49 protein-coding genes (2 of these 49 running past the window's edge) are annotated in these 57671 nt (G+C 57.2%); 21 read left to right on the plus strand and 28 right to left on the minus strand.

Translation table 11 applies throughout. The annotated features are described in order from the left end of the window. Together uvrA and ABJT94_RS00485 are read right to left on the minus strand one after the other, a co-directional pair. A protein-coding gene (gene uvrA, locus ABJT94_RS00480) for an excinuclease ABC subunit UvrA (RefSeq protein ID WP_348476822.1) crosses the window boundary here: on the minus strand, nt 1–2869 show its 5' portion. Its footprint begins 2705 nt before the window's first position; 2869 of the gene's 5574 nt are visible here — the first part of the coding sequence; its start codon is at nt 2867–2869; its stop codon lies beyond the left edge, outside the window. A gap of 172 nt (nt 2870–3041) precedes the next feature. Further along, nucleotides 3042–3527 (minus strand): Hsp20 family protein, encoded by a 486-nt coding sequence (locus ABJT94_RS00485; protein ID WP_348476824.1) that lies wholly within the window; start codon nt 3525–3527, stop codon nt 3042–3044. Between the two features lie 342 nt (nt 3528–3869). On the opposite strand from ABJT94_RS00485, the gene ABJT94_RS00490 reads away from it, so the two are divergent. Both ABJT94_RS00490 and ABJT94_RS00495 read left to right on the plus strand, forming a co-directional pair. Next, on the plus strand, nt 3870–4448 hold the full coding sequence (locus ABJT94_RS00490; protein WP_348476826.1) for a sigma-70 family RNA polymerase sigma factor: 579 nt from the start codon (nt 3870–3872) through the stop codon (nt 4446–4448). Continuing rightward, nucleotides 4433–5203 carry a hypothetical protein gene (locus ABJT94_RS00495; RefSeq protein WP_348476827.1) on the plus strand — a complete coding sequence of 257 codons (771 nt, stop codon included), beginning with the start codon at nt 4433–4435 and terminating at the stop codon, nt 5201–5203. Before ABJT94_RS00490 ends, ABJT94_RS00495 begins: the two co-directional genes overlap by 16 nt. A 57-nt stretch (nt 5204–5260) precedes the next feature. On the opposite strand, the gene ABJT94_RS00500 is transcribed toward ABJT94_RS00495, so the two are convergent. Genes ABJT94_RS00500 through ABJT94_RS00520 form a run of 5 tightly spaced genes read right to left on the minus strand, consistent with a single transcriptional unit; the run spans nt 5261 to nt 9678 of the window. Further along, nucleotides 5261–5932 carry an SAM-dependent methyltransferase gene (locus ABJT94_RS00500; RefSeq protein ID WP_348476828.1) on the minus strand — a complete coding sequence of 224 codons (672 nt, stop codon included), beginning with the start codon at nt 5930–5932 and terminating at the stop codon, nt 5261–5263. Between the two features lie 15 nt (nt 5933–5947). Beyond that, entirely contained in the window at nt 5948–6781 is an 834-nt protein-coding gene (locus ABJT94_RS00505; RefSeq protein ID WP_348476829.1) for a heme ABC transporter ATP-binding protein, read from the minus strand. Next, complete coding sequence (locus tag ABJT94_RS00510; protein ID WP_348476831.1) at nt 6774–7820, minus strand: iron ABC transporter permease; 1047 nt, start codon at nt 7818–7820, stop codon at nt 6774–6776. Before ABJT94_RS00510 ends, ABJT94_RS00505 begins: the two co-directional genes overlap by 8 nt. After that, a complete protein-coding gene (locus ABJT94_RS00515) occupies nt 7817–8659 on the minus strand; it encodes an ABC transporter substrate-binding protein (protein ID WP_348476833.1) in 843 nt (280 codons plus the stop codon). Before ABJT94_RS00515 ends, ABJT94_RS00510 begins: the two co-directional genes overlap by 4 nt. Then, nucleotides 8656–9678, minus strand: coding sequence for a ChuX/HutX family heme-like substrate-binding protein (locus ABJT94_RS00520; RefSeq protein WP_348476835.1), 1023 nt, complete (start codon nt 9676–9678; stop codon nt 8656–8658). Before ABJT94_RS00520 ends, ABJT94_RS00515 begins: the two co-directional genes overlap by 4 nt. A 209-nt stretch (nt 9679–9887) precedes the next feature. Between ABJT94_RS00520 and ABJT94_RS00525 the strand changes: the two genes are divergently transcribed. Both ABJT94_RS00525 and ABJT94_RS00530 read left to right on the plus strand, forming a co-directional pair. Beyond that, the gene (locus ABJT94_RS00525) at nt 9888–11855 is read left to right on the plus strand and encodes a TonB-dependent receptor (RefSeq protein WP_348476836.1); all 1968 of its coding nucleotides are present in this window, start codon (nt 9888–9890) and stop codon (nt 11853–11855) included. 136 nt (nt 11856–11991) lie between these two features. Then, the gene (locus ABJT94_RS00530) at nt 11992–13077 is read left to right on the plus strand and encodes an HmuY family protein (RefSeq protein ID WP_348476837.1); all 1086 of its coding nucleotides are present in this window, start codon (nt 11992–11994) and stop codon (nt 13075–13077) included. 138 nt (nt 13078–13215) lie between these two features. Here the strand turns inward: ABJT94_RS00530 and ABJT94_RS00535 are convergent, their stop codons facing one another. Then, a complete protein-coding gene (locus ABJT94_RS00535) occupies nt 13216–14124 on the minus strand; it encodes a TonB family protein (RefSeq protein WP_348476838.1) in 909 nt (302 codons plus the stop codon). Between the two features lie 113 nt (nt 14125–14237). Between ABJT94_RS00535 and ABJT94_RS00540 the strand changes: the two genes are divergently transcribed. The 6 genes from ABJT94_RS00540 to ABJT94_RS00565 are packed head-to-tail and all read left to right on the plus strand — an operon-like array spanning nt 14238 to nt 21002. Further along, nucleotides 14238–15095, plus strand: a complete 858-nt coding sequence (locus ABJT94_RS00540) for an ABC transporter ATP-binding protein (RefSeq protein WP_348476839.1) — start codon at nt 14238–14240, stop codon at nt 15093–15095. After that, nucleotides 15092–16141 carry an iron ABC transporter permease gene (locus tag ABJT94_RS00545; RefSeq protein WP_348476840.1) on the plus strand — a complete coding sequence of 350 codons (1050 nt, stop codon included), beginning with the start codon at nt 15092–15094 and terminating at the stop codon, nt 16139–16141. Before ABJT94_RS00540 ends, ABJT94_RS00545 begins: the two co-directional genes overlap by 4 nt. A 1-nt stretch (nt 16142) precedes the next feature. After that, entirely contained in the window at nt 16143–17207 is a 1065-nt protein-coding gene (locus ABJT94_RS00550) for an iron ABC transporter permease (protein WP_348476841.1), read from the plus strand. Nucleotides 17208–17217: 10 nt separating this feature from the next. Then, a complete protein-coding gene (locus ABJT94_RS00555; protein ID WP_348476842.1) occupies nt 17218–18159 on the plus strand; it encodes a sucrase ferredoxin in 942 nt (313 codons plus the stop codon). A 29-nt stretch (nt 18160–18188) separates the two neighbouring features. Next, the gene (locus tag ABJT94_RS00560; RefSeq protein ID WP_348476844.1) at nt 18189–19124 is read left to right on the plus strand and encodes an ABC transporter substrate-binding protein; all 936 of its coding nucleotides are present in this window, start codon (nt 18189–18191) and stop codon (nt 19122–19124) included. Nucleotides 19125–19175: 51 nt separating this feature from the next. After that, complete coding sequence (locus ABJT94_RS00565; RefSeq protein WP_348476846.1) at nt 19176–21002, plus strand: ABC transporter ATP-binding protein; 1827 nt, start codon at nt 19176–19178, stop codon at nt 21000–21002. 272 nt (nt 21003–21274) lie between these two features. Here ABJT94_RS00565 and ABJT94_RS00570 read toward each other — a convergent pair whose 3' ends face one another. The 5 genes from ABJT94_RS00570 to ABJT94_RS00590 form a co-directional block, all read right to left on the minus strand. Next, a complete protein-coding gene (locus tag ABJT94_RS00570) occupies nt 21275–22324 on the minus strand; it encodes an iron ABC transporter permease (RefSeq protein WP_348476847.1) in 1050 nt (349 codons plus the stop codon). After that, a complete protein-coding gene (locus tag ABJT94_RS00575; protein ID WP_348476849.1) occupies nt 22321–23325 on the minus strand; it encodes an iron ABC transporter permease in 1005 nt (334 codons plus the stop codon). The genes ABJT94_RS00570 and ABJT94_RS00575 overlap by 4 nt, the downstream gene beginning before the upstream one ends. 15 nt (nt 23326–23340) lie before the next feature. Next, nucleotides 23341–24258 carry an iron-siderophore ABC transporter substrate-binding protein gene (locus ABJT94_RS00580; protein WP_348476850.1) on the minus strand — a complete coding sequence of 306 codons (918 nt, stop codon included), beginning with the start codon at nt 24256–24258 and terminating at the stop codon, nt 23341–23343. 715 nt (nt 24259–24973) lie between these two features. Next, on the minus strand, nt 24974–25669 hold the full coding sequence (locus ABJT94_RS00585) for a VWA domain-containing protein (protein WP_348476851.1): 696 nt from the start codon (nt 25667–25669) through the stop codon (nt 24974–24976). Continuing rightward, nucleotides 25666–27195: a hypothetical protein gene (locus ABJT94_RS00590; RefSeq protein ID WP_348476852.1), complete on the minus strand. Its 1530-nt coding sequence runs from the start codon at nt 27193–27195 to the stop codon at nt 25666–25668. The genes ABJT94_RS00585 and ABJT94_RS00590 overlap by 4 nt, the downstream gene beginning before the upstream one ends. 259 nt (nt 27196–27454) lie before the next feature. Between ABJT94_RS00590 and ABJT94_RS00595 the strand changes: the two genes are divergently transcribed. The 3 genes from ABJT94_RS00595 (at nt 27455) to ABJT94_RS00605 (ending at nt 29373) form a co-directional block, all read left to right on the plus strand. Continuing rightward, a complete protein-coding gene (locus ABJT94_RS00595; RefSeq protein WP_348476853.1) occupies nt 27455–27643 on the plus strand; it encodes a WYL domain-containing protein in 189 nt (62 codons plus the stop codon). Between the two features lie 103 nt (nt 27644–27746). After that, nucleotides 27747–28376, plus strand: coding sequence for a SatD family protein (locus ABJT94_RS00600; protein WP_348476854.1), 630 nt, complete (start codon nt 27747–27749; stop codon nt 28374–28376). A gap of 208 nt (nt 28377–28584) precedes the next feature. Further along, a complete protein-coding gene (locus tag ABJT94_RS00605) occupies nt 28585–29373 on the plus strand; it encodes a hypothetical protein (RefSeq protein WP_348476855.1) in 789 nt (262 codons plus the stop codon). A gap of 1 nt (nt 29374) precedes the next feature. Here ABJT94_RS00605 and ABJT94_RS00610 read toward each other — a convergent pair whose 3' ends face one another. Then, nucleotides 29375–29812 (minus strand): nucleoside deaminase, encoded by a 438-nt coding sequence (locus ABJT94_RS00610; protein ID WP_348476856.1) that lies wholly within the window; start codon nt 29810–29812, stop codon nt 29375–29377. 335 nt (nt 29813–30147) lie between these two features. On the opposite strand from ABJT94_RS00610, the gene ABJT94_RS00615 reads away from it, so the two are divergent. The 4 genes from ABJT94_RS00615 to ABJT94_RS00630 all read left to right on the plus strand — a co-directional run bounded on the left by ABJT94_RS00615 (nt 30148) and on the right by ABJT94_RS00630 (nt 35960). Further along, nucleotides 30148–30960: a response regulator gene (locus tag ABJT94_RS00615; protein ID WP_348476857.1), complete on the plus strand. Its 813-nt coding sequence runs from the start codon at nt 30148–30150 to the stop codon at nt 30958–30960. Next, nucleotides 30944–32581 (plus strand): ATP-binding protein, encoded by a 1638-nt coding sequence (locus ABJT94_RS00620; protein WP_348476858.1) that lies wholly within the window; start codon nt 30944–30946, stop codon nt 32579–32581. Before ABJT94_RS00615 ends, ABJT94_RS00620 begins: the two co-directional genes overlap by 17 nt. 126 nt (nt 32582–32707) lie before the next feature. Further along, nucleotides 32708–34486, plus strand: coding sequence for a hypothetical protein (locus tag ABJT94_RS00625; RefSeq protein ID WP_348476860.1), 1779 nt, complete (start codon nt 32708–32710; stop codon nt 34484–34486). Nucleotides 34487–34655: 169 nt separating this feature from the next. Further along, nucleotides 34656–35960, plus strand: a complete 1305-nt coding sequence (locus tag ABJT94_RS00630; RefSeq protein WP_348476861.1) for an MHYT domain-containing protein — start codon at nt 34656–34658, stop codon at nt 35958–35960. A gap of 49 nt (nt 35961–36009) precedes the next feature. Here ABJT94_RS00630 and yfaE read toward each other — a convergent pair whose 3' ends face one another. The 11 genes from yfaE to hisB form a co-directional block, all read right to left on the minus strand. Further along, entirely contained in the window at nt 36010–36282 is a 273-nt protein-coding gene (gene yfaE, locus ABJT94_RS00635; RefSeq protein ID WP_348476863.1) for a class I ribonucleotide reductase maintenance protein YfaE, read from the minus strand. Continuing rightward, entirely contained in the window at nt 36279–37403 is a 1125-nt protein-coding gene (nrdB, locus tag ABJT94_RS00640; protein ID WP_348476865.1) for a class Ia ribonucleoside-diphosphate reductase subunit beta, read from the minus strand. The genes yfaE and nrdB overlap by 4 nt, the downstream gene beginning before the upstream one ends. A gap of 9 nt (nt 37404–37412) precedes the next feature. Next, a complete protein-coding gene (nrdA, locus tag ABJT94_RS00645; RefSeq protein WP_348476866.1) occupies nt 37413–39680 on the minus strand; it encodes a class 1a ribonucleoside-diphosphate reductase subunit alpha in 2268 nt (755 codons plus the stop codon). Nucleotides 39681–40105: 425 nt separating this feature from the next. Further along, nucleotides 40106–40663 (minus strand): TMEM165/GDT1 family protein, encoded by a 558-nt coding sequence (locus ABJT94_RS00650; RefSeq protein WP_348476868.1) that lies wholly within the window; start codon nt 40661–40663, stop codon nt 40106–40108. A gap of 205 nt (nt 40664–40868) precedes the next feature. Then, nucleotides 40869–42830 carry a TRAP transporter fused permease subunit gene (locus ABJT94_RS00655; RefSeq protein WP_348476898.1) on the minus strand — a complete coding sequence of 654 codons (1962 nt, stop codon included), beginning with the start codon at nt 42828–42830 and terminating at the stop codon, nt 40869–40871. Between the two features lie 53 nt (nt 42831–42883). Then, nucleotides 42884–43420, minus strand: coding sequence for a DUF1850 domain-containing protein (locus ABJT94_RS00660; RefSeq protein ID WP_348476869.1), 537 nt, complete (start codon nt 43418–43420; stop codon nt 42884–42886). 6 nt (nt 43421–43426) lie between these two features. After that, nucleotides 43427–44383: a TAXI family TRAP transporter solute-binding subunit gene (locus ABJT94_RS00665; protein ID WP_348476870.1), complete on the minus strand. Its 957-nt coding sequence runs from the start codon at nt 44381–44383 to the stop codon at nt 43427–43429. A 392-nt stretch (nt 44384–44775) separates the two neighbouring features. Further along, nucleotides 44776–45534: an imidazole glycerol phosphate synthase subunit HisF gene (gene hisF, locus ABJT94_RS00670; protein WP_348476871.1), complete on the minus strand. Its 759-nt coding sequence runs from the start codon at nt 45532–45534 to the stop codon at nt 44776–44778. A gap of 446 nt (nt 45535–45980) precedes the next feature. Then, nucleotides 45981–46715: a 1-(5-phosphoribosyl)-5-[(5-phosphoribosylamino)methylideneamino]imidazole-4-carboxamide isomerase gene (gene hisA, locus ABJT94_RS00675; protein ID WP_348476872.1), complete on the minus strand. Its 735-nt coding sequence runs from the start codon at nt 46713–46715 to the stop codon at nt 45981–45983. A 33-nt stretch (nt 46716–46748) separates the two neighbouring features. Continuing rightward, entirely contained in the window at nt 46749–47399 is a 651-nt protein-coding gene (gene hisH, locus ABJT94_RS00680; RefSeq protein ID WP_348476873.1) for an imidazole glycerol phosphate synthase subunit HisH, read from the minus strand. Between the two features lie 76 nt (nt 47400–47475). Beyond that, nucleotides 47476–48066, minus strand: a complete 591-nt coding sequence (gene hisB / locus ABJT94_RS00685; protein WP_348476874.1) for an imidazoleglycerol-phosphate dehydratase HisB — start codon at nt 48064–48066, stop codon at nt 47476–47478. A gap of 144 nt (nt 48067–48210) precedes the next feature. Between hisB and ABJT94_RS00690 the strand changes: the two genes are divergently transcribed. Then, nucleotides 48211–48591, plus strand: coding sequence for an acetyl-CoA sensor PanZ family protein (locus ABJT94_RS00690; protein ID WP_348476875.1), 381 nt, complete (start codon nt 48211–48213; stop codon nt 48589–48591). Here ABJT94_RS00690 and ABJT94_RS00695 read toward each other — a convergent pair. After that, nucleotides 48554–51697 carry a tetratricopeptide repeat-containing diguanylate cyclase gene (locus ABJT94_RS00695; RefSeq protein WP_348476876.1) on the minus strand — a complete coding sequence of 1048 codons (3144 nt, stop codon included), beginning with the start codon at nt 51695–51697 and terminating at the stop codon, nt 48554–48556. The two genes, ABJT94_RS00690 and ABJT94_RS00695, sit on opposite strands and share 38 nt — an antisense overlap. Nucleotides 51698–52040: 343 nt before the next feature. Between ABJT94_RS00695 and glnL the strand changes: the two genes are divergently transcribed. The 3 genes from glnL (at nt 52041) to ABJT94_RS00710 (ending at nt 56049) form a co-directional block, all read left to right on the plus strand. Further along, complete coding sequence (glnL, locus tag ABJT94_RS00700) at nt 52041–53120, plus strand: nitrogen regulation protein NR(II) (protein WP_348476878.1); 1080 nt, start codon at nt 52041–52043, stop codon at nt 53118–53120. Further along, a complete protein-coding gene (gene glnG / locus ABJT94_RS00705) occupies nt 53107–54534 on the plus strand; it encodes a nitrogen regulation protein NR(I) (RefSeq protein ID WP_127556514.1) in 1428 nt (475 codons plus the stop codon). Before glnL ends, glnG begins: the two co-directional genes overlap by 14 nt. 291 nt (nt 54535–54825) lie before the next feature. Next, a complete protein-coding gene (locus tag ABJT94_RS00710) occupies nt 54826–56049 on the plus strand; it encodes an argininosuccinate synthase (protein ID WP_348476879.1) in 1224 nt (407 codons plus the stop codon). A gap of 62 nt (nt 56050–56111) precedes the next feature. Here ABJT94_RS00710 and ABJT94_RS00715 read toward each other — a convergent pair whose 3' ends face one another. Beyond that, nucleotides 56112–57272, minus strand: coding sequence for a mechanosensitive ion channel protein MscS (locus ABJT94_RS00715; RefSeq protein WP_348476880.1), 1161 nt, complete (start codon nt 57270–57272; stop codon nt 56112–56114). 340 nt (nt 57273–57612) lie between these two features. After that, nucleotides 57613–57671, minus strand: partial view of an ATP-binding protein gene (locus ABJT94_RS00720; RefSeq protein WP_348476881.1) — the final stretch only. Its footprint extends 2587 nt past the window's final position; the window shows 59 of its 2646 coding nt (coding positions 2588–2646); its start codon lies beyond the right edge, outside the window; its stop codon occupies nt 57613–57615.

Below are 57671 nucleotides of genomic sequence, written 5' to 3' on the forward strand. Positions count from 1 at the left end.
GCAACGCCCGGGCGGTGTAGCCGGTGTTGCTGGTCATCACTTGGGCCGGCGTGCCGGCGACTAGCAATTCGCCACCGGCATCGCCGCCTTCGAGGCCGATGTCGATAAGCCAGTCCGACGCGCGTATCACATCCAGGTTGTGTTCAATCACTAACAAAGAGTGGCCCGCCGCCTGCAACTGACGGAAAGCCGCCATCAGCGTTGCGATGTCGGCAAAGTGCAGGCCGGTAGTGGGTTCATCGAACAGGAAGAGCGTGTGATCTCGTGCTTTGCCCCTGGTGCCGGTTGTTGCCAGGTGTCCGGCCAGCTTCAGCCGCTGGGCTTCGCCGCCGCTTAGGGTGGGTACGGCCTGGCCCAGTTGCAGGTAGTTAAGGCCCACATCGGCCAGAGGTTGAAGGCTGCGCTGAATGTCGGTTTCGCCTTTGAAGAAGTCCAGTGCTTCGGCCACGGTCATCGCCAGTACATCGGCAATCGATACGGCGTTTGAGTGTTCAGTGTCGATCGAACCGGGCAGAAGTTTGACCTCCAAAATCTCATCGCGGAAGCGTTTGCCATTGCAGTCCGGGCAGCGTAAATAAACGTCGCTTAGGAACTGCATTTCCACATGCTCAAAGCCATTGCCCTGGCAGGTGGGGCAGCGCCCCTGGCCGGAGTTGAAACTGAAGGTGCCCGGCGTGTAGCCGCGCTCTTTGGCCAGCGGCGTAGCGACGAAGCGCTTGCGAATGGTGTCGAATGCGCCGACGTAAGTGGCCGGAGTTGAACGGGTGGTCTTGCCAATCGGGCTCTGGTCTACCATCACCACCCGGTCGATGTTTGCGAGGCCGTCGATGCTGTCATGTGCGCCCGGGGCTTCGGTTTGCTCGCCCTGGTGCTTTAGAATGGCGGGGTACAGAATTTGCCGCATCAGCGTGGATTTGCCGGAACCGCTAACACCCGTCAGGCAGACCAACTGACCCAGGGGAATGTGGACGTCGATGTTTTTTAGGTTGTTTTCGCGTGCGCCTTTAATGTCGATGGCGGCTTCGGTCGTTTGGCCGGTTGCGACGGGTGCTTTGCTGACCTGATCAGTGCCATTCAGGTAGCGCGCGGTAAGGTTGTTCTTGCGCCGAAACAGGGCTTTGGGTGTACCAAAGAATTCAATATCTCCGCCTGCTTTTCCAGGCCCCGGACCAATGTCGAGAATGCGATCAGCCGCCAGAATAACCTGGGGGTCGTGTTCGACCACAAGCAGGGAATTACCGGCATCGCGCAGTCGGTGCAGTACTTTGACCAACCGTTGAATATCCCGTGGGTGCAGGCCGGTGCTGGGTTCGTCCAGCACGAACAGGGTGTTGACCAGGGAAGTGCCGAGCGCTGTGGTCAGGTTAATGCGCTGTACTTCGCCGCCGCTCAGGGTTCGCGATTGGCGATCCAGCGTCAGGTAATCCAGACCGACTTCGCACAGATAGCCCAGGCGCGAGCGGATTTCGGTCAGCAGCAGTTGAGTCGGTTCGTCGGTATCCGTGCTGGCCAATTGTTCGAAGAAGTTGACGCAACGCGACAGCGGCAGTTGCATCATATCGGCGATGTTGAGGCCAGGCAGTTGCCGATACGTATCGGGTTTCAGCTTGGATCCTGCAGGAACAAAACGGGGCTGGCCCGCCAATGCTTGTTCTGCAGCCTTCAGCGAGCCAACCCGCCACCACAGCGAGGCGGGTTTCAGTCGAGCGCCATCGCAGCTGGGGCACGGGGTGTAGGAGCGGTACTTGGAGAGCAACACACGAATGTGCATCTTGTACGCTTTGCTCTCCAGCCAGTTGAAAAACTCCTGAACGCCATACCAGACGCCCTGGTCCCAGTCGCCTTCGCCGTCGATCACCCAGGCTTTATGGTCATCACTGAGTTCGGCCCAGGGCGTATCAATGGGAATGCCGCGTTTTTTGGCGTAACGCATCAGGTCGCGCTGCACCTCTTCGTAAGCCGGCGTCTGAATGGGTTTGATAGCACCATCTTTCAGGCTCTTGCGCTCATCGGGGATCACCAGGCCATAGTCGACACCGATGATGCGCCCGAACCCCCGGCAGCTTTCGCAGGCGCCAATGGGCGAGTTGAAGGAAAACTGGCTGGGGCTGGGTTCCGGGTAGTCGACATCGCACCGGGCGCAATGGTGATGACTGGAGAAGCGCTCGGGCTTACCCGTTTCCAGCGCATCATCCATCGGGTATACCAGCACATGGCCTTTGCCGTAACGCAGAGCCGTTTCGACGGCTTCGGTCAGTCGGCTGCGGTTGTCTTCGGTCAGTTTGAGTCGGTCTTGCACCACCTCAACCCGGTCGCCTTCGCGCCGGTGAATACGGGCATAGCCCTGCTGGTTCAGCAATTGCGACACTTCCTCATCGCTCAGTCGCTCTGGAACGTGCAAGGGAATACACACCATCAGTCGTTGACCGGCAGACCCATCCTGGTACAGAGCGCTCACAATGCTTTGCGGCGAATCGCTGACCACTTCCCGCCCACAGCTGTAGCAATACAGATGCGCCAGGCGGGCAAAGAGCAGCTTGAGGTAGTCGTTCAACTCGGTCATGGTGCCCACGGTCGAGCGGGATGTGCGAACCGTATTGCTTTGCTCGATTGCGATGGCGGGCGGAATGCCTTCTATGCTGTCGACCGCGGGTTTATCCATGCGGTCCAAAAACTGGCGAGCGTAGGTCGAAAAGGTTTCAACGTATCGGCGCTGGCCTTCGGCGTAGATGGTATCGAATGCCAGGGTCGACTTCCCCGAACCGCTCACCCCGGTAACCACCACCAGCTCACCCAGCGGAATGTCCAGATCCAGGTTCTTCAAGTTGTTCTGGCGTGCGCCGCGCAGGCGAAGGGTGTCGTGAGGCATGGGGCTGGTCTTCCGGTTTGGGATTCAGGACTGACTGTATCGGAGCGAGAGAGTACGACCAAGGCAGGTTGATAGATGAACAGTATTGCAGTTTTTCGAAGCCCAAGGGCAAAAAAGAGTTAAAAAAAGGGGGGATAAACATCCCCCTTTTCTACTAACAGGCAGCCGGCAATCAGGCGGCTTTGGTTTTGTCCTTGGCTTCCTGATGCTCAATGGCCGTGCCGGAAGTCTTGCCGTTAATGGCAATGGTTTTCGGCTTCATCGCCTCGGGCACTTCTTTGACCAGTTGAATGGTCAGCAGGCCGTGCTTGAGTTCAGCACCGCGAACTTCCACATGGTCGGCCAGGTTGAACTTGCGTTCAAAGGACCGGTAGGCAATGCCCTGATGCAGGAAGCGACGGTTCTTGTCGTCTTCGTTGGTGGCTTTCTTACCGCGTACCGTCAGTACGCCGTTTTCGACCTGAAGGTTCAGTTCCTCTTCTTCAAAGCCGGCCACGGCCAGGGTAATGCCGTACTCGTTTTCACCCGTCACTTCGATGTTGTAAGGCGGGTAACCGTTGGAGGTCTGCTCGCCACGCAGGGCGGAATCCAACAGGTTGGCCATACGGTCGAAGCCAATGGTGCTGCGGTACAGTGGTGTTAAGTCGATGTGTGTCATAGTCATATTCTCCTAACGAAGCAATATAATAGTCAGCCCCTGAGGGCGCTGGTTAGATAGCAGCCGAGACTCTCATCGAGACGTCCTGCCGCACAACCTAAGATAGGGTTGAAGCGAAGGGTTTCAAGCGGTACCGAAATGTAAAATTAGTGTTAGCAATGGATGAGGGGTAAAGGTCCCGAAGGGTGCGTCCAACCTTTGTACCGGTGGCGTCTGTATGTATAAGTGAAGAGAATCAATGAGGAATCACAGAATGACTACCAGCGCCGCCCCTACAATAGTCTGGTTGTGCTCGTCTTTCGCAGACAGGGGGCCGGCATCACTTTATACTGGCGCTGGATCATGAACGGAGCCCCAGACGTGGCCACGCCTCCCCGTACCAGAGAGTCAGACCCGGTCGAAGCCGCGCAAATGCAGCGCTGGCTGGAACGGGTGTGTGCGCAAGACACCCGGGCACTGCGCAGCCTGTACGACCTGACCAGCGCCCGACTGATGAGCGTGTCGGCCCAAATCCTTAAAGATGATGCAGAAGCCGCCGATGTTTTGCAGGAGGTCTACCTGAAAATCTGGCAGCAGGCGGCAGATTATTCGGGTGTTGGTTCTGTCTGGGGCTGGTTGATCGTCATCACCCGAAATGCTTCACTTGATCGGCTTCGCAGTCGGCAACGTAAACGTGAAGAGTCCCTGGATGATCTGGACCCGGTTGATATCGGGGAGCAGACGCACCACAACGCAGTGGACAGCGGCATTGAGCGGTGCCTGGAGATTCTTAACGACAATGCTCGCCAGGCCATCGTTTTATCCTACATTTACGGTTTTAGCCATCATGAAGTCCAGCAGCGACTGGAACGACCTCTGGGTACGGTGAAAGCCTGGATCCGGCGTGGTTTACAGGAGTTGAAACGATGTCTCGAAGCCTGAGGTATTCCAACCCCGACGTCTGCGACCAACTGGCCGCCCAGTACGTCGCGGGTGACATGACGGCCCGGGTACGTCGGCGCATGGAGCAACTGATGCGGGAGCATCCGCCGCTGAAGGCTGCGGTTGCGGACTGGTCGGACCGAATGATGCCGCTCCACAACCGTTACCCCGAGCAGGCGCCGCCCGCTAGCCTTTGGCGTCAGATAGAACACTCGATACCGGCTGATCACGAAGCCAAGGCTCAAGCTGTACCAACCCAAAAAGCTGGTATCGTTACCCGGCTTCTGGACCTGCTTAACCCGGGCGTCTTGTGGCCAGCGGTAACCGGCGGTGCCTTGGTAGCGTTGGTGATGATCACTTTAAATCTCGGCTTGGTGCGTTCACCCGAATCAATCGGCCCTGCCTATATGGCGCCGCTCAGTTGGGAAGGCGACGTTGCGCTGGTGGTCAGCGGTTACCGCCGCAATGGCGACCAACCTGCCTGGCTATCAGCCCAGTGGTCGGCCCGCCTGGCTGATCGGCCCGAGGGGGCTACGCACCTCTGGGCAGAAACCGGAGAAAACCGGGAATGGGTTTACCTGGGCGCCGTCACCCCTGAAAACCGGCGCTGGGATCTGGATGCCGAAGGCTGGCAGGCGGTGATGGAAGCCCACCGGTTGGTGGTCAACGACAACCCTGGCACGATTCAACCTCAGCTGGCGTTGATGGAAGGGCCCTGTATTCAACTGGGTAATTGGGATTCGACCGACGGTTAATATCGTCTGTTGCTCTAGTGCCGGGTTCGTAGAATCGAACCCGCCGCCTGGCAGATGTCAGGGCCGGGCTGGGGTTAGCAGCGGCTCGTAAAGCATTAGCATCAACTGGGCATCCGCTTCTCTTGGATTATTCAGTTGCTTGCGGGCGTGCCTGACCAACCTCTGTAAGTGTGAGCGATGCTCGGGCCGTTGCGCATCCCAGAAGTCGGCCGGGTTGGGAGCAGGGTTGGGTGCCCGTTGCCGATTCTGACTGACCCTAAGCCACTCATAGCCGCGCCCGTTTTCGAAGACCACGCCTTCGTCCAATAAGCCGAATTCCTGTTGTTGCAGATAGCGCCGAACTTGAAAGAGATTGTTCGCCGGTGAGATCAGCCAGTCGGGTTGTGTTTCTGGATTGTGTTTTGTGACAGCACTAATAATCGCCTGAGTGACTTCATCGCCAACACCGGCCAGTACCAGTAGCGGTCGGGCGCTGGGTGTGAGTACCAAATGCTCCGCTGGCAGGGTATGCAGTTCGTAGCCGGTCGCGCCATAACGATCCAGGCGCCCTTGCAGGTCGGTCATAATCGAATCGATCTGGTCGACGAAATGCACCTGGTTCGCTCGCTGGCTCTCCAACAATGCCAGGCCGAGGTGGCCATGATCACAACATAGGTCCCACACCTCGTCATAGCCGGGTGGAATGGCATCAAACAAAGCTGTCAGTCGTTTTCCGAGTCGGGTTTTCATGGCGCTATGATAGCGTCAACCTGTGGCGACGTCAGCGCTCTTGAACGGGACTGGCTGCGGCGCGACCAATGGATTCTTCCGGGGAACTAGCAAGGGCCATTCGGCCTCCGGGTGAGACAGGCGGTGCGTGTGCAACGCAAACGCCTCAACCATGGCTTGCGGGGTCAGGCAGCTTTTGACTGGCCCGGCATCAAGCAGGGCACCATCTTTCAGAATCAGTACCCGGTCGGCGTATTGGGCAGCGAGGTGGATGTCGTGGACGATGGCCAGGACACCGATGCCTTCACTGGTCAGAGCTCGCACACGCTGAAACACCTGATGCTGGTGCGATGGGTCGAGGCTGGCGGTGCATTCATCGAGAAACAGGTAGCGATGTTTGGCCTGTGACGACAGCAGCTGATTCAGCACTCGCGCCAATTGCACCCGTTGTTTTTCGCCACCGGACAGCGCGGTGTAATGGCGCTCGGCCAAGTGCTCGGTACCCGTCAGTTCGAGTCGGTCCAGTGCAATGGCGCGTTCCCGTTTTGCGTTGTTCAGCCCGAATGGCGTGCGGCCTAGTGCCACCACCTCCCAGGCTTTGAACGGGAAACTCATCGGGCTGGCCTGCGGCATCACGGCCCGGCGTTTGGCCAGGTCCTGTTTGCAAATGCCTTGCACCGGCTCGCCATCATAACTCAACTCTCCCTCTTGCAAGCCCCACTCGCCACTGACGACTTTCAGCAGCGATGACTTGCCAGCGCCATTGGCACCGATCACCGCTACCACTTCGCCAGGTGTTAACTGAAAGGAAATCGAGTCCAGCAGGCGGCGTCCGCCTTTGGACAGGCTGAGTTGGGCAACGTTAATCATGTTGAATGCCTTCTGTGGTTTGTCGCATCAGCAAGTACAAAAAGAACGGGCCACCGAGCAGGGCGGTGATAATGCCAATCGGCAATTCGGCCGGGGCGACCAGCAAGCGAGCCAGAATGTCGGCCCAGACCAGCAAGGCGGCACCGACCAGACCGCTAAGTGGAATAAGCGCCCGATGGTCTGGCCCCAGGGCCAGGCGCACCAAATGAGGCACAACCAGGCCGACAAAGCCGATCATGCCCGCCACTGAGACACCGGCGCCGACGGCCAGGGCGGTCAGCACAAACACCCGGCGCCGAATCCGGTTCGGGTCAATGCCGAGGTGATCGGCGACGGATTCGCCCATCAGCATGACGTTCAGGGCCCCCGCCATCAGTGGGAAACCGATCAGTGACACACCCATCCAGGGGGCTGCGATGGCCAGGTCTCGCCAGGTCACCGAGGCCAGGCTGCCCATGCTCCAGAAGGTAAAGGAGCGCAATTCGGCATCGTCCGCCAGGTAAGTGAGCAACCCAGATACCGCACCACTGAAAGCGGTAATGGCCACCCCAGCGAGAATCAGCGTGGTCACCTGGCTGCCACCTGGGGTCATTCTGGCAATGCTGTAAATGACCCAGGTGACCAGTAAAGCGCCGAGAAAAGCGGCAAACGGCAAGGCCAGAAAACCAAAGGTAGCCATAAAGCCCGCCAGTACCGTGTTGCCCAGTACGATGACCGCCAGCGCGGCCAGGGCTGCTCCGCTGGAAACGCCAATCAGACCCGGGTCTGCCAGGGGGTTGCGAAACAACCCCTGGATGGCGGCACCCGCCATGGCCAGAGACGCCCCGATCATCAACCCCATCAGCACTCTGGGCAGCCGGATATCGCCCAGCACGATGTCAATGTGCCGGGGCAATTCCGGCAAGGTCATCGGGCTCCAGTGCAGCGACCAAATTCCCAGCTCGCGGAGGCTGACCGGTACGGGCCCGAAGGCCAGAGCGGTCATTAACGCTAGTGTTAGCAACAGACCGATCAGGGTGGTAAACAGCCGGGTGGTCATGTGTGATCCGTCATCCTTTCCAGCAAGCCTTGCAGAGCGGTGCCGAGCCGGGGGCCAAAGCTGAGCAGATCCAGATCGTCGACGTTGTACAGTCGGCCGTTTTGTACAGCCCGGGTGAGGCTGAGTGCCGGGTTCGTAGCCAGTTCTTCGAGATTCTTCTGGCTGTGAAACATCAGAATGACATCCGGGTTGGCATTGATGGCCGCTTCGGGTGTCAGGGGTTTGTAGCCCTGAATAGCTTCGAAGACATTGGTAAACCCGGCCACGTTCAGAACACCATCGGCCAGGGTATCGCGGCCAGCGACCTGAAAGCCACGTGAGCCACCGTCCATCACGAACATGACGTTCAAGGAGCCCAGTTGCTCTGCAATGGCCCTTTGGGCTTGTTCAACCTCATCTTCGACCTGCGCCGCAAGGTCGTCACCCGCTTCACGTCGGCCAAGCACGGCTGCGGTTGACTGTATTTTTGAGATCAACCCGGCCAGCGACGGTGTGTTGTCAAGGATATCGATCTTGATTCCTGCCGCTTGCAGTTGCGACAGCGCATCGGCCGGGCCGGCATCGGCGGTGGTGATGACCCGGTCCGGCGCCAGCGACAAGATACCCTCGGCCGAGAGGGCGCGCATATAGCCTACATCCGGCAGGTTGGTTGCAGCTTCCGGGTAGATGCTGGTGGTATCGACACCGACCAGATCGGCTTCGGCGCCCAGTGCATAGATGATTTCAGTCAGGGAGCCGTCGATGCTGACCAAACGATCGGCGCTTGCCTGGCTGGCAAGCCCGGCCGCCGATATCAACGAGGTCAGTAGCAGGCGTGTGGTTGCTTTCGCCAGGGTCATGCCGCCACCACCGCTTTGCTGACCAGTTCGTCCATCAGCGCACGCCAGTCTTCACGCTCGTGGCGGCCCTCGGCCCGTTGCCCGAAAAACTGCACCACGGAGCGGCCCTGTTCGTCAAAGCCTTCCAGGGAATGCACCCAGCCGTCGACGGTGGGGCGGCGGCTGATCCAGGCGCTGGCCAGGCCTTCGGTGTTCAGGTGCAGGTTAAAGTCCGGATCCAGAATGTTGAACCAGGGGCCGGTGCGACGCAGCGTGCCCGGCACCCGGGTGTGAATCTGTACCGCGCCCCGGTTGCTGACAAAGGTCATCAACGGGATCTGGCGCAACTGGCAGGCGTAAAGGGCGGTTTCAATGTGGTGGGTGTCGACTTGCAGGGCCAGATCATCGTCGGCGGCTTCGAACGCGCTCAGGCGGTCGACACCGTGATGTTTGAGCAGGTTGTTGAACTGGTGCACATCGGTCAGGGCGCGCCAGTCTTGCATCATGGCCTCGGCAGAGCCTGCCAGCGAAGTGCGCTCATAAGTGGGTGCTTGGGCGAAGTTCGGTGTGACGGGCTCGTCACTGCGTTGGGCGACCAGGCTTTCCCAATTGGCCAGCTGCGTGTCCACCAATCGGTAGAGTTTGATGATGGCCGTACCGCTCTCGTCAAACACTTGAATGCTGTGACGCTCGCCTTCGGTAACGGCGAGGGTGTAGCGCCATTGCCGGAAGAAAAGCCGCTGATCCTGCTCGCCGAGGAACAACCCCATCATCCCGCCACCCTGAAGGTCGGCAAAGCGACCGCTGGTTTCGTGTACGGCGTTGTCGTTGCGAACCAGAGCCATTACCCGCCCGAGGTCAGGCAAGTGCATGGCCAATTCTCGACCGGTGGGCTGCAGAGACACCGTCTGCGCACCCGGCTGGGCCAGCAGCAGTTCCAGTTCTGAAACCCCAAGGGTTTCGGCGGCATTGCGAATGCGCAGCGAGGGTTGCTCCTGTTTCAGTTGCAGCCAGGCGCGGGCGAGGGCGGATTCAGTCATGGCGATGTCCTTAGTGATGTCTTTGTATTGGCAGGTCTGGTTGCTTAGTCGACGACCTAGCCTCTCGTTTTATTTGAGAATCAATATCATTTGTTCTTGACGCTCATCGGCGCTTGTCGATATATTAAATGCGAATAATTACTAAATGCAAATAGTAATCACATAGTTTCAGGTCAGGCCGGCCCCCAAACTCAGAAGGACAGATGAGCGTGGCAGTATCAGGCAGAGCCCCAAGGGCAACCCTTTTTCAGAAATCGCGATGGAAAGCTTCGCGGCTGGCCCTGGTGCTGGCAGGTGGCTGTGTACCGATTCTGGCGTGGGCCGAGTCGGTCACGCTCGCGCCATTGGTAGTAACCGGTACCTTGTCGGAAGTAACCGCCGAAGACAGCCCGATAGCGGTGCGGGTGATTGACCGGGCAACGCTGGAGTCGACTCAAGCAGTCACGCTGGAAGATTTGCTGGCAGATATTCCCGGGTTGCAGTTGAAACAAACCCACGGCCAGAGCGGTGCCTCGGTGTTGCTCAATGGGCTGTCTGAAAAGCACGTTCTGATCATGCGCGATGGCGTACCGCTGAATCAGGTTAATGAGTCGCGCATTGATACACGGAGTCTTCGCCTGGCAGACATCGAGCGCATAGAAGTGGTGTCGGCGAATGCATCGGCGCTGTATGGCAGTGCGGCGATGGGTGGGGTGATTAATCTGATCAGCCGCGAGCCTCAGGGGCCTGAGTTTGAAATCAGCGCCAATGCGCGGCAGTACGAAGCGGAAACAGAGCGATTGCCGAGCCAGATCGACTGGGCCGGGCGTGTTGCGGTGCCGATCCCGGGTGGCTATTCAGCCACAACCTGGTCGCTGACGCAGGATGCCGGCCTGGATAAAACACCGGAAACCTGGGCGGAAGATCTGCCCAATGGCCTGGGCTGGTCGCTGGCTCAACGATTTGATGTTTATGCCGAACGCGATCATCGCCTGGGCCTGAACTGGAGTGGATCGGACCTGACCAAGCCCGGCGCTCATGCCGTAACCGGCAACCCGAACCGAAGTGCCGTCACCGAGCAGCGAGTCTCTGCCCAGTACCAGGCTACCGGTGAGCGGCTGGATGTTATCGCCTCTGCCGGTCTTGGTTGGGGTATTTCAGAGCAGGATAAGCTGGGCAGCGATGGCATGGATCTGCGCCGTGAATACGCGCTGTGGAATACCGCCCTGGAAGGTCGCTGGCGGTTGACCCAGGGCGAGCACGATGCAGTGCTGGGCGCCAAGGTCAGTGCGGCGGCGCTGGAACAGGAAAAAGCGGATCTGAACGCACCCAGCGAAGACGAAATTGCCCCGGTCGATCAGCAAAGCCTGGAACTGTTCGCACAGGACAGTTGGTTCGCGACCGATCGACTGGAGCTGGTCGGTGGTTTGCGCGGCCACTGGGATGAAGCTTACGGCGCGCATTGGGCGCCGAATCTGGCGAGTCGGTTCGATGTGACGACCTACAGTTATCTGCGTGCGAGTCTCGGGCTTGGCTATCGGGTGCCGGACTTAAAAGAGCGCTATTACCAGTTCGATCACAGCCAGTTACATGGCTACCGCGTGACCGGCAACCCGGACCTTGAACCGGAGACGTCGGTTGCAGCTCAGCTGGAATGGGTGATCGATCCAGTGTCGCTGGAGCTGTTCTATCGGGATATCGAGCAGTTAATTGTCACGGCCGAGACGGCCAGTGATGAACCCGGCGTAACGGTTTACCAGTATCAGAACATCGACCGGGCAGAGGTATATGGCGTAAACCTTTCGGCTGAGCAGCAGTTGGGCGCACATCAGATTTCAGCCCATGCCCAATGGCTGCATGCCGTTGCGCTGGCAACCGGCGACCGGCTGGCCCAGCGACCCGAATACACCCTGGGGCTGACGCATGAATGGCAGTTGGGTGAGCAGCGCCCGGTAACTCTACGGTCTCAGATCGCCCATACCGGTCCGCAATTCTTCGGCGAAGAAGAAACCCTGCCCGTGGACCCTTACACCCTGGTGGATCTCTCGCTGAGTTATCAGTTAACACCCGCCTGGACGCTGACGACGGCGATTAACAATCTCACTGACGAAATATCACCCAGCGATGGCACAGCCGACGGCCTGCCTATTGGCGGTCGCCAATATGCGTTGGGTGTTCGTTACCGGCATCCGTTTTGAGGGCTGGGGTTGCTTTGGTGCCATGAGGTACACCCGGCAGCCCGCACTTGGTTTGTCGAAGGCGTTGATTATTCAGTATGAAAACTTGCAACACAGTAGATGCGAAATCCAAAACCCATGTAAGTGAGGAGACTGTATGAGAACCACCCATGCTTTGATGTTAGCTACATTGCCCGCCTTGTTTCTGGCCGGCTGTAATCTGGAAGACGACAACGATACGCCCACGAATGGTTCGGGTGATTCCTCCAGTGGGGATTTTGAGTCGGTAATGTTAGATGCTTCTACATCCTGGGCTTTTCTCAGTCTGGACCAGGCTGCAGAGGTGACCGTTAATGATGATTGGGACCTGGCTTTTTTCGGCACCTCAACTCGCGTTAATCCCGAGCGGGTGGCCTCAGCAATACTGGCAGAACAAAGTGAGTTTTATGATGCCGATGGTGACGCACTGGCTAATATTTTTACTAACGCTACGGCTAACTCGGAGGAAGAGCACTTGTTAGCCAGTTACGATTTGTCATCAGTAGCGTTTAAAACTGAAACCACGGATGCAGCACTCGGTCGAGATGGTGAGAATTTTTACGACTACATTTTTGCGACTCACAAAGTGCCGGCAAATGATGATGCCTGGTGGGTAGTGCGGTCGGCCGAAGGTGATAGTTTCGCCAAGCTCAACTTCACCTACTCTTATCGCAACCCCGAAACAGGTGCATTGAGTCTTGAAGCTGACTTTTTCGTACAAGCCAATGGCGAAGCTACTTACGACACGACTGCGGTTACCTGGACGGCAACCGTCGCCGACGGTGACGAGAATTGTTTTGATTTTGACGCTGGCGCCTCGGTCGATTGCGACAGTTCGACAGCCTGGGACCTGAAACTCAAGGTCGATGGTCACAGTTTTCTGATGCTGACCAATGGCGGTGTCAGTGGCAGTGGCGAAGCCGGTGTACTAGAGGCAATGACCGAAGCTGAAGCCGATGAAGAATTGGATGGCACGGCTTTTAATGAACGCGCCTTTTTGCAGGACAAAGGCGAAAATGCAATTACCAGCAACCCCTGGTATGCCTATGATTTGCTTGGTGGACATGGTATTTGGCCAAACTTTCGTGTTTACGGTATTCAGAATATCGAGACTGAAGACGTGATGTTGGTGCAGCTGATTAACTATTACAACGCGGCGGATGCTTCCCGTCATATTACGGTTCGGTTTCGTCCGGCTGACTGACTAATTGGAGTATAACGGCAACCCCGAATGACGTGACGTCATTCGGGGTTTTTTTTAGTGGAATAAGTAGAGGAAGTACGGGGAGAGGGTCGCAAGAAATTTGTTTCTGTTGTGGGTGCTCACCTCGGAGGCTGTAACTTAATTCAACTTGAAGTCAATCGGAACCGACACCGCAAGACCCCGGTTCCCCGCTTCTTCTGGCAAGGCAGGCAAGCCTGATACCCGTTCAATCATGGCGATGGCCGATTCGTCCAGCAAGTTGTAGCCGGAACTTGAGTCCAGAGTGATGCCGGCGATGGTGCCGTCGGTTTCAATACGCAAGGCGACTTGCACCCTGCCTTCCTGCCGGCGACGCAAGGCGCTGCGCGGGTAATCGAAGGTCCGGCTGAGTTCCTGCATCAAAGCGGCAAGGTAGTCGTCGTAGAGTTGCTCTCTCAGCGCTGCCTGTTGGCTGGCAGCGATGGCTGATTCGTTTAGCTCGCTTGATGTCGTTGCGGAGCCAGATGAAAGGGTGTTGTCTGCAGGCTCTGTGTTTGCAGCTAATGACGTGCTCGATCGATTGGCATCCTGGACGGGCTCCGGTTCAATCGCTGGCGCTGGCGCTGGCTCGGGCGCCGGTTCAGGTTCGGGCTCGGGTGTAGGCTCCGGTTCCGGTTCCGGTTCTGGTTCTGGTTCTGGTTCTGGTTCAGGTTCAGGTTCAGGTTCAGGTTCGGGTTCGGGCTCAGGTGTAGGCTCTGGTTCCGGCTCAGGTACTGAAACGGTATGGGTCGAGGTCCCCGAGCTGGCGATCAACCTGCGGCTCTGTTGTGGCATCGACGGTTCTGCCCGCTCCTGGGCAGGTGCGGTGCGTTTTAGCTGCATGGCAACGGTTTGTAGCGGCGGTGTCAGGCTAGCGGATAACGTCACTTCCGTTTGGGACTGTGCCATGGCGATCGCCAGTGCCAGGTGCGCCAGCACGGAAACGCCGATGGCCAGGCCTGTCTGCCGGGTTTGGGTTGAGGTGACTGGGCCAGACTGAAGCTGATTGAGGGTGTCAATTGGGGGCATCGCTGAGCTGAACCGGTCTACAAAATAGACAGCTATTATAGCTGACGCGATTGCAAATAAAAGTGATTCGCAATAACATTGTCAGACTCGTTGCTATCGGAGCCCGCGTTTCCATGTCTGAATCATTATCTTCCCGGTCCATCCGTTCTGCCAGCCGGTTGCAGGGTGAGTCTCTGACGGTCGGTTACGATGCCGAGCCCATTCTCAATGATGTCGATTTTCAGGTGCCGGATGGCCAGGTGACGATTCTAGTCGGGCCCAATGGCAGCGGAAAGTCCACGCTGTTGAAAGCACTCGCGCGGATTCTGACGCCGACTGACGGGCAGGTGTTGCTCGACGGTCAGGACATTCACCGCAGCAAAACCCGAGACGTCGCCAAAAAGCTGGGCTTGTTACCGCAGGGCCCTGTGGCGCCCGAAGGGCTTACAGTGCGTGAGTTGGTGGCTCAGGGCCGGTTCCCGCACCAGTCGCTGCTGCGCCAGTGGTCGAGTGAAGATGAGCGAGCTGTTACTGACGCCATGACCGTCGCCAAGGTCTTCGACTTTGCCGACCGGCCGGTCGACGGGCTGTCGGGCGGTCAGCGTCAGCGTTGCTGGATTGCCATGGTATTGGCGCAGCAGACCGATCTGGTGCTGCTTGATGAGCCCACGACGTTTCTGGATCTGAAAGTTCAGGTCGATTTGATGGAGCTGCTGGTGCAGTTGGCCCACCAAATGGGTCGTACGCTGGTGGTGGTGTTGCACGAACTGAACCTGGCCGCCGCCTATGCGGATACGCTGGTCATGTTGCGCGATGGTGCCATTATGCAATGGGGCGCGCCGTCGGACGTTTTTACCAGTGCCAATTTGAAAGCGGTGTTTGATCTGGATGCCCATGTTATCCGGGACCCGCATTCCAAGCGTTTGATCTGCGTGCCGACGTCTGCACCGGAGCCAGCTCAGCAAGTTGAGGTCGGCGTTCGCATCGCATGACCACCCAGGCTAGCCATAACGCCATGTCGTCATCGACCGCAGACAGCGCCTCGGGGGCCTGGCTGGCATACAGCGCCGGGTTGCCGGTTATGGTCGGTGTTCTGGCGCTGATGTTCGGCTGGCACATTGCCGTGGGGGCCAAATCGCTGCCGTTATCGACGGTGTTAGATGCCCTTGTCCAATACGACCCCACCCTGTTTGACCACATGATCATTCGCGATTTGCGACTGCCCCGCGCCATTATTGCGGTGTTAGTCGGCGCGGCGCTCAGTGTGGCGGGTGCGCTGATGCAGGGCGTCACGCGCAATCCGCTGGCGGAGCCCGGTATTCTCGGGCTGATGGCCGGGGCGTCCTTCGCCGTGGTCATGGCCATTGGGGTTTTTCAGACCGTGCCCACGGTCTGGTTGCCCTGGGTTGCCGCAGTCGGTGCGATGGTGACAGCCGTTGTGGTCTGGCTGATTGCCCAGTGGGCGCCCGGTGGTGCCACGCCGCTAACACTGACACTGGCCGGGGCAGCGATCACCGCTTTTCTGGGCGCGTTGATCTCTGTTGCGCACTTGCTAAATCAAGAAACCTTCGAGCAGTTGCGGGTCTGGCTGGCCGGTTCCCTGTCGGGCCGGCGGGTCGATGTACTGTCCGTTGCTGCGCCCTGGTTGTGCCTGGCACTGGCGCTGGCGATGGTGCTGTCCCGCAAGGTGACGGTTCTTGCCATGGGCGATGACGTGGCCCGCGGCCTGGGTGTTCGTACTGGCTGGCTTAAGGTGCAGGTATTGTTGTGTGTGGTGGTTCTGACCGCTTGTTCGGTCGCACTGGCTGGGCCACTGGGCTTTGTTGGTCTGGTTATTCCTCATGTTGTGCGCCTCTTTATCGGGTCCGATTATCGTTGGATCGTGCCGTATTCGGCGCTGGTTGGTGGGGCCTATTTGCTGGGTGTCGATATCATCGCCCGGCTGGCCTTACGGCCCCAGGAAATTGCCACCGGCATTATGACCGCCATGGTCGGCGCGCCGCTGTTTATCCATCTCGTTCGGCAACGGGCGTCCTGATATGACTGTGCGTCTATCTCACTACTGGGTACTGCGGCTTCCGGGAGAGCGTTTGTCGCTAAGGCTGCCGGTCAGAGCCCTGATATTGGCGCTTTTGCTGATGCTTGGTCTGCTGTCGCTGATCGCGCTTAGCCTGACCATCGGCAGTTACGATATGTCCTTGCGTCAGGTGCTTGGCGCTTTGCTGGGTGGTGAAGTTTCCGGGCAAATGACCACGGTAGTCTGGGAGTTCCGGTTTCCTCGCACCCTGGTGGCCGCCTTTGTCGGCACCATGCTGGCGCTTTCCGGTGCCGCCTTGCAGAACGTGACCCGCAACGGCCTGGCAGACCCTTCACTGGTGGGCATATCCCAAGGGGCAGGCCTGGCGGTGGTCGCCCTGACGGTGATCTGGCCCGAACAAAGTTCCACCCTGCGGCCCTGGGTAGCGTTTGCTGGCTCACTGGTCGTCGCCGCTCTGATTCAGGGGCTGAGCTGGAACCGTCGTGGAGGCAGTTCGATTCAATTTATTTTAATGGGCATAGGCGTGGCCGCCTTCATCAGCGCTATCACTTCAGCGCTGATGACCTATGGCCAGATCGACCGGGCCATGTCGGCTCTGGCCTGGCTCAGCGGCAGTATTAACGCGGCCGGATGGAGCGAAGTGCGGATGGTCGCGGCCTGGTGCGCTGTGTTAATACCGCCGTTGCTGATTCTAAGCCGCTCCATGTCGGCCCTGCAAATGGGCGAGAGTACAGCCGTGGGGTTGGGAGTACGAGCCAGCGTCATTCGCTATGCATTGATCAGTGTCGCGGTGGGGTTGGCTGCCATCGCCACGGCCGCGGTCGGGCCACTTGGCTTTGTTGGGCTGATTGCACCACACATGGCCCGGCGCCTGGCACGCAGCGGTGTGGGTATTCACTTGTTGCTGACGGCTCTGATTGGCGCTTTTGTCGTAACCCTGGCGGACCTTTTGGGGCGGGCTCTGTTCGCACCGATTCAGATACCGGCAGGTCTGGTCACAGCCATTATCGGGGTGCCGGTGTTTATTTATCTGTTGCAAAGAACTCAGGCTAAAAGCGCACTGTGAGGAGACTGTTGTGACGGCGTTTTGCGCTCAAATAAGCCGGGATGTCGCCGAACCCTTGCCGGGTACCGGCGGGCACCCGGGCTCCAATCTATTGCTGAGTTGGCCCAGCGGTCGCTGGTCGAAAACCTTTAATCTGGCAAAGGATATGACCTCCGATGAAGCGGACGCCATAGCCGCATTGGCAGAGTCCGGACGGCGCCTGAATCTGATTGACCGAAAGGCTCAGTCTTCGACGACGCATCGTGCTTATCTGATGCCCGAGTCGCGCGCTTTTGATGTTCCGCGCGCTGAGCTGGTTGCCTTTTTTTCGGCATTGAAAACAGGGCAGTCGCTGACTGGCTGGGAAGTCTCGGACATACCCGACTCAGTTGTGCTGTGTTGCACGCACGGTAAGAAAGACCGCTGCTGTGCCAAGTTCGGCAATGCGAGCTACAAGGCACTCACGGCTGCAGCAGTGACACGGCCTGAAGCCATTGAAATCTGGCAGAGCACGCACTTGGGTGGTTGCAGATTGGCCACATCGATTCTGGTATTTCCCCAGGCTCGCAAATATGGCCGTGTTGATGCCGATAAGGCAGACGCCTTTCTGGATTCGGAGAGTAAAGACCGTCCCTTTTTACCGTGCTACCGGGGTGACCGCCTGCTCTCACCGGAACAACAAGTCGCTGAAGTGGCTATTCGACACCATCTGGCACAGCAGAATATCTGGCCGGACAGGCTGGAACCAGAGAGCGATACCGACCTCTACGGCGGCCGCAAGACAATCACACTGCGCTGGTTATCCGGCACCGAGTACGGTCAGTTAAGTGTGCTGCTGGCACCCGAGACGGTTCAGCGCTTTGGAACCTGCACCGCCATGGACGATGGCGAAGAACCTGTTGCTCATAACACCTGGCAGGTTGTGTCTGTATTTGCGGAAGGCAGCCTGATTGCTCTCGCTTCGCAACCTTAATTCATCCTTCCACTGCACAGGGAATTACCATGCCGATTAAACTGGCTCTAATGGCCGTTATTCTGTTTTCCAGTACCGCTGTTTGGGCTTTTCCGGAAACCTTTGACCATAAATACGGGACCACCACCCTGACCGAAGCGCCAGAGCGCATCGTCTCAATCGGCTACAGCGACCACGACGACCTGCTGGCACTGGGTCAGAAACCTCTGGCGGTGCGCGACTGGTACGGTGATATGGATAAAGCCACCTGGCCTTGGGCGGCTGATCTGTGGGGAAACACTGAGCCGGTAGTGTTGCCCTTCGGTGATCTGGACATGGAAACCATTGCCGCGCTGGAGCCGGATTTGATTGTTGGCTTGTCGTCGGGCATCAGCGCTGAGCAGTACCAGCAACTGAGTCTGATCGCCCCGACGCTGCCGCAATCGGGCGACTATATTGAATGGGGCATGCCCTGGCACGAGCGAACGCTGTGGATCGGTCGCGCAGTCGGCAAACTGCCCGAAGCCGAAGCGATGGTAAACGAGGTTGAGCAGCGGTTTGATTCGGTGACTGAGCAGCATCCGGAATTAGAAGGCAAGCAGGCCGCCATTGCTTATTACTGGGATGGCCAACTGGGCGTATACAGTGAAAACGATTTGCGCGGTGTTTTTTTGGAGCGGCTGGGGCTGGAGATTCCCGGGGCCATTAATGATTTGGCGGGTGATCGGTTCTACAGTGAGCTCAGCCTCGAGGAGCTTTCGTTGCTGAATGTCGATGCGCTGATCTGGTTGTCGACCGGCGATGCGCAAGCGGATGCTGAAAAAGTGCTCGGGCGTGAACTGATGGCGTTTCACAGGGAAGATCGTGAAATTTACGTCGATAAAGAATTGGGCGGCGCGTTTTCATTCATGTCGCCGCTGAGTATCCATTTTATTTTTGATGAACTGGTGCCGCAGATTATTCGCGTTGTGAATACTCAGCACTGAGCGGGCCAAAACAGAGTCAGGGACATCGACATCAATGGCTAATCGATCGATATGACAGTTGAATCACAAATACAGGCAGAGCTGTTGAAGGGGGAAAGGCCACGTCTGGACCGGCCACCTTTTCCCGACACGCCCATGGCCTTTTGCCGCTGGATTGCGCTGAACTTTCTGCCCTGGCGTTTACTGCTGCTGTTGTCGATAACCGTACTGTCGGTTGCAAGTATGTCGATGACCCCTTGGGTTGTGGGTCAGATTATTGATCTGCTGCCCGAGGCCATTGACTCATCGGATGCCACCCGATTGATGACCTGGTTCGGCTGGCTCTTGGTGGTCTGGCTGATCGGGCCGGTGCTCGGCCGTCTCTATACCTTCGTGAATGCCTTTACGCTGCCGAAACTGACCAGTCTGGTGGCGCGTGAGCTGTTCAATTACACCCTGCGCCAGCCAACCCACTTTTTTCAGAATACTTTTACCGGTGCGTTAACTCAGCGCATTCGCCGGGCAGCGCAAAGCGGGCCGGATCTGGTTGAATATTTTGTGCTGCAGTTTGCCCAGGTGGCGGTCGGTATTCTGGTCGCGGGTATTTTAATATTCCAGGCGGTGCCGGTGTATGGCCTCGCTTATGTGTTGTTTGCGCTGGTGTTCCTGGCGGTGTCGATGTGGATGGCCAAACGGGTGTTGAAAGTCGGGCGTGTGCTCGGTGAAGCCCGTTCCCGGGTGACCGGTCAGTTGGCGGACTCGATCGGCACCATCGATCTGGTTCACAGCTTTGGCGCCAGCGAGCACGAATCGGAACGGTTAAGCATACGTCTGAACGAGGAAGCGCTGCGCGGCAAGCAGGCGCGGTTCTGGTTCAGTGCCATGCGCATCGTGCAGTTGGCGCTAACCGCAGGCTTTATGAGTGTTCTGGTTTGGTTCGCATTGCAGCGAGCGCTGCTGGGCGACTTGAGCGTGGGCACCGTCGCCATGCTGCTGACCATTGGCTTGCAACTGGCGATGTCGATTACCAGCCTGGGCGATTACATTCTCGATTTCTATCTGCAGCTGGGCGAAGTGACTGAGTCGCTCGATGTGTTGGCCGTGCCGCTGAAAAATCAGGACACACCAGACGCACAGCAATTGGTTGTGGAGCAGGGAGAGATCGAATGCCGCGATCTGACTTTCGGCTACGAGCAGCAGAAGCCATTGTTTATTAACTTTTCGTTGACGGTTAAGCCGGGCGAAAAAGTGGGGCTGGTGGGTCCATCCGGGGCTGGAAAAACAACGCTGATCAAATTGCTGACGCGTCGCTTTACATTGAACCAGGGCCAGATTCTGATGGACGGTCAGGATATCCGCGAGCGGCGTCGGGAGTCACTGGCACGCCAGGTGGCGGAAGTTTCGCAAACCGCAGAATTGTTTCACCGCAGCGTGCGCGACAACATTCGCTACGGACGTACCGATGCCAGCGATGAAGCGGTAATTGCTGCTGCTCAGGCCGCGCAGTGCCATGATTTTATTCAGGCACTGCCTTATGGTTACGACACCCTGGTGGGTGAACGCGGGGTCAAGCTTTCTGGCGGTGAGCGTCAGCGCATTGCCATCGCACGGGCCATTCTAAAAGATGCGCCAATGCTGTTGCTGGATGAAGCGACGTCAGCACTCGACAGTGAATCTGAAGCGGCCATTCAGCGGGCACTGACATTACTGATGCAAGGCCGTACGGTCATCGCCATCGCCCATCGATTGTCCACGGTGGTGAGTATGGATCGCATTCTGTACATGGAAGGCGGCCGTATTGTGGAAAGTGGCACCCACTCTGAACTGCTTGAACTCAATGGTGGCTACGCGCGTTTGTGGCAACGTCAGATAGAGGGGTTTGCAGAGCAAGCTCTGTAAAACCAAGTTTCGGAGGTCCGTTTTACCTCGGTGCCAGTATTCCGTGTCCGGCACCGGGTATGCCTATCTGGGGCCGGCGTAAACCCATCCATGGGGCCTAGACTTCGGGATATGAATCCCCTCCATGGGATTCACCCTCCGGGCTCGCTGCGCTCGTGCTAAAACGCTCCCGGCGTTTTAGTCCATGCCTCAGACTTCCCCAGATAGGCATACCCAGTACCCGACACTTAGTTAAGTGCGAACTCTGAATCTTGAGTAGAAAACAGCTTGAATCAGGATCGACGTCGATACAGCAAGTAAATAAAGAAGGGCGCACCGACGCCCGAGACGAAAATGCCGGCCGGTAAATCCTGAGGTAGAAAGGCAACCCGTCCTAGCAGGTCGGCCAGCAGCACCAGGCAAGCGCCGGTCAGGCCTGCTCCGAGTATTAGCCCTGTACTGGTTTGGCCCGTTATCCGACGCGCCAAATGTGGTGCCATCAGGCCAACAAACGCCATGCCGCCTGCAAAGGCCACGGCCGAGCCGGCCAAGCCAACGCTGCACGCCAGAAGCAGTAACCGGTAATGACCCACCGCCAAACCCAGCCCCCGGGATTGCTCATCATTCATGCCCAGCAGGGTAAGAGCCCGGGCGGCCAGCAAGGCGACCGGGATCAGACAGAGCGTCCAGGGTAGTAAGCCGGTCACGTCTTTCCATTGTGCACCATAGACCGTTCCGGTCAGCCAGATGTAGGCCTGAACCGTGGTGCTCAGCGGGCTCATCACCAGAACCAGAGTCGCGACCGCCTTTAGCGCGGCGGCCAGTGCAATGCCTACCAGAACCAGCCGAATTGGTGCTACAGCACTAGTGCTACCGGGTGTCCAGGCCAGGATGTAGATGACGGTGGCGGTTAGCGCTGCAGAGGCAATGGCCACGGGTGGCAACCAGGTCAGACTGACGGTACCGGCCAGCCAGGCCAGAAACAACACAGCTCCCAGCGCGGCCCCGTCGCTGATGCCGATGATGTCAGGCGAGGCCAGGGGGTTGCGCACGATTTGCTGTAACAGCGCACCGGAAACTCCCAGGCCGGCGCCCACCAGTAGCGCCAACAAGCCTCGGGGCAGTCGTAATGTTTGAATGACAAAGCGGTGCTCGCTGGTTTCGGGTGACAGGAGCGTGGCGAGCACGTCCATCGGCGGAATTCGGGTGCTGCCCAGGCAGAGATAGAACAACAATAAGGTTAGGGTTAGCCCCAGCAACGCCAGGCACCGTCGAAAGGTCTGACGATGAATGGCCAGAGCCAGCGTTTCCGAGGCGGAACGAAACAGGTAGTGAGTGGTCATAATGTCGGGCTGCGTTTACGGGCGATGGCGATAAAAACCGGGGTGCCGACCAGCGCTGTCAGGGCACCGACGGGCACTTCCTGGGGGGGGACGATAAAGCGAGACAGGGTATCGGCCCCCAACAGCAAGCTGGCCCCGAGCAGGGCGGCCGACGGCAATACCCAGCGATGATCCCGGCCGAACAAGCCGCGCGCCAGATGCGGAATGATCAGTCCGATAAATCCGATCATGCCGGCCAGTGCAACGGCACCGCCAGCCAGTAAAATGATGACCACACCGAGCGCCAGCCGGGTGACTGCCACGCGCTGGCCGAGACTGCGGGCGACGTCTTCATCCAGCATCATCAGGTTGATCTGACGCACCAGCAGTGCGGTGCCGACTATCGCGATGCCGTAAAAGGGCAGAAAGGGAATGACGCTGCTGAGTGGTTTGCCTGCGACGGATCCACCGAGCCAGTAAAGAATGCCTTCCAGACTTTCCCGGTTAAGAATCAGCAGACCCTGAGTGAACGCCAGAAACAAGGCGGTAATGGCGGCGCCAGCCAGCACAATGCTAACCGGTGACCGGGAGGCACTGCCGGTCATGCCCAGGCTGTAAACCAGCAGCCCGGCAATGGCAGCGCCAAAGAAGGCGATGTAGATGTAGTCTTGCAGCCGTGTCAGTGACAGAAAGGTAAACGCCATTGCTACAAAAAACAGCGCTCCGGCATTAATGCCCAGCAGGCTGGGTGAAGCCAGGCCGTTGCGGGTCATCGCCTGCATCAGGGTGCCGGCAATGGCCAGGCTGCTGCCCACCAAAGCCGCCAGAACGGCCCGATTCAGCCGGTTGGCGCGCACAATAATGTGCTCGATCTGGCTGGCGTCGTAGTTGAACAGGGCGTTGATGACCGTGGCAAACGAGATGGCCGTTTGCCCCAGGGCGATGCTGGCAAGGGTGGTTGCCAGTAACAGCGCCAGGCACAGGGTCAGCCCCAGTGCCTTGACCGGCAGGGTGGACAGCACGGTTATTCCTCTGGGTTAGTCGAGGCCGTAGTGTTCAAACACGCTGTCGACCATGCGTTCAGCGGCGATGGGGCCGCCGCCCATGTTCCAGTCAACCTCGTTGACCCGGTAGACCTGATCGTTCTGCACTGCTGTCAGCGTGTTCCACAGCGGGTGGGAGGTCCAGCTGTTGAAGTTTTCCATTACCGTCAGGTCGGTTTCTGTCATGAACATGAAGAATACGTCGGCGTTCATGCTGGGAATGCTTTCCTTGGAGGTCAGCTTCACGCCCCAGATGTCTTCCTGGTGGCCAGCCGGGCGCTCAAACCCCAGCTCGTTCAGAATGTTGCCGGCGAAGCTGGAGTAGTAAATGCGGGCGTGGTCATTACGAAAGTTCAGCAACGCTACTTCCTGTGGCCAGTCTACGTCGGTCTCGGAAACCTGTTGCTGAAATGACTGAATGCGTGCATCCCATTGGTCATTCCATTCGGCGGCTGTATCGGCGGTGCCGGTTGCCTCGGCAACCAGATCAAGCGTTTCCTTGAACTGGAAAACGGTCTCATGCATCACCGTCGGGGCGATCTGGTTCAACTGGTTGTAGATTTTTTCATGGCGCATCTTAGCGCCGATAATGACATCGGGATTCAGCGCGGCAATGGCTTCCAGGTTCGGCTGAGTTTCAAGACCCACATGGCTCACCCCGGCCAGCTCTTCACGCAGGTAATGGTACATCGGTTGCTCAACCCAGGAGTCGACGACACCCACGGGTGTAATGCCCAGCGCCACTGCAGCGTCGTTGGCACCCTGGTAAAGAGTGACGACGCGCTGCGCCGGAGCGTCCAGTTCAGCAGTGCCCATGGCATGAGGAATACTAATGGATTCTGCATTTGCGAAAGACAATGATGCCACCAATATCAGGCTGAACAGGGTAGTAGAGGTAAGACGATGAGCCACGGACAACTCCCGAGATAGGTTAGGGATTGCTGATAGTATTGATAGTTGTTCTTATTATCAACCGCATCTTTCGGTGTGCCAATAAAATGCGTTGTGGTTCGGCAATGTGACGTAATTAACACATTCTAGTTTGCAAATGATAACTATTATCATTAATATAGATTTCGAAGGTCGATTCAGCGTGGGTCCCCGGGAAAGGAGCACGGTCCGGAACCGGGGTAAATGGAAGTCGACTCGTCAACGCGTTTGTCCACCCTCTGTCGCAAAGGCGTTGGCTGAGTGCCAACAAGGTCGTTGAACACGCTGAATGGTTTCCAGCCGGGATTTTTCCCCTCCAACGTTAAATCCCGGCTGGTTTTTTATTGAATAACACCCTTCACACAGGAGCTCGACATCACCATGGAACTGCGCAGCAAACTGTGGGCGCTGATGGCGACCACGCTGTTATTCACCCTGGCCTTATCTCTCAACCCTTCCAGTATGACAATCTTCGCCGGGTTATAACTCAAGATTCGGAGTTCGGGTTTGTTTTGGTAACTGGAGTCCGTGTCAGGCACCGGGTATGCCTATCTGGGGTCGGCGTAAACCCATCCATGGGGCCTAGACTGAAGCATCCATGCTTCAGACTACCCCAGATAGGCACACCCGGCACCTGACACTCTGTTGGTTGCAAACTCCGTATCTTTATTTATAGCCCGGCGCGAACCCCCTTTGTTCAGTTCATGGCCACCAACCGGTCCAGGCGCTCCAGATCGTTAATTACTCGCCATTGGCCACCGCCTTCCATTACCCGTTTCTGCCAGGCGTTCAGTCTATTCTCATAATCGCGCGGGTCGATGTTGTCCCGGGTTAGCTTGGTGACGTTCAATGCAACCACTTCGATCCCGGCGACATCAATCGGGAAATCCCGAACATGGCCTTCCGGTAAATCCTCTTCCAGATCACTGAACACCAGAATGGTTTTTTCATCGGCATCGGTTTCGTTCAGAAAATCAATCGCCTGCAATACACCGCCGGTAATGTCGGTATGGGCACTGCCGCGGACCAGTTCGGAAGTAAACGTCTGCACATGGTGCTGAAACAGACGCTTCTGGTCGTTGGCGGTGCTTGGCCGCACATCAAAGGTTGCCTTGGCGATGATGTCTTCTTCGTTGAAGCTGGCGCTGTCGATGCGCGCCAGCGCCAGGGAGTCACCGCTGTCGAGCGTTGCCAGCAGGTAGTTCATGATGGTCTCGGCTTTGTCGAGTTGCTCGGTGTAGGTGCCCGAGGTGTCGATCAGCATGTAGACCGCCCGGCTTTTGATTGGCGACTCTCCGCAACCGGCCAACAGGCCGGTGCTGAGCAGTGCCGTGATCAGCAGCACAGTCATGATGTGACGGCTGAGTCTGGCTGAATCGGTCACGAGTTTCATGGGGTGACCTCCTGAGTATCGTTTAGGACGGGTTCAACCTTGGTGCTCCGGTTGCGCTTGGATTTACTCGCGACTGCCGGGGCCTCGTCTGTATCCTTTTTGGTCTTGGCGGACACAGTGGTTTCGTTCAGATCCGGCGCCGTGGAGCGGTGGCGGATCAGCCGTTCAACACCCAGCGGCACCATGATGATCAGGTCATAAAGGTGCGCCAGTATTTTGCAGGCATGGTTGGCCAGGTTGCCGACCAAACGCAGCGCTACCGCAACCGTGCGCAATACACCGACAACCACCATTCCAAGCACGCTGCGCAGTGAATGAATGAAAGACTCCAGCGGGATTGCCACAAAGGCCAGCGCGAACGGCAGAATAAAGCCCATCACCATCTGACCGATGGATGGAATCCAGCGAAACTGAGCTTCAACCACACCGACGCCAGCCAGTGATTGTTGCAGGGCTGCGCGGTCGAGCGCGAGCAGGTCACGCATGTAAGCCAGAGAGGCTTCAATGGTGGCCAATATAGTCAGCAGCGTAAGTGTGACGACAATCATGCGCCGGCGCATGCGGTCGTCCATGCTGCCGATGACGGGAAACAGGTGCGTGATGCGCAACGATTCCAGCAGGAACAAGCCCATGGCAATTTCAATCAGAATGATCACCAGCGCCGCGATATCTGACATGCGCAGCGAGCCAATGGTGGCGGTACCGCCCACCATTTCTGACATGGGCAGGGCGATCAGCTGGAAGTTAATTAACCCGCCCATGGCCGCGATGATCAGGACCAACCCGGAGATGAAAAACTGGGTTAACGAAGACGACAGCAATGAATTGGCCGCCGCATCTTCGTTGTTGCGAATCGATTCATAGCGATCCATCTGCCCATCGATCATGCGGGTGCGCTCTTCCAGACTGTCGAGCGTGGTTTCGACTTTGCCCATGGTGGTTTTCAGCGTGCGCCACTGGGGGTGCATTTTGGCCAAATGCCCATGACGTTCCAGTGTGGCTTTCTGAAAGGCTTTCAGGGTTTCTTCGTGTGAGTCTTCAATCGCGTCTTTGATGTTATCGAGAATCTTGTTCAGCGCTGGGTCGGCACTCTTCGGCAATGCCGAGATGGTATCGACCACATCCGACCAGGCTGGTGGCAGGGGCGCCGACAGCGAGCTGGCCTGATAATCGGCCTCGATTTTTTCAATCGCATCGGCCAGCGTGCGGTGCAAACTGGGGTAGTGCGCCAGATCCCGCGCCACCAGGGTACTGACCCGGGTGAATTCGCGTTCAATGGCTTTTTCCGCAGCGGTTCGACCCAGCGCCATCAGCACATCACGATTACGCTGGCTGAGCCGGTGCTCCAGCTTCAATACAGAACGCGATGCCAGGCGCAGTGCGGTAAACACCGCGCGGCCGGTAGTGGAAAACAAATGATGCGCCTGCTGGCGCCCGAGATAGAGCACAGTAACGAGTAAAACCAGCCAGATCGCGGCCGAGATGGCGGCGGAATCAGACCAGACAGTGAGCAGTTGTTGAAACATCGCAGAACCTCCGTTGAGTTGACAGGACGGAGTGTCGGCCAGGGCGGTGAAAATTCTGTGAGTTTCGTGGGGATGGTCCGCGGTGGGTGCCGGTGTTGCCTCTGTGGGGTCGGCGTGAATCCGTCCATGGAGCCTAGGCCGCAGCATCCCTGCTGCGGACTCCCCCACAGAGGCAACACCGGCACCCACTGCTAGCAGTGTGCCAACTCCGAACTTGAGTACTGAAACCCCTCCTGACGACTACTGACAGTCCGAGCGGGTGGTCTGGCCATTGGGGCTGGTCTTCTGGGGCAGCGTCTGGACGCTGCTGACCTGGTGTGAGTTGCGCACCGATTTTCGGATGTTGCGGGTGGACCGCATTGTCGAGTGCGAGGTGCTGGAGGAGGAATTTGAGGAGACCACCCGGATCTCTCTGCAACAGATTCTCAGAAAAAATGAGTTGGCCTAGTAAAGGCTTTTGGTTTAATTTCTCAAATTAATCCAAAATGGTTTAAAGGTAAGAAATAAACCAATTTGGTTGATTTATTGGTTGAGCCACCTAAACTGCAGCTATGAACCGACTGATTGTAATAGCAGACATCGTTGCCTCCAGGGATATTGCCAACCGGGCTGCCGTTCAGCACGACCTTAAAAAGACATTGGATGGCTTGAATCGGCAAACCGACGGCCTGCTCTCACCCTATACCATCACCCTGGGCGATGAGTTTCAGGCTGTGTTGAGCACGGCTGGTCGGGTCTTTACCGATATGCTGGCCATTCGGGCGGCGGTTTACCCCGTTCGGCTGCGCTTTGCGGTGTCGGTTGGCACCCTGGCCACGCCCATCAACCCGAACCAGGCCATCGGGATGGACGGCCCGGCCTTTCATGCCGCCCGGGAACGCATCGAACAGCTTAAACAGGGTGACCATCAGTTGGCTCTGGCCGGTGAATTTCCAGGCCAGCCACAAGACCTGATACACAGCACCCTGAATTTACTCGACCGCCACTGGCAGAGCTGGCAGGCCAATCGCCTGGTGATCTTGCACCGCCTGCTGCAGGGCGATACCGTAGCGACGCTGGCTGCATCACTGAAGATTAGTGAACAGGCGGTTTACAAGAATATTCGCCAGGGCGGGCTGGACGATGTAACGGACAGCATCCAAACCCTAACCCGATACTTGGATGCAGCTCTGGCAGAATGAGTTGGGGTTTGCTTTCGTGCTAGGAGTCCGTGTCAGGCACTGGGTATAGCTATCTGGGGTCGGGATGAACCCTTCCATGGGGCCTAGACTGAAGCCGATGCGTCGGACCGATCCATACTTCAGACTTCCCCAGATAGCTATACCCGGCACCTGACACTTAGCTGGTTGCGAGCTCAGACACTAGATCACTCTATGAGGGAACAAATCGGTGACGTCCTTATTCCTGCTAACCGTTTGGTTACTAACGCGTCTTTGCTTCATCCGCTACGATCAGCGTCTTCCCACCCGCTTGCTCCTGATTCTGGTGCTGATTCCCATCATTCTGGCACCTGCCTTGGCGCTGGGTGTGACTTCGATGCTTTGGTCGATACTGGTTGCCGCAGCCCTGGTTTTTTCCGAGAAAGTTATTCCTGAAAAGCTGTTAGTGCCCGGTCGCCTAATGGGGTTGGCCTTCGTCGTGGTGGCAACCTGGTTGATGCCGTTGCCGGAACTGAGTTCATGGTCGGTATTAACAATCGATTGGCTCGGTCTGACTACAGAACAACTGACCACAGGCTTGTGGTGGCTGCTGGGGTTTCTGCTGGTTGCCGGCGAAGCCAATTTACTGATTCGGGTGCTGTTCCACAGCTTCGACCTGGAACCGATGAGTAAGACACCGGAGCCTGCTGAAACCGCAGAGGCTGAGACAGAACAGACCACGACAGCAAACCAGAACGCAGAACCGGAGATCGACCAGCGCGAGTACAATGCCGGTCGCATTATAGGCATTCTGGAGCGCTGGCTGATGTACATCGTGCTGGTCGGCAGTCAGCAACAGGGGGCTGTATCCGGCTCTCAGTACAGCATCATCGCGGTCATTTTGGCGGCAAAAGGGTTTGCGCGGTTCCGGCAACTGGAGGAACGTGCTTTTGCCGAATACGTGTTGATCGGGACTCTGGCATCGACGTTGCTGACTGTGGCGGTGAGCTTGTTGATCAGCCACCACATATTGTCATAGTTCACACCCCAATATCCTCATTCCACAGATCAGGCCGCTCGCGGATGAAGGTTTCCATCAGGTGGATACAGCTTGGCTCCTGGCGGACGTCCAGCTCAACGCCGCGACTGGTCAGTAGCGCTTCGTCGCCCTGAAAGGTCTGGTTTTCACCGATCACGACTGTGGGAATGCCGTACAGCAGAATGGCGCCGCTGCACATGGGGCAGGGCGACAGCGTGGTGTAGAGCACCGATTCACGATATACCGAGGCTGGCTGACGGCCGGCGTTTTCCAGCGCATCCATCTCGCCGTGCAGCACCACGCTGCCCTGCTGAACCCGGCGGTTGTGGCCCCGGCCAATGATTTTTCCCTTGTGTACCAGTACCGAACCGATCGGAATGCCGCCTTCTGCGACGCCGGCTTTTGCTTCGTCGAGTGCGGCCTGCATGAATTCGTCCATCTCGGACTCCTGAATAAGGAACTATGACCTCCAAGCTAAAGGAGGGTGGGGTAGTGCGCAAGCGTGTTATACAACCTCAGTCACATTTCAGGGGCTGTTGGAGTGCTAGACTGTAAAGATAATGAGTTTAGGAGTTCGTTGGGTGGTACTGGCCCGCGGCGACTACCGGTGGTACCTCTGCGGGGTCGGCGTGAACCCGTCCTTAGGGCCTAGACCGCAACATCCATGTTGCGGACTCCCCCGCAGAGACACCACCGGCATCCGCCGCTTACACAGGGCGAACCCCGAAACACCTACGGCTGTTTCAAGTACAAACGCTAAAAGGCAGTAATACCATGACCCGGATTGTGTGGGTAGAAGATCAGTCCCACTGGGTCGAGCGGTTTAAACCGACGTTGGAAGCGACCGACTTTAACGGCTCGCCCACCGACGTTCAGGTCTTCAAGTTCGCTGAAGCCGCTTGCCAGTACATAAAACAGTGCCCCGATGCCGATGCGCCCGATGTCGCGTTGCTCGACGCCCATATGGGCGGCAACAGCCATGCCGGTCTGACCGTGTCGCGGGCTCTGCAGAAGCGCTGGCCGGACTTGCCGGTGGTGTATTTGTCGGAGCATAGCGGTACCGACATTGAACAGGCGGCGTTTGAGCAGAATGGCACCCTGGATTTTATCGCCAAGCACCAGCGCAATGTCGAAGCCGTATTGTGCTGGCGCATTCAGGCGGTGTTGCGTCAGCAACGCCACCAGCCCGGAGAAATAGCCACAACGCATAGCGATACCTTGCGCAGCGGCTCACTAAGCATCGATATCCGTACCTGGGAAGTGTTCTGGCAGGGCCATAAACTGATGAACCCGACCAATCCGCGCCGGCCACTGGCACCGACACCGCGCAAGATCCTGCGTTTTCTGGTGGAAGCGGCGCCGAGCCCGTTGTCGACCTGGCAGATTGCCGATAAGCTCGATGCCGACCCGGAACGGTTTTCCTACGCCAATTACCGGCAACACATCCGTACCCTGAGGCGCGCCTTTGATCAGGTCGAAGCGGGCGACGCCAGCTTTACCGACCGTTGCCGGGAAGGGGTTGGAATCGTCACCTTTGGCGACCAGGAAGCCTACTGCTGGAGGCCAGACCATGACTCTGCGCGCTGACACCGATAGACCCTTCAAGCCTAACTGGCCACAGCGGTTCAGTGTGCTGAGCAGTTTTTTCGGACTGGTTCTGGTGGCGTATTTTTACCTGATCACCGAACCTGACCTGATGGCTTACTACCAGGTGCCTGAATGGGTATTGGATCCACGTCTGAAAATGGCCCTGTGCGCAATTTTTGCGATATTCCTGATCAACGATGCGCACCGCTATTCCCAGGCGCGCCGTCAGCAAAAACAGCAAGCCCGCCAGTTGCAGAGTGAATATGACAACCTCTGGCAAAGCCGCAAACAACTGCAGCACAAGGTGCATACCTATGCTGGCCATGCCGATAAACTAAAGCTGTTTATTAGCGACAAGCTGCTGGAATACATCGAGTATGATGAAAAATTCCTGCACTTTAAAAGCATTGCGGCCGAGGTGCGGCATAACGGCGTGATCGGGTTCGATAAGGTGCAGTCAGCGCTGGAGCAGGCGCTTGCCCAGCCCCAATTGAACGAGGCTGATCAGTCACGAACCCGGGAGGCCTTGCAGCAACTGCGTTACGTCTGGGATCTGCTTGATCTGGCCACCACCGACAACATTGCCCTGCACCTGGCCAATCAATTGTGCGACCTGGAAGAACCCTATTACCAGCAATCTCTGAATCCGGAATCGGCCGATTCACACGAGCTGCAATCTACGTTTTCGCCGGTAGCCGGTCTGGTGAGGGCGCTGACCCCACTGCTGAACACGCCCGACTCACTGCACCAGGCGGTAGCGGAAGGTTTGCCCTGTGTGTGGCAGGACGACCCGTCGTTCTGGTTGTCGATGGAGCCCTGTGGTGTCGTGTTGGGAAATGAAAACCACTGGGTGCTGCTGCTGGAAAACCTGCTCAAGAACGCTCAGTTCTTCAGTGGCAAGCGACCCTACCGGCATAAGTACCGACGTATCGGCGTTCGGCTTGCCGAGCATTCGGGCAAAGTACGGCTGCAGGTGTTTAACAGTGGCCCGGGCATCAGTGAGGAAGACAAGGCCAAAATCTTTCAGCTCGGCTATTCCACGCGCCGGGTGAAGGAAAACCACGGTAAGGGGTTGGGGTTGTTTTTTGTTGGTGAGATTGTCAAAGGGTACGATGGCACGGTCGCTATTGAAAACATCGATAACCGGCCCCGCCAGATGACGCTGCGGCTTGAGTTTGAAAACGGCGATGTCCACACCGATTCGTTTTCCATCGATGTTGAAGACGGCTTGCCGGTGTGCCAGCGCCACGGTGAAACGGGTACCGAAAAAACGCTGAGTTGGTCGTTCGAGCAACGGCTGCGCTCGGTCGAGGTATCGTCGGCCGATGCTCACCAACCGAACAGAACGGTTCTGGATTCGTCCTCTCGCAGCCTCAACTGGCTAGACCCGCAACGCCCGGATAACCCGAGCTGGGTGCTGGACATCAACCTGGCGCGCAAAAGCTCCGGCATTCAATTCACGCCGCTGGATGTCCGTGGCGTGCAGTTCACGGTCGAGCTGCCCCTGGCGGCCTCGCGCCTGGCAGAAGACGCGACGCTGGAAGACCTGGATACCATTGATGTCGACCGTCTGAACCAGCCGTTTCAGGCGCTGGATCTGTATCACGAATCGAATCACTGACGGGGTGAGAGATTACCCTTTATAGACTGGATGTCCCCAGAGCCGGGGCATCCCTTTTCTCTGTTGCCAGATCCCGCTATTCTCAGTCCTTCCATATTCCCGCCCCTGACGAAAAGGATCGACTCAGTGACTCGTCTTCTCTGTGTGCTAACTCTGACTTGTGTGTTCGTGTTAAACGGCTGCAGCAACTTTTCCACTCAACCCAGCGCCGGGATCCAGTGGCCAGACTCCCTGGCTGAGCCAGCCAGTCTGATTGATAACCTGGATGCTGGTGTCATCACCTATGCCCGCGTACCCAGCCCCGGTGCCTGGATATCCGCACCCAAAAACAATGCCATGGGTAGTCTGTTGGCGACGGATGCGAACCGGGAAGCGGTGACGGCCTTGCTCGAAGCCCTGCGCCAACAGTTGGCGCCGCTCGGAGCCGAAGGTGCGACGGCCGGTCTGCTGTTGGATCGACTGCGGTCGCCACTCGAGCTGGCTGTGCGTCTGCCGCAAGACACGGCTGTTACCGGTGCTGAGATTCAAGTGTCCGCGCGTCTGGATTTTGATTCCCGGGTGGCGTTTGAACAGCAACTCAGCCGCTTGCTTCAGGGCCAGTCGGGCGTTCGCCAGCTTGTCCCGGCCACCCGGGATGCGCCCGGTCGACTGAGTTTCGGGGTTGTGCCCGGCTATTATCAATTTGACCCACAAACCCGTCGCTTTACCCTGGTTGCCGGCTTTGCCAGCAGTGCGCAATCGCTGGCGCAGATGGGTACCGTGGCTAACCCGGAGCATCCGGCACTTAAGCGACAGGCCGAACTGGAAGACAGCCGTTATGGGCTGTATCTGTGGGCGAATACGGCGGCTGTATTGCCTCAGCTAACCGCTTTCCTGCCCGCAACAGAGGTGCCTGAGCTGGATGAGCTGGGGTTGATGAACACACAAGAGTTTGCCTTGGCCATGGGAACCCGGGACGGCAGAGGCCAGACTTATCTGTTGTTGCGGGGGGCGAATGGTCCGTTGTGGGACCTGTCATTGCCACAGATACCCTCAACCCGGGTAAAGAGCCTGGGAGAGCCAGACCATTATTTTACGACGGTTATTCCGGATGAAGCGTGGGTGCGCCGTCTGGCATCGGTATCCGACTGGTCGGTGCGTGATCTGAATCGACTGACCGATAAAACCGGTTTGAGTTGGACCTCGATTGTCGCGGGGCTGGCAGGCCGGTTCAGTGTTATTGCGGATGATGCGGGCAGCTATCTAGCTCTGGAACCCGGAGATGCTGACGCCTTTGCCCGTTTGTTGGATGACTTTCGATACCTCGGTTATACCGAAATGACAGCGTTCTCCACCCCGGCCGGGTCCATGACCCGTTTGCAACTGCCCATTTCCAAGCTTTGGCTCGACCCGGGTATGCCCGCAACATCGGATTGGTTTCACCGCAGTCAGGACTCCCGTGGCTGGTTCTATGAACAGGATGGTATCTGGTATTTTGCCTCTGTTCCGCAGGTGCTGCTGGCCCGCCAGCAAGCAGCACCCGGGGTCTCATTGGCCAACTGGAGTCAGCAGGACAACGACCAGCCGACGGTGCAGTTTGTCGGTCAGTTCGATTCTCTGATTCAAACCAACTACCACTATTACCTGGAAGGCTTGCAAACGCTGGCGCACATACTCGATACCGAAATTGATATGCTGGCGTTTCCGGTGGCCCCTGTTGATCAACTGCCCAAACAGTCCAGGGCCAGTCTGTCGGTTACCTATCGGGGCGACACATTGCAGGCAACCTACGGCTACGAAACTCACCCCTTTGATCCCTTGCAGGGCTCAATGGGGGGTGTGGCTGTCATCGGCATATTGGCTGCCATCGCTATACCGGCCTATCAGGACTATGTTGAACAAGCCTCCCTGTATTCGGACATCTAACCGATTTATTTTCTGTCGCTGCAAGCCTGGCTCGGGCCAGCTTGCGGCTCAGTTTCCCAATTGTGGGAATGAGCGTTCCAATATTAACAGCAGTAATTAAGCTATTTATCTACAGGATGTGATCCAAATCACACTCCCTCGCGTAGTATGCAAGTTGAGCATTAAACCAATGTCGATTTCGCTGTTCGAGGTGAGCATGGAAGGTAGTTACGATATATCGCTGGTCAGTTTGTCCTATCTGGTGGCCATTCTGGCGTCTTATTGCGCCCTGTATTTTGGAACCCAGCTAACCCGGGTTGACGGCACCAAGCGCCGTGTCTGGTTGATACTGGGTTCACTGTCGATGGGGCTGGGTATCTGGAGCATGCACTTCATCGGTATGGGCGCCTACCAGATGAACATGCCCATGACCTACGATCTGACCATGACGGTCGTTTCCTGGATCGCTGCCGTATTGGCCTCTGGTCTTGCGCTGTTTCTGATCAGCAAATCCGTGGCCGGTGTTGGTGTTCTGGTAGTGGGTAGTCTGGTCATGGGTCTTGGCATTGCCGTAATGCATTATCTCGGCATGGCAGCGATGCGCATTACCCCCTCCGTCAGTTATGACCCGTTCTGGTTCACGGTGTCCATTTTGATTGCGGTTGGTGCCTCCGGTGCGGCCCTGGCCATCTGTCGATACACACAACGTTTGGTGGGGCGCCAGGCCGTCGGCTTTCAAGGTATCGCCGCCCTGGTGATGGGCGCTGCGATCTGCGGTATGCACTACACCGGTATGGTAGCAGTGATATACCCGCAAGGTGCCATGCCAGCCATGAGCAACCAGTTGACGGGTTCAGCCATTGGCACACCAATCATCCTCGCGTCTGTTCTGTTTATTGTGTTTTCTCTGCTGGCGGTTTACAGCGATATCAAAGCGCGCAACAACGAAGAGGAATGGAGCCGCCAGGAAGCCGAGCGGGTCAAGAAAATGGCCTTCGTCGATGAAGCCACCGGTTTGCCGAACCGCTCACGACTGGAACATCACCTGCTTGAGTCGCTGGTGGAGACCGGAGGGGCGGCGTCGCCATTTACCCTGGTCATGCTGGAGATGTCGAACTACCGGGAATTATCTGCTGGAATGAACAGCGAGACGCTGTATCAGCGGTTACACACGCTGTCGGAGCAGATTCAGAAACTGATTCCGGCCGGGGTGTATCTGGCGCGTTATTCCAACGCAACCTTTGGCCTGGTGATTCATGATGACATCGATTCGAAGACCGTGAACCAGACGTTCGGCACGTTGGGCAAGGCGACAACCGCACTGAAAGTCACCGGATGGAATTTGAACTGGAAGGCCGGTTTCAGCCGATTCCCGCAAACCGGTCACTCCAGTCGGATGCTGATTCGCGAGGCCCTCAAAACGGCACCGCTAGCGGAGTTGACCAATGACAAGGCGCCTGCAACGGAGTCGGGCGTGCAGATGCTGATTAACTGAGGCAGGAACATGATTGTTTGAGCGGAGGCTGCCCCGGGTTGGGTCGGCCTCAGGCTTTGAACGTCACCGTTGCATCCACGACCACGATGCAACTGCAGGCCAGAATCTCACTGTCACCGCACCAGGCCAGTGGCTCCTGTACGTAATCGACCGATCCTTTCATCAACACCATGCGGCAGGCGCCGCAATAGCCTTCACGACACTGATAAGGCACCTTGAACCCCCGCTTCTCCAGTTGCTGCAGAACAGTCACCGGGTCAGGCGAGGGGAACAGGGTAATGCGGTGCGTCTGTGACGCGTTCGGGTTGACCTCTCTGGTCACAACTCGAAATCTTCCAGAGCGCCGGTGTCGACATCACTTTGCAGGGCGCCGACCAGATAGGTGCTGATCTCGGTTTCCTGAGGCGCAACCTGTACCTGGTCGCTTTGCAACCAGGCGTCCATCCACGGCAGCGGATTCTTGGGCGAACCAAAAGCCGGTTCGAGGTCTATAGCCGCCAGGCGCTGGTCGGTAATGTGCTGGACGTATTGCGCCAGAATGTCGGTGTTCAGACCAATCATCGATCCGTCTTTGAACAGATAGGCAGCCCACTCTTTTTCCTGCTCGGCCGCATCGATGAAGATCTGGCGCACGTTGTCGCGTTCTTCTTCAGCGATCTCAGCCATGTCAGGGTCGTCGTGGCCACGCGCCATCAGGTTCAGCATGTGCTGGGTGCCGGTCAGGTGCAGGGCTTCGTCACGGGCGATCAGGCGAATGATCTTGGCATTGCCTTCCATTCTCGAACGTTCGGCGAAGGCAAAGCTGCAGGCGAAACTGACGTAGAAGCGAATGGCTTCGAGCACGTTGACCGAGGCCAGCGTCAAATACAGCTTCCGTTTCAGGTCGCGCAGTGCTTTTTTGCCGTCTGCACTGGCCTGCCACTCGTCGGTCTGCACCTGAAACCGCTGAGTCGCTTCAATCAGCGCATCGTAATACCGCGTGACGGTTGTTGCGCGCTCGACAATGGCCGGGTTGTGCACGATGTCATCGAACACCTTGCCCGGCTCGGTCAATACATTACGCATGATGTGCGTGTAAGACCGCGAGTGAATGGTTTCACTGAACGCCCAGGTTTCGATCCAGGTTTCCAGTTCGGGCAAGGACACCAGCGGCAACAGGGCCACATTGGGTGAGCGACCCTGGACGCTGTCGAGCAGCGTCTGGTATTTCAGGTTGCTCAGGAAAATGTGCTGCTCGTGCGCGGGCAGGGCAATGAAGTCCTTGCGGTCGCGCGTGAGGTCCACTTCTTCCGGACGCCAGAAGAACGAGAGTTGCTTTTCGATCAGCTTTTCGAAAATCGGAAACTTCTGCTGATCGTAGCGCGCAACGTTTACCGTCTCGCCGAAAAACATCGGCTGACTGAACGTATCGAACTCGCGCTGGTTAAACGTTTGATAAGCCATTCATGCTCCTCAGATCTTGCACGCGCCGCTGGCGCAATCGTCATCGTCCATGGCACTGCCGGCACCGTCTCGGGTGTTGTGGTAGTACAGCGTTTTGACGCCCAGCTTATAGGCCGTCAGCAGATCGTTGATCAGCTGTTGCATCGGTACCTTGTTGCCGTCAAAACGGGATGGATCGTAGTTGGTATTGGCGGAAATCGACTGGTCGACGAATTTCTGCATTACGCCCACCAGGTTCAGATACCCCAGGTTGTTCGGCTGTTGCCACAGTAATTCATACTGGTTTCTCAGGTTGGCGATGTCGGGCACTACCTGCTTCATCACACCGTCTTTCGACGTTTTAACGGAAACCAGGCCACGTGGCGGCTCAATGCCGTTGGTGGCGTTGGCGATCTGTGAACTGGTCTCAGAAGGCATCAGCGCCGTCAGGGTCGAGTTGCGCAGACCGTGTTGCTTGATACGGGCGCGCAGGTCATCCCAGTTCAGTTTTAATTCAGTGTTGCAGATTTTATCGAGGTCTTTCTTGTAGTGATCGATCGGCAGCTTGCCCTGGGCGTACTGGGTTTCGCTGAAGCCCGGGCAGGCGCCCACTTCTTCGGCCAACACGCTGGAAGCCTTGAGCAAGTAGTACTGAATGGCTTCGAACGTTTCGTGTGTCAGGTCCAGTGCGGAACCGTCGGAATAGCGTTTGCCGTGTTTGGCCAGATAATACGCGTAGTTAATGACACCAATACCCAGGGTGCGGCGCTTCATGGAACCTAGCTCTGCGGCTTTAACCGGGTAATCCTGGTAATCGAGCAGGCTGTCGAGCGCGCGCACGATCAGCTCGGCCAGGGGCTCCAGTTCGTCCAGTGATTCGATCGCGCCCAGGTTGAACGCGGCCAGAGTACAGAGCGCGATTTCACCGGTTTCATCGTTGATGTCGTGCAACGGCTTGGTCGGCAGGGTGATTTCCATGCACAGGTTACTCTGCCGTACTGGTGCCTGTTTTGGATCGAAGGCACCGTGGGTGTTGCAGTGGTCAACATTCTGAATATAGATACGACCGGTTGAGGCACGCTCCTGCAGCAGAGTGGAGAACAGCTCAACGGCTGGAATCTGTTGCTTGCGAATGTCATCGCGTTGTTCGTATTCGGCATAGAGTTGCTCGAACTTTTCCTGGTCTTCGAAGAACGCATCGTACAGGCCGGGAACATCAGATGGGCTGAACAGCGTGATCGGCTGGTTCTTGATCAGTCGGGTGTACATCAGACGATTGATCTGGACGCCGTAGTCCAACTGGCGCACGCGGTTTTCCTCGACGCCACGGTTGTTTTTCAGCACCAGCAGGCTTTCAACTTCCAGGTGCCAGAGCGGATAGAACAGCGTTGCCGCACCGCCACGCACACCGCCCTGGGAGCAGCATTTAACGGCTGTCTGAAAATGCTTGTAGAACGGAATACAGCCGGTGTGGAAAGCAGCACCGCTGCGAATCGGCGAGCCGATGGCGCGAATACGACCGGCGTTAATGCCGATTCCGGCGCGTTGGCTGACGTAACGAACCACCGCCGCCGAGGTGGCGTTGATGGAATCGAGGCTGTCGTCGCTTTCGATCAGTACGCAGGAGCTGAACTGGCGGGTCGGGGTACGTACACCAGACATCACCGGGGTTGGCAGCGACAACTTGAAGGTCGATACCGCCTCATAGAACTTCTGAATCGTATCCAGACGGGTGGCATTCGGGTAGCTGGCGAACAGGCTGGCCGCGATCAGAATGTAGAGAAACTGGGGTGACTCGTAGATGTCACCGGTCACCCGGTTCTGCACCAGGTACTTGCCTTCGAGCTGTTTGACCGCCGCGTAAGAGAAGTTCAGGTCGCGCTCGTGCCGCAGAAAACCTTCCATCGCTTCGTAGTCGGCTTCGCTGTAATCGGTGAACAGGTGTGCGTCGTAACGGCCGTCTTCGACCATTTTTTCGACGTGCTGGCGCAACGTAGGCGGCTCAAACTGACCATAGGCACGCTTGCGCAGGTGGAAAATCGCCAGGCGCGCGGCCAGGTACTGGTAGTCGGGATATTCCTCACTGATCAGGTCAGCGGCGGCCTTGATCAGGGTTTCATGAATATCGGAGGTGGTAATGCCGTCGTGCAGTTGCAGCTGGGCTTTCAGCTCAACCTGGGACACGGATACCGAGTCCAGCCCTTCAGCTGCCCAATTCAGTACTTTGTGGATTTTGTCGAGATCGAGGGGTTCGCTACGTCCACCGCGTTTTTTGACTGAAATGGTTGCTGTATTCACCTGCGCTTCCTCCGCTGTAGGGGCTGCATCGGCAAATGGCTGGGAAAACCAACTGAATGACTGCATAAGTTGGTTTTGCCAGTGTAGACCACTTCGCCTGACGCGTTATATTTGGGGTGCATGAGTGGGGTCTGAAACGAACCGGGAAGGCTGAGCTGAAACACGCGACTACTTATGTTTGCAGCCGGTGTTTGACAGCGCCGCCAAGGGGCGCTGCATGGCCAGAATTCCCTGTAAAGACCCGGTTGAGCGGAGTACCCGGAGTAGTCCGCTCAAATCACCGAATGCCTATATATGGTGTTGTTTTGGGGGCTGCCTGTCAATATATAGATGTTTGCAATAATGTGATGCAAGTATTTACTCGCTCTGGAAGGCCCTGATAGTGGGCTCCCTGAGCGTTAAATTTTCTTCGTAAATGTGGGTGGCTAAGCACCGGCTATTGTCCAGACACCAAAGCCAATAAACAACAGGCAGGCAACGATGTGGGCGGTGCGAACCGGCAGGCGTTGCATCAGCCAGGTGCCAGCCAAAATGACCGGTACATTGGCGATCAGCATGCCCAGCGTTGTACCCATCGTTACCCAGAACATCGACTGATATTGGGCCGCGAGCAAGACCGTGGCTATCTGGGTTTTATCGCCAATCTCGGCAATGAAAAACAGAATCAGCGTCGCCGCAAAGGCGCCCATGGATTCAAAGCGACTCGGGCCGCTGTCGTCTTTGTCCGGAATCAGCATCCACAGGCCGACAGCGATAAAGCTGCCGCCGATGATCCAGCGCGCCCAGGCGCCCGGTGTCCACTGACCGAGCAGGGTTCCCAGCCAGGCCGACACACCATGATTGACCAGGGTGGCAACCAGAATACCCGCAACAATGGCCCAGCGATTGCGAAATCGGGTGACCAGGAACAGGGACAGCAGTTGGGTTTTGTCACCGATTTCCGCGAGGGCAACGGCCAGGGTCGAACTGAGAAAGGCTTCCATGATTGTATTCCGGGGGCGGGGAGCATTACCAAAGGCAAACGCAACAGCCCCACCCGGTTCTGTGTCGTTTGCCTCAGGTCTCATCAGTCCGGCGGCTTGCAACAAACGCAGCGCCGGATGCGACCACCATGAACCTTCGGTTCAATTATGTTGATGGCCGCGCCGGTGGGTACCGGCCGATTACTCCCCCAAGACGGCGCGCAGTTTACCCGGCTGCGGCAACCGGAGCAACCTTGGGCCGGTTAATGAAGTTGATGGAGAGCAGTACCAGCATCAGTACCACACCGGCGACTTCAGCGATAAAGTTCGGGTAGAAGATGGCCACCACCCCGATTGACAGCAGGGCCCGCATCCAATTGCGCATGGGGCCGAAGAGGTAGCCCTCCAGTGCCGCGGCAAATGCGGCCAGTGCCAGTATCGCGATAAAACCATTCCAGAGTACAAGCGGAACGGGCCCGCCCATAATGATGGACGGATTAAACACCATGAATAGCGGAATCAGATAGAGCCCCTTGGCGAACTTCCAGGCCTGAACACTGGTTTCCATGGTTTTACTCCCCGCAATAGCTGCCCCGGCGAACGCCGCCAGGGCCACAGGGGGCGTCACGTTGGAGTCCTGTGAATACCAGAAAACGACCAGATGGGCGATCAGCAGCGGAATGCCGAATTCATTGGTCAGCGCCGGGCCGACCAGGACGATTAGTACAATGTAGCTAGCGGTAACGGGTAACCCGAGGCCCAGAATCAGGCTGGCTACAAGCACCAGCAACAGAGCCAGCAGAATGTTGCCACCAGAGAAGGCGATCATCATGGATGAGAATTTCAGGCCCAGCCCGGTTAGACCAACCACGCCAACCACGATGCCAGCGACGGCGCAGGCAATACTGACCGATACGGCATTCCGGGCACCGAGCTCCAGTCCCTGGAGCAGCTTAACGCCACCGTTGCGCAAGGTGCCGCGCACTTCCGTGGCGAGTTGTCCGTTTTGCTGTCCGCGTTTTAATGCCAGCCAGAGGCCATTCAAGCCGGCCACTGCCATGATGCTGATGATGGCGTAAAAGCCGACTCGCATGGGCGAGATCCCGAGCACCAGCAGCCAGACCAGCAGCAGCAATGGCACCAGGAAGAACCAGCCGCGTGCCAGCACATCGCGAATCTTGGGCAGCTCACTCTTGGTCTGGGGTTGCAGCCCCTGCTTGACCGCGATGATGTGCACAAACAAGTACACCGTTGAAAAATACAGCAGCGCCGGAAACACGCTGACTTTCACGATTTCAAGGTAAGGCAGGCGGGTGTATTCGGCCATCAGAAAGGCACCGGCACCCATCAGCGGAGGCATGATTTGTCCACCGGTACTGGCGGCCGCTTCAATACCACCGGCCTGGGCCGGTTTGTAACCGAGCTTCTTCATCAGTGGAATGGTGAACGCACCGGTCGTCACCACGTTGGCAATGGCACTGCCGGAAATAGACCCCATGCTGGCAGAGGCGAGCACGGCTGCCTTGGCGGGGCCACCACGTTGGGTGCCAGTGGCAGAGTAGGCAAGATCGATAAAGAATTTGCCGGCGCCGGTGACTTCCAGCAAGGCCCCAAACAATACAAAGATAAACACGAAGGTGGCTGCAACGCCGAGTGGCAAGCCAAAGATGCCTTCCTGGCCGAGATACAACTGTGCCGCGACCCGGTCGAGCGAATAGCCGCGGTGGTTAAGAATGCCGGGCAAAAACTCGCCCAACCAAGGGAGGTCGCCGCGCGAACCGGCCAGCGCGTAGGCAATCGCCAGGGTGCCGATGATGGTCAGGCCGGTGCCTACAGCACGACGGCTGGCTTCCAGCACGGTGACGATGCAGATAATGGCGAAGATGATGTCAGTGTCCGACCAGAAGCCAGCCCGGTTGATGATGTCATCGAGAAACCAGACCAGGTAGAAACCGGAGGCCGTGGATGCAACAAAGAAAATACAGTCGACGCCCATGGCGATGGGGCCCCTGGGTTTGCCTGGTTTCGGACCAAACAAAACGAACGTGAGCATCAGAATCAACATCAAGTGGATGCCGCGCTGATAAAATAGGCCCAGCGGTTCGATACCGGCGCCATAGAGATGAAACAGCGACAGGCTGATGCCCAGAACGATGACCAGCCAGCGCCAGACGGCGGGGCCGGGCATCAACTCGGCCTGCCAGTCGCTCTCAACCTTAAAGGGTATCGGGGTATATTGTTTCATGGAGTCATACTTCCAGTGGGTACGTCAGCGGCGAGGCGAATGATGACGCGTTGGTCAAAGGCCAGTTCACTGAGGCTGATCAAATTGTGTTCAATTGCAATGCGGTGATTAACCCGCATTGATCCGACCCGCAACACGAGCTGATTGCCCGGCAACGGCTGGTTAAAATTGGTAATGCGATAACCGTGCTGGTTATCTGATTCCAAAGCACCGCGTCCGGGAATGTGCCCAAGGCCAGCGGCAAAATCGGGAGTGTGGGTGCTGTCGAGAATCAGTGTCCGGCCGTCTACCCGAAAGCAGTCTTCTACCTGAAACCCCTGAACCGAGTGATTCCAGAGCAGGCACCAGCGGCCTTCATCGTTGGGCAAGTCGACCCTGGCCAGAATCTGATTATTGCTATCGACAACTTCCAGCTGCAAGGCAATAGCCGGTGTAACAACGGTGATTAGTCCGGTGAGCACACCAAGCCTGACGTGTTTAAAAAAACCGCGGGTCTTGCGACCCACGGTTTCCAGGCTGGTTAGCCGCGTCATCTACAATTACTGGCGCAGGCGAGCCGGGATGTCGGCACCGATTTCTTCGTAGTACCGAATGGCACCCGGGTGCAGCGGAATCGGCGTAGAGGTCAGCGCGAAATCCACGGTGGTGTCGTTTGCGGCCGGGTGAATATCTCGCAGGTATTCAACTTCCTCGAACAGCAGCTTGGTGATCTGATAAGCCAGATCGTCAGACATGGCGGTGTTCACGGTCAGAACGTTGGGAATGCCAACAGACTGAACCGGCTCGTCCATACCTTCATACAGTCCTGCACGCAAAGTGTAAGGTGCGAAAACCGGTTCCAGTTCCAGGGCGTTGGCCACTTCTTCTTGAGACAATGACAGCAATTTGATGTCACGGGTCGTGGCCAGGCTCAAAATAGAGCTGGTCGGCGGGCCGACACTCCAGAAACCCGCATCGATGTCGCCATCGCGAATCGCATCAGCGGTTTCGTTGAAGTTCAGACGCAAGGCAGTAAAGTCATCGTAGCTGATGCCATTGCCTTCGAGAATGGCATTGGCATTCACTTCAGTACCGCTACCCGGCGCGCCAACAGAGACGCGCTTGCCGCGCAGGTCAGCCAGGGAATTAATGTCGGAATCAGCCAGCGTCACAATCTGGACCGCGTTAGGGTAAAGGGAAGCGAGCGCTACTACGTCCAGTTTGTTGCCATTGAAGCGGTCACCACCGTTGTATGCCTGGTATACCGTGTCGGCCAGGGCGATGGCCAGGTCTGAATCTTCGCGATGTACCAGGCCCATGTTTTCAACGGAAGCACCGGTCACTTCAGCGACCGCATCGTAGCCATCAATGTTGTTGGTGATCAGTTCCGCCAGACCACCCCCCAGTGGGTAATAGGTGCCGCCGGTGCCGCCGGTAGCAATGGAGAGAGATTCAGCCTGGGCAGCAGAGAAGCCCAGGGCTGCGGTAGCACACAGTGCCAGTGAAAGCTTACGCATGTGATAGTTTCCTCGATTGTTGTTGGTTTTGTACGTCTATTATCGTTGTTCATGATCCCGTGGCTCAGTCGATGTGCCTTACTGACAGACACAAGCATTCGAGCTCCACAAGGGACCAGGGCACAGGGCCCGTTATGACCTGATTGTAGTCGTGAAGATGCAGCAAGCACGGGTTGGTTCGAGTTTTTTGTAGCCCGGCTGCCACAGGGTCAGTCAGGGTATTGCAACCGGTGTGCCAGCAGGGAGATGCTTTCGAACCCCCATGCTTTGGGGGTTGGGGATAAGCAACCAGAACAAGTAGGCAAGATTTTGCTCATTGGCAGGGGTTTGGTAAGCAAGAATTGGCTGGGTGCGCGCCCGTTAAAGCGCGACTCTTATATCAGTCATGACATTCAACGCCGCATTTCAATACCGCGACCAGCCATCACGTCTTTCGCCTCGGCAATACTGTACTCACCAAAGTGGAAAATGCTGGCGGCTAGCACGGCGTCAGCATGGCCTTCAAGAACGCCGTCGGCCAGGTGATCGAGGTTACCCACGCCACCGCTGGCGATTACAGGAATGCGAATGGCATCGGCAACGGCCTTGGTCAGCCCAAGATCAAAGCCGGTTTTCACCCCATCCCGATCCATGCTGGTCAGCAAAATCTCGCCGGCACCCAGGGCTTCCATTTTTTGCGCCCATTCAACGGCATCAATACCCGTCGGTTTGCGGCCACCGTGCGTGAAGATTTCCCAGTGGTCTTCCACTCGCTTGGCATCAATGGCCACCACAATACACTGAGCGCCAAACCGGTCGGAGGCTTGTTTGACAAACTCGGGGTTAAACACCGCAGCGCTATTAATGGAGACTTTGTCGGCACCGGCATTCAGCATGGTGCGAATGTCCTCCAGGGTGCGAATACCACCCCCGACGGTCAACGGAATAAACACCTGACCGGCAATGGCACTGACGGTGTCGACCATGGTGTCGCGACCTTCATGAGTGGCGGTAATGTCAAGCATGGTAATTTCATCGGCACCCTGTTCGTTATACCGGCGAGCCACTTCCACCGGATCCCCGGCGTCCCGAATATTCACGAAATTCACGCCCTTCACCACGCGACCCTTGTCGACGTCGAGGCAGGGAATAATACGTTTTGCCAGTGCCATAATTTAGTCTCTCGGTTATGTGATTAGCCAATCGTCCGTGTCAGGCACCGGGTTGGCTTCTCCGGGGTCGGCGTCAACCCGTCCATGGGGCCTAGGCTTCGGCATCCATGCCTTAGACTTCCCCGGATAAGCCTACCCGGCACCTGACACTTGGTTCGGCGTCAATTCCGTAGATGATAGTGGTGCCGTTGAGTGCCGTGTCCTGAGTTCGAGATTCGCGTGTGAATAAACCACTAATCTGCCCTAAGGGTTATCGGGTGCTCTCATCGGAGGCCGTGAGACCGCATGGATGCGGTCTTCGAGCCCCCATGGATGGGTTCACGGCGTGCCTCCGATGAGGGTACCCGATGGCCCGCTCTGGCTAATTAGTAACGACAACCACTAAATCGATTTTACTGGCGAATCTCGGGCTCAGGACAAAGCCACAGTAGAATAATTTACCAGACTCAACCCCGCCCGTCGCAGTAAGCCTGGGCCTCTTGCACATCGATGGCACCGTCGTAGATGGCGCGTCCAGTGATGGCGCCCAGAATGCCCTGGCTGGCGACATCGCAGAGGCGTTCTATGTCGGTCATGTTGGTGACGCCGCCGCTGGCGATAACGGGAATGCCACCGGCTTTGGCGACTTCGACCGTGGCGTCTACGTTGACGCCCTGCATCATGCCATCGCGGCTGATGTCGGTGTAGACGATGGCGCTGACGCCGTCGTTGGCGAAATCGCGGGCGAGGTCGGTGGCCAGTACGTCGCTGACATCGGCCCAGCCTTCGGTGGCGACGCGACCGTCTTTGGCATCGATGCCTACAATGATGTGGCCGGGGAAGGCCTGGCAAGCTTCGCGTACAAAGCCCGGGTTTTTGACCGCAGCGGTGCCGATGATGCACCAGCTGACGCCCGCGTTAATGTAGGCCTCAATGGCTTCCAGCGAGCGGATGCCACCGCCAATCTGGATCGGCAGGTCCGGGTATTTTTTGGAAATGGCGGTGACTGCTTCGGCGTGAATCGGGGTGCCTTCGAAGGCGCCGTTCAGGTCGACCAGGTGCAGGCGGCGGCAGCCGGCCTCGACCCAGCGTGTAGCCATTTCTACCGGGTCGGATCCGAATACCGTGGCGTCTTCCATGCGGCCTTGCAGCAAGCGGACGCACTGACCGTCTTTGAGGTCGATGGCGGGGATGATCAGCATAGATGGTGTCTCCAGGAGCGCTGGGGCAGACGCTTAGCGGCGGCCATCCCAGTCGACAAAGTTTTTTAGCAGGGTCAGTCCGGCCGGGAAGCTTTTCTCCGGGTGGAACTGGGTGGCAAAGAGGTTATCCCGGTAAATCATGGCAGCAAAGGTAGCATCGTAGGTGCAGTTGGCCGCCGTGTATTCCGGGTGGGCTTCCACGTAGTAGCTGTGTACGAAATAGAAGCGATCGCCGTTGTTAATGCCTTGAAGCAAGGGGTGGTCGATTTGCAAATCTACGGTGTTCCAGCCCATGTGCGGCACTTTCAGAGCCAGGCCGCGCTCGTCGGTCGCCGTTGTGCTGAAGCGGCGTACTTCACCATCGAAATGACCCAGGCAGTCGACGCCACCGTTCTCGTGGCTGCGGGCCATCAGTGCTTGCATGCCGACACAGATGCCGAGAAAAGGCTTGCCGCTGTTTACCGCATCAGCGACCACGATGTCGACACCCTGGCGGCGAATTTCAGCCATGCAGTCGCGAATGGCGCCGACACCGGGTAATAAAATATGGTCGGCTTCAGCGATGCGGTCTTTGTCGGAGGTGACTTCGATTTGGGTATTCGGGGCGACGTGCTCCAGCGCCTTGGCGACGGAGTGCAGGTTGCCCATGCCGTAATCAATGATGGTCAGCAGTGTGCGACTCACGGAAGTATCCTGTTCTGGCTGAGGTTTGCATCAGGCGCCCGATTTGGGCGCCGTTGGAGCGACCTTCCGGCGGGTATCAGAGCACGCCCTTGGTGGACGGAGTGATGCCAGCCATGCGTTCGTCTGGCGTTAGCGCCATGCGCAGGGCGCGGCCGAAGGCTTTGAACACCGTTTCGATCTGATGGTGCGAATTGTGGCCTTTCAGATTGTCGATGTGCAGCGTGACCCAGGAGTGGTTGACGAAGCCCTGGAAGAACTCATAAAACAGATCGACGTCGAAGCCGCCGACGCTGCCGCGCGTAAATGGCAGGTTGTATTCGAGGCCCGGGCGACCTGAAAAGTCGATCACGACCCGTGACAGGGCTTCATCCAATGGCACATAGCTGTGGCCATAGCGGGTAATGCCTTTCTTGTCGCCAACGGCTTTCGCGAACGCCTGACCCAGGGTGATGCCGATGTCTTCAACGCTGTGGTGGTCGTCGATGTGGTTGTCGCCGCGGCAGACGATGTCGAGATCGATCAGGCCATGCCGGGCAATCTGATCCATCATGTGGTCCAGAAAGGGCATGCCGGTGTCGAACTGGGCTGTGCCGGTACCGTCCAGATTGATGCTGACTTTGATCTGGGTTTCGGTGGTGTTGCGTTCAACCGTCGCTTGGCGACTCATAGTACGACTCTCTGTTCTTGGTGATTCGAGTGATGGTTCGGGCAACGCATACGGGTGGCTGCAGTAAAGTAAACGACCTGAAACCCGGTTGCGAAGGCGCATTATATCGGTATGCTGCGCCTCAAACCACCCGGACCGACGCCAATGCCTGTAACGCTGGATTTGCTGTCCCGAACACCGCTCTCAGACTTGCCAGAAACCGATGCGCCAGATTTGGCCCGTCTGGCGCAGGACATGAGTGCCTGCCCCTGCTATCAGTCTGCCTGGATTGCCTGGCAGGCCAGTGCCCCGGGCGTGAGGCTCCATGCCGCCCGGTTTAACGGGCGCATCGTCGGCGTAGCGTTTGTTGAGGGTGAATGTGTGTTGAGCCTGGGTGTTCGGGCGCTGACCCGAGGACGAGGGGTTGGGCGGCGAATGGTGTCGGTACTGGCGCAGCTGTACTCACTGCGCCTCTCGGCGCAGATCCATCCTGAGCTTGCGACCTTTGTCAGTGCCTGTTTGACGTCGCTGGTAGATCGGAAATAACAGCCTGGTTTTTACCGCGTGACTTGGCCTCGTACATGGCATGGTCGGCCAGGTTGAGCAACTGATCGACCAGTTTGGGCGCCTGCTCCCCGGTGACCTCAATGATCCCCACTGAACATCCCAGTTGCTGGCCTTCGGGCCAGGTGAATTCCTGTCCGGTAAAACGTCGCAGGAAAGCCTGGCAGCGAGCCGGAGTCGAGAAATCCTCAAGAATGCGCTGGGCCAGTTGCTGAACCGCTTGGCCTTTTTCATTGGGGAATAAAATGACGAATTCGTCTCCGCCCAGTCGCGCTGCCAGATCCTCGGTGCGGGTGTGCTCTTTCAATACCTGCGCAAAGCCGCGTAATACCTGATCACCCAGTATGTGCCCATAGTTATCATTCAGGTATTTGAAATTATCCAGATCCAGAAATGCCAGTGAGAACCGGTAGCTGGCATTGCGGCGACCACGGGCCAGCTCTTCTTCCAGGCGAGGGTACAGGGCCTGCCGGTTCATAAGGCCGGTCAGCATGTCAGTAGAGGAAAGATGATGCAGTTCTTTTTCATGCGCCAGCCGTTGAATGGCGGCCGCCAGTTGCCCCGCCAGCATGGAGGCCGTGCGCAGCACGGATTCTTCAAAGCCAGAGGGGTTTCGGGTCATCAGAATCATGTCGCCAAAATCGTTGTGGGGCAGGGCGATGCGGAAAATGCAGACATAGCCGCTGTCCATGCCTTCAAGATCGAGAGTGTGCATGCGGATCAGCAATCGCCCGCGCGTCAACCGCTGCAAAGACAACGCCTGATGCAGCCGCTCAACGTCCAGGACGGCCAGTCCCCGGGTAATCAGGGTGGCCTCCATAAAGGGTTGCTGGGTCAGGTCGATGGCGACGTAGTCGCAATCGAGGTGCGCCTTCAGTTGCTGACACAGGGTTTCGACCAGTTCCAGAGTATCGGTTGCTGCGTTGGTTTGAGCACTGAGGTGTGACAGTAGCCGGGTGTCCCGCACCTTCTGTTGTATCTGTTCGAGCTCGCTTTCAAGATCAGCGGCTCGTAACACGGACATCACATCGATGTTGCTGTCGGTCAGCGGCTGGGTAACCGCCTCCCTGGTTTGCATCCATTGAATCTGATAGGCCGGTTTCAGGCTGGAAGGCAAGTTGTCGGGCCCCGCGGCATACAAGGCCAGATTCACCAGGGTATCCGGCAAGTCCGGTTGAGCTTCCAGCGACGCTTTCAATTCCGCAACCAGGGTGGTTACGCCCTCATAGTCGGCTTCTGCCCGGGCAAAATGCAGTTTCAGGCAGATGAGCAAAACCTGCCCCCGTGCCGAGCGTTGTTCTAGCCGTTGCCGATAATCCTGCAAGGTATGCTGGGCGAGAACGCTGTGCCCCAGGTAGAACCGGTACAGTGCCTGTTGCAGCATAAGGTCATCGAGCGTGTAAAAAGGAATGGTCACGAAACCGCGAATGCGACACAAACGAATGGCAGTAGTGAGCAGCCGCAAGCTTTCGGGAACATTGCCGCTGATCAGATAAGCCCAGGACAGGTTATGCAACGTGACGGCAATTTCATTGTAGTGGGCGACTGTTTGCAATTTGTGCAGTGTGTATAAAAAGGTGTCTCTGGCTTCCTCTATTCGGCCCAGCCGCATCTGAATAATACCCAGGCCGTTGTAAAGAGGAGCTTCATGCCGAGGCGATGCCATCCGGCTGCAACGGCTCAGCGCCAGCTCCAGCAGGCGATGTGCCCGCTGAAACCGGTGTGCTTTGGTTTGCAGCAACGCCATAGCTTCAGTCAGCTTAACGGTGGCGATGTCGTTCATCTGGGCTCTGGCCTGGCTGAGGCCCGTTAAAATGGCGCGCCGCAGAAAGTGCCGCTCCCGGTCTGTCATGCATCCCTCCCAGGCTATCTGGGCGGTGCGCAGGGCGTAACCATAGTCGTCATTATCCAGCATCGGCAGCAGGGCTTCGAGCCGGTGCATTACCGTGGCGGGCGGGCGTTCGTGAAACATGCTGCTGATCATGACCTGCATCAGCAGCCATTCCCGTTCGCGCAATAGCCAGGGGGCGTCTTTGGTCGTAATTTGTTCCAGCGCCGTCTGGGCGTGTGTGGCCATTTGCCGGGCTGTGCTTAGCCGGTGTTTGGTCAGCGCACACCAGCCGAGGCGCAGGTAAGCATCGAACATCTGGTCGTAAAGATGCTCCTGCCGGGCTTCTTCGAGCAGTTCCGTCAACAGGGTAATGGCCCCGTTATGCTGGTCTTTGTAGTACTGGGCCTCAGCTTCGATCAGACGCAGAGTGCTGCGATGTTCGGATAGCAGCAGTATTTGCCGTTCATCCAGCATTAGCCCGATTTTATCGCACAGCAGGTGGGTTTCTGTATGGCACTGCAAGGCGTGGTTTCTCAGCGCATCCTGAATCAGCCGCGGAATGCTCTGGGCACTGAGTGGCTGCGGCTCGGGCCAGGGAGACGAGTCGGCGTTCAGTTCGGGCGACAGGTCTATCAGCCAGTTGGGTGGGTCAATGTCGTCGTCGGCACTGCGCTGGGTGCTGTGCCAGTCCGGATCGTGAGAGGCCATCAGATCGGTATCGGTTGAGGTGAGCAACAATACTCGACCGTTTAACTGCTGTTGTACGGTTCTGACCAGGCGCTGCAGACTGAAACTGGCAAAATGGAAATGCGTAAGCGCCACAACAATGGGGCGCGTTTGCGACAGGGCAGCCAGCAAGCGCAGAATGTCGTCCTGAAAGGCGATGGTTTTCTGAATGACGTGGTCTTTCAGTTGCAGCGGATGGCGCTGAATAAAATGATCGTCGAGCAATTGCTGCCAGGTATTGATATTGGGGCCATAAACACCCTGTTCCTGAAGCCAGCGCCCACAGTCAGCAATGCCCAGCCGGTCGTAGCCATCCTGAATGATGTCGACTAGCGGGTAATAGCCATTAAGCTGACTGTCGGACGTCAGTTGATAGCGAACACACTCAGCGGGCAGGTCTGCCATAAACGCATCCACCAGGCTGCTGAAACGGCGGCCATCGGCATCGGCGAAGAGCAGGCACTGTCCCTGGCCTTTTAACGTCTGCTGCCATGCATTGTCCAGCAGCCTAAGCGGGTAGGTCTGATTCATAGTCCTTCACGATCTTGCAGCGTTTCGCCAGTATAAACCAAAAGTTCAGGTCATCATGCAGACGAATTGGCAACTTTGCGTATTTAAGGTCGTAACTGTGGACCTGAATCACAAACCCGGCAATGCACCATAATAGTGCTAATATGACGTCAGCGGTTCCACTATGGTGCAATGATGCCAAAGTAAGCCCCGTAATCGTGCATGTCGGGCCTTATATGGCTGGCCTGCTTCTTGCGTATGCCATTTAAAGAACCACAGGGCAGGCCACGGCGGACTCACCGCTGACCCAATTCAGGGTCTGTTTGCTGACTTCCATTGCAACCCGGTGCACAGGAAACCTCATGTGACTGACACGCATTTTTTTCGCCAGTTGGTCGATCACCAATTCACGGCTGTCATTCAGTTGGACGACACGCTGGTTGTCGAGCACGTTAACCCTTCTGCTGAATTGTTGCTGGTGCGCTCGGGAAAGCAAATCATTGGTCAGGCGTTTTACAGTCTTTTTGTTAACCCGGCCGAGATCCGGGAGATGATGATGTCGGCCGTCTCCGGCGGCACGACGTTGTCCGTGCGCTCTGCGCAGTGGCAGCTGGCGCATCGGGATACATTGACACTGGATTACATGGTCACGCCGTATATGGATGTCGATGAACTGCACCTGATTGTCGAAATGTTGCCCGCCGACCGGGCGATGCGCATCAGCCGAGACGAGGGTCTGATACAACAAACCGAGACTACCCGGCATCTGGTTCGCGGCGTGGCTCACGAAATCAAGAATCCACTGGGCGGCATTCGGGGCGCGGCGCAGCTGCTGGCCAGTGAATTGCCTAATGCCGACCTTAAAGAGTATACCCAGGTCATTATTGAGGAAGCCGACCGGTTGCGCGATCTGGTAGATCGGATGCTCGGCAGCCACAAGGTGCCCACCCTGTCAGAAGTTAACATCCATCAGATCGTCGAGCGTGTCTACGCCCTGCTTCGGGTTGAGTGCGGCGACAGAATCAGGTTAAGTCGCGATTACGACCCCAGTCTGCCCGACTTTAAAGCCGACGAGGCGCAGTTGATACAGGCCGTGTTGAACATTGCTCGCAATGCGGTGCAGGCGTTGATAGAGAATAACGTTGAAGCGCCGGCCATTGAGTTTAAAACCCGTGCCGTGCGTCAGTTCACCATCCGTCAGAACCGGTACCGGTTACTGGTTAAGCTCGACATCATTGATAACGGCCCGGGCATTGCACCGGAAATGATGGAAAAGATCTTCTACCCAATGATTTCAGGCCGACCCACCGGTACGGGTCTGGGTCTGTCGATCGCTCAGCAAATCATTAATTTTCACAACGGCGTCATCGAGTGTGACAGCAGTCCCGGTGCCACCGTCTTTAGTGTCTATTTACCGTTGGAGGGGCTCAATGGCCAATCATAATTGCGTCTGGATCGTCGACGACGACCGCTCCATACGCTGGGTACTGGAACGTGCCTTCGAAAAGGAAGGTATAGAGTGCCGCAGCTTTGAATCCGGCGAGGCCCTGTTGCGCAAGCTGGATCAGGACCCGCCCGATGCCATTGTCAGCGATGTCCGTATGGAGGGCATCGACGGCCTGGAGTTGCTCAGCCGAATTCATGACAATCACCCGCATTTGCCGGTCATCATCATGACGGCGCATTCAGACCTCGAAAGTGCCGTTGCCTCGTTTCAGGGCGGTGCCTTCGAATACCTGCCCAAGCCGTTCGATGTTGACGATGCGGTCTCCCTGGCGCTGCGTGCGATCGAGCATACCCGTCAGAAACAGAAAACCTCCGAACCTGCGGTGGCACCGGCCAATACCGAGATTATTGGTGAAGCACCCGCAATGCAGGAAGTGTTTCGGGCCATCGGCCGGTTGTCGCAGTCGAACATCACGGTGCTGATCAATGGTGAATCCGGTACCGGCAAAGAGCTGGTGGCGCATGCTTTGCACCGTCACAGTCCACGCCGGGAAAACCCGTTCATAGCCCTGAACATGGCGGCTATCCCTCGTGACCTGATGGAATCTGAGCTCTTCGGTCACGAAAAAGGGTCGTTCACCGGAGCGCAGGGGCAGCGTCGCGGGCGTTTCGAACAGGCAGACGGCGGTACGCTGTTTCTCGATGAAATTGGCGATATGCCGGCCGAGACCCAAACCCGGTTGCTGCGAGTGCTGGCCGATGGCGAGTTTTATCGCGTTGGCGGACACACCTCGGTACGCGTGGATGTTCGCATCATCGCGGCGACGCACCAGAATCTGGAGACTCTGGTGAAAGAAGGTCGCTTTCGCGAAGACTTGTTCCACCGGTTGAACGTTATCCGTATCCATTTGCCGCGCCTGGCCGACCGGCGTGAAGATATTCCCCGGCTGCTTGAGTTCTTCCTCCACAAGGCAGCCGACGAATTGGGCGTGGAAACCAAGACGTTACGACCGGAGACCGAGGCTTACCTCTCTCGTCTTGCTTGGCCCGGCAATGTGCGCCAGCTGGAAAATATCTGTCGCTGGATCACGGTGATGGCTTCAGGTCGGGAAGTGCTGGTGTCGGATTTGCCGCCGGAGCTGATGGACGAAGCCCAGACGCCAGTTACCAGCGAGAACTGGGAGCAGGCGCTGCGCAACTGGGCCGATCGGGAACTGGCCCGTGGCGAGCACCGGCTTTTGGACATCGCCGTACCGAACTTCGAACGCATCATGATAGAGACCGCCCTGAAGCATACCGCCGGCCGACGCCGCGATGCAGCCGAATTGCTGGGCTGGGGCAGAAACACCCTGACCCGCAAGATCAAGGAGCTGGGCATGGAGCTGGAGACGGTGGCCGAGGACGAAGAGTAAGGCACCACATTTTACCTATTTGCCAGGAGTCCGTGCCAGGCACCGGGTAAGCCTAATCAGGGTCGGCGTGAACCCATCCCTGGGGCCTAGACCGCAGCATCCATGCTGCGGACTCCCCTGCTTAGGCTCACCCGGTACCCAGCACTCAATTCAGCGATAATTCTAATACCTTAGCAATGGTAGAGCGCAGCTTTAGCCTCTGAACTCTCAAGTCACTACCATGGCATCTCCTCAGTCAAAGGCGTAAAATTCCAGCCAGCCTAAAAACCCGCCAACTCGTTGGGAGACAAGATGTCAGATATTAAAAAAGTGGTGCTGGCCTATTCCGGTGGCCTGGACACCTCGGTCATTGCCAAGTGGATCACCGAAACCTACAACTGCGAAGTGGTGACCTTCACGGCCGACCTTGGCCAGGGCGAAGAAGTTGAGCCGGCCCGTTCCAAGGCCAAAGCCCTCGGTATTAAGGAAATCTACATCGAAGATCTGCGCGAAGAGTTTGTGCGTGACTTTGTGTTCCCGATGTTCCGTGCCAATACCGTTTATGAAGGCGAATACCTGCTGGGTACCTCCATCGCCCGCCCGCTGATCGCCAAGCGTCTGATCGAAATCGCCAATGAAACCGGTGCCGACGCCATCGCTCACGGCGCAACCGGCAAGGGTAACGACCAGGTTCGGTTCGAACTGGGTGCCTATGCGTTGAAGCCGGGTGTGAAAGTGATTGCGCCCTGGCGTGAATGGGACCTGACCTCGCGCGAGAAGCTGATGGCTTATTGCGAAGACCACCAAATTCCAGTCGACTTCAATAAGAAGGGTAAGAAATCACCTTATTCCATGGATGCCAACCTGCTACACATCTCCTATGAAGGCGGCATTCTGGAAGACCCCTGGGCCGAAGCCGAGGAAGAGATGTGGCGCTGGTCAGTCAGCCCTGAAGCGGCACCGGATACGCCGACTTATCTGGAGCTGACCTACGATAAAGGCGATATCGTTGCCATTGACGGCAAACCCACTTCACCCGCCGATGTGTTGGCGTACCTGAACAAGGTGGGCGGCGAGAACGGCATTGGCCGTCTGGATCTGGTCGAAAACCGTTATGTTGGCATGAAGTCTCGCGGCTGCTATGAAACACCGGGCGGCACCATCATGCTCAAGGCGCACCGTGCCATCGAATCGATCACGCTCGACCGTGAAGTCGCGCACCTGAAAGATGAGCTGATGCCCAAATACGCCGAAGTGATCTACAACGGTTACTGGTGGAGCCCTGAGCGTTTGATGATGCAGAAGATGATTGATGCCTCTCAGGAGCGGGTCAACGGCAAGGTTCGCCTGAAGCTGTACAAGGGCAACGTCATTGTCGCCGGTCGTCAGTCTGAAGACAGCCTGTTCGATGAAAGCATTGCTACGTTTGAAGACGATGCCGGTGCATACGACCAGAAAGACGCCGAAGGCTTTATTAAGCTGAACGCCTTGCGCATGCGCATTGCCGCGAGCAAAGGTCGCAGCCCGCTTAAGTAACACGGGGCATAAAAAAACCGGGCTAAAAGCCCGGTTTTTTTATGGGTTGTGCAATCAGTGCCTCAGTTCGGGTTGCCATCCAGGTAAATGTCGGTGTCCCGGTTGAACAGGGCGCCTATCCAGATAAAGAACACCCACACCAGTGCTCCAAACGGCAGATACCCGAAATAACCCAGCAACGGCATTTCTGAGAAGATATGGATCACGTTGACGAAGGGAATGTCGTATATCCAGTAGTTCGGGTTGGTTGGGTAGCCGATGTCCGGGTGTTCGCTGCCGAAGTTCCACATTTCCCAGAGAAAACCGTTGAACATCGACGCCAGTGCGATCAGCACACCGGGTGCCCAGTTTCCCTGGGTCAGCGCCGTGAAGGGCGACCAGAGTGATTGCCGCATTAATACGCCAATAATAACCGCCAGCGGACCGATCCAAATGCCCCAGAACATCAGGCGCGGAAAGAACACCAGGGCACCGATGATCAGGCAGCCCAGGATAATCAGCAGGTTTCCTGGTAGCGGGATAGAGGGGCCATTCTGGTAACGTGCGACCAGCTTGGGAAAGGAATTCAGCAAGTTAAACCATTCGAAGATGGCCGGCCAGACAGTGGTGTAGGCGATCAGAAACAATACGACGATCACACTGTGGGGCAGGGCGGCCATGTGACCGTTGGGGTAATACCAGTTGCTCAGCACAAAATAGTCGTAATACTCGAAATACCCCCAGCCAACCACCGAAATCACGGCGCTGAAAATCAGCAGGGACGGCTTGGTCGCCATCAATGACTTGCCGTTGTTGCGGTGGTACACAATGCCATCGAGCATGACGATGAAGCCCCACCACATCGGGGAAAAGGCGTAGTAGACCAGGTTGCCCAGCAAGACCGGCCGGGCCCACATGACCCACCAGAAGCACAGCATGACAACGGCACCGGCCCAGAACCACCAGGGCAGTGGCTTTTTCGCCGGTTGTGGGGCGGGTGTGGCACCCTGAAAGCCAAACAGCTTTGGAAATAAAAGCAGTAATGTCACCAGAAGGGCCAGAGCGGCGACCACCAGAAAGTAGAGCAGCGAAAACCCCGGTGCTGGCGAGGTTTGTATGGGTGGAAAAATACCAAAGCCGGGTGGCAAATGTGTGCTCGGGTAGGCAAACCAGGCGGCTACCAGGGGAATCAGCAGCGTCAGCAGGATAGGCCAGAGCAGAGCCCATTTATTGGTCGGGTTCATGTCAGTGTCGGTTCCTTGTGTTTGTTTTTGGTTATTGTTACGGGCTAGGGAGCCTCTGAATAACTCCCCCAGGGCTCTGCGCGAGCTAAAACGTTCTGCCACAAGGCGCACTTCGCAGTGCAATGGCCGTAGCCCTTGTCAAGAAGTGCAACGCCGGGGCAGGACGTTTTAGCCGCGCCCGACGGGGCTTTCCGAGGAACGCTGCCACAGCGTTGGACTCATTTGAAAGGTCCAGACATTCCTGCATGAGTCCGCCTTGTGGCAGCGTCTCTCGGATAAGCCAGAGCCCAGGGGGAGTTGTTCAGAGGCTCCCTAGTTCCCTGGCATGCGGTATCGACTGCTAACGACCACCCCGGCTGCTCAGGGAGGGCTGCTCGGTCCATTTGAGAATCATGTTCT

Source organism: Saccharospirillum sp. (assembly GCF_039982735.1).
Taxonomy (GTDB): domain Bacteria; phylum Pseudomonadota; class Gammaproteobacteria; order Pseudomonadales; family Natronospirillaceae; genus Saccharospirillum.

What these genes read in the sequence shown, in the direction of transcription:
- ABJT94_RS00650 (WP_348476868.1), bottom strand. Translation starts at nt 40,663, where the DNA reads ATGGAAGCCTTTCTCAGTTCGACCCTGGCCGTTGCCCTCGCGGAAATC.
- ABJT94_RS00490 (WP_348476826.1), top strand. Translation starts at nt 3,870, where the DNA reads ATGAACGGAGCCCCAGACGTGGCCACGCCTCCCCGTACCAGAGAGTCA.
- ABJT94_RS00615 (WP_348476857.1), top strand. Translation starts at nt 30,148, where the DNA reads ATGACCCGGATTGTGTGGGTAGAAGATCAGTCCCACTGGGTCGAGCGG.
- ABJT94_RS00560 (WP_348476844.1), top strand. Translation starts at nt 18,189, where the DNA reads ATGCCGATTAAACTGGCTCTAATGGCCGTTATTCTGTTTTCCAGTACC.
- ABJT94_RS00695 (WP_348476876.1), bottom strand. Translation starts at nt 51,697, where the DNA reads ATGAATCAGACCTACCCGCTTAGGCTGCTGGACAATGCATGGCAGCAG.
- ABJT94_RS00540 (WP_348476839.1), top strand. Translation starts at nt 14,238, where the DNA reads ATGTCTGAATCATTATCTTCCCGGTCCATCCGTTCTGCCAGCCGGTTG.
- ABJT94_RS00715 (WP_348476880.1), bottom strand. Translation starts at nt 57,272, where the DNA reads ATGAACCCGACCAATAAATGGGCTCTGCTCTGGCCTATCCTGCTGACG.
- nrdB (WP_348476865.1), bottom strand. Translation starts at nt 37,403, where the DNA reads ATGGCTTATCAAACGTTTAACCAGCGCGAGTTCGATACGTTCAGTCAG.
- ABJT94_RS00620 (WP_348476858.1), top strand. Translation starts at nt 30,944, where the DNA reads ATGACTCTGCGCGCTGACACCGATAGACCCTTCAAGCCTAACTGGCCA.
- ABJT94_RS00660 (WP_348476869.1), bottom strand. Translation starts at nt 43,420, where the DNA reads ATGACGCGGCTAACCAGCCTGGAAACCGTGGGTCGCAAGACCCGCGGT.
- hisF (WP_348476871.1), bottom strand. Translation starts at nt 45,534, where the DNA reads ATGGCACTGGCAAAACGTATTATTCCCTGCCTCGACGTCGACAAGGGT.
- ABJT94_RS00520 (WP_348476835.1), bottom strand. Translation starts at nt 9,678, where the DNA reads ATGACTGAATCCGCCCTCGCCCGCGCCTGGCTGCAACTGAAACAGGAG.
- ABJT94_RS00690 (WP_348476875.1), top strand. Translation starts at nt 48,211, where the DNA reads ATGCCTGTAACGCTGGATTTGCTGTCCCGAACACCGCTCTCAGACTTG.
- ABJT94_RS00590 (WP_348476852.1), bottom strand. Translation starts at nt 27,195, where the DNA reads ATGTTTCAACAACTGCTCACTGTCTGGTCTGATTCCGCCGCCATCTCG.
- ABJT94_RS00510 (WP_348476831.1), bottom strand. Translation starts at nt 7,820, where the DNA reads ATGACCACCCGGCTGTTTACCACCCTGATCGGTCTGTTGCTAACACTA.
- ABJT94_RS00530 (WP_348476837.1), top strand. Translation starts at nt 11,992, where the DNA reads ATGAGAACCACCCATGCTTTGATGTTAGCTACATTGCCCGCCTTGTTT.
- ABJT94_RS00495 (WP_348476827.1), top strand. Translation starts at nt 4,433, where the DNA reads ATGTCTCGAAGCCTGAGGTATTCCAACCCCGACGTCTGCGACCAACTG.
- ABJT94_RS00570 (WP_348476847.1), bottom strand. Translation starts at nt 22,324, where the DNA reads ATGACCACTCACTACCTGTTTCGTTCCGCCTCGGAAACGCTGGCTCTG.
- ABJT94_RS00630 (WP_348476861.1), top strand. Translation starts at nt 34,656, where the DNA reads ATGTCGATTTCGCTGTTCGAGGTGAGCATGGAAGGTAGTTACGATATA.
- ABJT94_RS00655 (WP_348476898.1), bottom strand. Translation starts at nt 42,830, where the DNA reads ATGCCCGGCCCCGCCGTCTGGCGCTGGCTGGTCATCGTTCTGGGCATC.
- ABJT94_RS00600 (WP_348476854.1), top strand. Translation starts at nt 27,747, where the DNA reads ATGAACCGACTGATTGTAATAGCAGACATCGTTGCCTCCAGGGATATT.
- ABJT94_RS00515 (WP_348476833.1), bottom strand. Translation starts at nt 8,659, where the DNA reads ATGACCCTGGCGAAAGCAACCACACGCCTGCTACTGACCTCGTTGATA.
- ABJT94_RS00485 (WP_348476824.1), bottom strand. Translation starts at nt 3,527, where the DNA reads ATGACACACATCGACTTAACACCACTGTACCGCAGCACCATTGGCTTC.
- ABJT94_RS00505 (WP_348476829.1), bottom strand. Translation starts at nt 6,781, where the DNA reads ATGATTAACGTTGCCCAACTCAGCCTGTCCAAAGGCGGACGCCGCCTG.
- glnG (WP_127556514.1), top strand. Translation starts at nt 53,107, where the DNA reads ATGGCCAATCATAATTGCGTCTGGATCGTCGACGACGACCGCTCCATA.
- ABJT94_RS00565 (WP_348476846.1), top strand. Translation starts at nt 19,176, where the DNA reads ATGACAGTTGAATCACAAATACAGGCAGAGCTGTTGAAGGGGGAAAGG.
- ABJT94_RS00550 (WP_348476841.1), top strand. Translation starts at nt 16,143, where the DNA reads ATGACTGTGCGTCTATCTCACTACTGGGTACTGCGGCTTCCGGGAGAG.
- ABJT94_RS00545 (WP_348476840.1), top strand. Translation starts at nt 15,092, where the DNA reads ATGACCACCCAGGCTAGCCATAACGCCATGTCGTCATCGACCGCAGAC.
- ABJT94_RS00665 (WP_348476870.1), bottom strand. Translation starts at nt 44,383, where the DNA reads ATGCGTAAGCTTTCACTGGCACTGTGTGCTACCGCAGCCCTGGGCTTC.
- ABJT94_RS00710 (WP_348476879.1), top strand. Translation starts at nt 54,826, where the DNA reads ATGTCAGATATTAAAAAAGTGGTGCTGGCCTATTCCGGTGGCCTGGAC.
- ABJT94_RS00585 (WP_348476851.1), bottom strand. Translation starts at nt 25,669, where the DNA reads ATGAAACTCGTGACCGATTCAGCCAGACTCAGCCGTCACATCATGACT.
- hisB (WP_348476874.1), bottom strand. Translation starts at nt 48,066, where the DNA reads ATGAGTCGCCAAGCGACGGTTGAACGCAACACCACCGAAACCCAGATC.
- hisA (WP_348476872.1), bottom strand. Translation starts at nt 46,715, where the DNA reads ATGCTGATCATCCCCGCCATCGACCTCAAAGACGGTCAGTGCGTCCGC.
- ABJT94_RS00610 (WP_348476856.1), bottom strand. Translation starts at nt 29,812, where the DNA reads ATGGACGAATTCATGCAGGCCGCACTCGACGAAGCAAAAGCCGGCGTC.
- ABJT94_RS00500 (WP_348476828.1), bottom strand. Translation starts at nt 5,932, where the DNA reads ATGAAAACCCGACTCGGAAAACGACTGACAGCTTTGTTTGATGCCATT.
- ABJT94_RS00535 (WP_348476838.1), bottom strand. Translation starts at nt 14,124, where the DNA reads ATGCCCCCAATTGACACCCTCAATCAGCTTCAGTCTGGCCCAGTCACC.